Annotated in this window: 63 protein-coding genes, 1 pseudogene and 1 other annotated feature (1 of these 65 running past the window's edge); of the genes and pseudogenes, 54 read left to right on the top strand and 10 right to left on the bottom strand. The window is 40.0% G+C overall.

The window, feature by feature from the left end:
• Positions 1-374, top strand: the 3' portion of a protein-coding gene (locus tag FC30_RS05495) for a response regulator transcription factor (RefSeq protein ID WP_004048888.1). The gene continues 313 nt to the left of window position 1, outside the view; the window shows 374 of its 687 coding nt (coding positions 314-687); its start codon lies off the left edge, out of view; the stop codon is at positions 372-374.
• Positions 374-1897, top strand: a complete 1524-nt coding sequence (locus tag FC30_RS05490; protein ID WP_033193006.1) for a HAMP domain-containing sensor histidine kinase — start codon at positions 374-376, stop codon at positions 1895-1897. The genes FC30_RS05495 and FC30_RS05490 overlap by 1 nt, the downstream gene beginning before the upstream one ends.
• 37 nt (positions 1898-1934) lie before the next feature.
• Here FC30_RS05490 and yidC read toward each other — a convergent pair whose 3' ends face one another.
• From yidC to FC30_RS05475, 3 genes are all read right to left on the bottom strand, one after another.
• Positions 1935-2846 carry a membrane protein insertase YidC gene (gene yidC / locus FC30_RS05485; protein WP_010688803.1) on the bottom strand — a complete coding sequence of 304 codons (912 nt, stop codon included), beginning with the start codon at positions 2844-2846 and terminating at the stop codon, positions 1935-1937.
• A gap of 96 nt (positions 2847-2942) precedes the next feature.
• Complete coding sequence (locus FC30_RS05480) at positions 2943-3218, bottom strand: acylphosphatase (protein WP_010688804.1); 276 nt, start codon at positions 3216-3218, stop codon at positions 2943-2945.
• Positions 3219-3814: 596 nt separating this feature from the next.
• The gene (locus FC30_RS05475) at positions 3815-4150 is read right to left on the bottom strand and encodes a hypothetical protein (RefSeq protein ID WP_010688805.1); all 336 of its coding nucleotides are present in this window, start codon (positions 4148-4150) and stop codon (positions 3815-3817) included.
• A 629-nt stretch (positions 4151-4779) separates the two neighbouring features.
• On the opposite strand from FC30_RS05475, the gene FC30_RS05470 reads away from it, so the two are divergent.
• The 26 genes and pseudogenes from FC30_RS05470 to FC30_RS05350 all read left to right on the top strand — a co-directional run bounded on the left by FC30_RS05470 (position 4780) and on the right by FC30_RS05350 (position 24618).
• On the top strand, positions 4780-5940 hold the full coding sequence (locus FC30_RS05470; RefSeq protein WP_010688806.1) for a hydroxymethylglutaryl-CoA synthase: 1161 nt from the start codon (positions 4780-4782) through the stop codon (positions 5938-5940).
• A gap of 60 nt (positions 5941-6000) precedes the next feature.
• A complete protein-coding gene (locus FC30_RS05465; protein WP_010688807.1) occupies positions 6001-6720 on the top strand; it encodes a hypothetical protein in 720 nt (239 codons plus the stop codon).
• 80 nt (positions 6721-6800) lie between these two features.
• Positions 6801-7673, top strand: coding sequence for a hypothetical protein (locus FC30_RS05460; RefSeq protein ID WP_010688808.1), 873 nt, complete (start codon positions 6801-6803; stop codon positions 7671-7673).
• A gap of 10 nt (positions 7674-7683) precedes the next feature.
• Positions 7684-8685: a hypothetical protein gene (locus FC30_RS05455; RefSeq protein ID WP_010688809.1), complete on the top strand. Its 1002-nt coding sequence runs from the start codon at positions 7684-7686 to the stop codon at positions 8683-8685.
• Positions 8686-8695: 10 nt separating this feature from the next.
• On the top strand, positions 8696-9157 hold the full coding sequence (locus FC30_RS05450) for a hypothetical protein (protein ID WP_010688810.1): 462 nt from the start codon (positions 8696-8698) through the stop codon (positions 9155-9157).
• A 209-nt stretch (positions 9158-9366) separates the two neighbouring features.
• On the top strand, positions 9367-11196 hold the full coding sequence (lepA, locus tag FC30_RS05445; RefSeq protein WP_010688811.1) for a translation elongation factor 4: 1830 nt from the start codon (positions 9367-9369) through the stop codon (positions 11194-11196).
• A gap of 88 nt (positions 11197-11284) precedes the next feature.
• Positions 11285-11824: a DUF924 family protein gene (locus FC30_RS05440; protein WP_010688812.1), complete on the top strand. Its 540-nt coding sequence runs from the start codon at positions 11285-11287 to the stop codon at positions 11822-11824.
• A gap of 309 nt (positions 11825-12133) precedes the next feature.
• Positions 12134-13102 (top strand): ADP-ribosylglycohydrolase family protein, encoded by a 969-nt coding sequence (locus FC30_RS05435; RefSeq protein WP_010688813.1) that lies wholly within the window; start codon positions 12134-12136, stop codon positions 13100-13102.
• Positions 13103-13183: 81 nt separating this feature from the next.
• Positions 13184-14119, top strand: a complete 936-nt coding sequence (locus tag FC30_RS05430) for a DMT family transporter (RefSeq protein WP_010688814.1) — start codon at positions 13184-13186, stop codon at positions 14117-14119.
• Between the two features lie 136 nt (positions 14120-14255).
• Complete coding sequence (locus FC30_RS05425; RefSeq protein ID WP_010688815.1) at positions 14256-14849, top strand: hypothetical protein; 594 nt, start codon at positions 14256-14258, stop codon at positions 14847-14849.
• Positions 14850-14903: 54 nt separating this feature from the next.
• Positions 14904-15577: pseudogene (locus FC30_RS05420) on the top strand (DNA alkylation repair protein).
• A gap of 69 nt (positions 15578-15646) precedes the next feature.
• Positions 15647-15784, top strand: a sequence feature (ribosomal protein L20 leader region).
• A gap of 45 nt (positions 15785-15829) precedes the next feature.
• The gene (gene infC, locus FC30_RS05415) at positions 15830-16330 is read left to right on the top strand and encodes a translation initiation factor IF-3 (protein ID WP_004047271.1); all 501 of its coding nucleotides are present in this window, start codon (positions 15830-15832) and stop codon (positions 16328-16330) included.
• A gap of 32 nt (positions 16331-16362) precedes the next feature.
• On the top strand, positions 16363-16563 hold the full coding sequence (gene rpmI, locus FC30_RS05410; RefSeq protein ID WP_004047272.1) for a 50S ribosomal protein L35: 201 nt from the start codon (positions 16363-16365) through the stop codon (positions 16561-16563).
• Between the two features lie 146 nt (positions 16564-16709).
• The gene (gene rplT / locus FC30_RS05405; protein ID WP_004047273.1) at positions 16710-17069 is read left to right on the top strand and encodes a 50S ribosomal protein L20; all 360 of its coding nucleotides are present in this window, start codon (positions 16710-16712) and stop codon (positions 17067-17069) included.
• A gap of 139 nt (positions 17070-17208) precedes the next feature.
• Positions 17209-17742: a YqeG family HAD IIIA-type phosphatase gene (locus FC30_RS05400; protein WP_010688818.1), complete on the top strand. Its 534-nt coding sequence runs from the start codon at positions 17209-17211 to the stop codon at positions 17740-17742.
• Positions 17735-18850: a ribosome biogenesis GTPase YqeH gene (gene yqeH / locus FC30_RS05395; protein ID WP_010688819.1), complete on the top strand. Its 1116-nt coding sequence runs from the start codon at positions 17735-17737 to the stop codon at positions 18848-18850. The genes FC30_RS05400 and yqeH overlap by 8 nt, the downstream gene beginning before the upstream one ends.
• Positions 18851-18865: 15 nt before the next feature.
• Entirely contained in the window at positions 18866-19177 is a 312-nt protein-coding gene (gene yhbY / locus FC30_RS05390) for a ribosome assembly RNA-binding protein YhbY (RefSeq protein ID WP_010688820.1), read from the top strand.
• Between the two features lie 14 nt (positions 19178-19191).
• Positions 19192-19833 (top strand): nicotinate-nucleotide adenylyltransferase, encoded by a 642-nt coding sequence (locus tag FC30_RS05385; protein ID WP_010688821.1) that lies wholly within the window; start codon positions 19192-19194, stop codon positions 19831-19833.
• Positions 19817-20413, top strand: a complete 597-nt coding sequence (gene yqeK, locus FC30_RS05380) for a bis(5'-nucleosyl)-tetraphosphatase (symmetrical) YqeK (RefSeq protein ID WP_010688822.1) — start codon at positions 19817-19819, stop codon at positions 20411-20413. The genes FC30_RS05385 and yqeK overlap by 17 nt, the downstream gene beginning before the upstream one ends.
• Before the next feature lie 18 nt (positions 20414-20431).
• Positions 20432-20788, top strand: a complete 357-nt coding sequence (gene rsfS, locus FC30_RS05375; RefSeq protein WP_004047293.1) for a ribosome silencing factor — start codon at positions 20432-20434, stop codon at positions 20786-20788.
• Between the two features lies 1 nt (position 20789).
• A complete protein-coding gene (locus FC30_RS05370; protein ID WP_010688823.1) occupies positions 20790-21524 on the top strand; it encodes a class I SAM-dependent DNA methyltransferase in 735 nt (244 codons plus the stop codon).
• A 15-nt stretch (positions 21525-21539) separates the two neighbouring features.
• Positions 21540-22685 (top strand): nucleotidyltransferase, encoded by a 1146-nt coding sequence (locus FC30_RS05365; RefSeq protein WP_010688824.1) that lies wholly within the window; start codon positions 21540-21542, stop codon positions 22683-22685.
• A gap of 79 nt (positions 22686-22764) precedes the next feature.
• Entirely contained in the window at positions 22765-23313 is a 549-nt protein-coding gene (locus FC30_RS05360; protein ID WP_010688825.1) for a YceD family protein, read from the top strand.
• Between the two features lie 74 nt (positions 23314-23387).
• The gene (rpmF, locus tag FC30_RS09335; protein ID WP_004047302.1) at positions 23388-23564 is read left to right on the top strand and encodes a 50S ribosomal protein L32; all 177 of its coding nucleotides are present in this window, start codon (positions 23388-23390) and stop codon (positions 23562-23564) included.
• A gap of 160 nt (positions 23565-23724) precedes the next feature.
• Positions 23725-24318, top strand: coding sequence for a ribosome biogenesis GTP-binding protein YihA/YsxC (gene yihA / locus FC30_RS05355; protein ID WP_010688826.1), 594 nt, complete (start codon positions 23725-23727; stop codon positions 24316-24318).
• Positions 24319-24618 (top strand): nucleoside triphosphate pyrophosphohydrolase family protein, encoded by a 300-nt coding sequence (locus FC30_RS05350; RefSeq protein ID WP_010688827.1) that lies wholly within the window; start codon positions 24319-24321, stop codon positions 24616-24618.
• A 50-nt stretch (positions 24619-24668) separates the two neighbouring features.
• On the opposite strand, the gene FC30_RS09600 is transcribed toward FC30_RS05350, so the two are convergent.
• Entirely contained in the window at positions 24669-24806 is a 138-nt protein-coding gene (locus tag FC30_RS09600; protein ID WP_004047308.1) for an SPJ_0845 family protein, read from the bottom strand.
• A gap of 220 nt (positions 24807-25026) precedes the next feature.
• Between FC30_RS09600 and FC30_RS05345 the strand changes: the two genes are divergently transcribed.
• From FC30_RS05345 to FC30_RS05325, 5 genes are all read left to right on the top strand, one after another.
• On the top strand, positions 25027-26496 hold the full coding sequence (locus FC30_RS05345) for an ABC transporter substrate-binding protein/permease (RefSeq protein ID WP_010688828.1): 1470 nt from the start codon (positions 25027-25029) through the stop codon (positions 26494-26496).
• A 1-nt stretch (position 26497) separates the two neighbouring features.
• Entirely contained in the window at positions 26498-27223 is a 726-nt protein-coding gene (locus FC30_RS05340) for an amino acid ABC transporter ATP-binding protein (protein WP_010688831.1), read from the top strand.
• 115 nt (positions 27224-27338) lie between these two features.
• Positions 27339-29111, top strand: coding sequence for an excinuclease ABC subunit UvrC (gene uvrC, locus FC30_RS05335; RefSeq protein ID WP_056938489.1), 1773 nt, complete (start codon positions 27339-27341; stop codon positions 29109-29111).
• Positions 29112-29272: 161 nt separating this feature from the next.
• Positions 29273-30583: a GTPase ObgE gene (gene obgE / locus FC30_RS05330; protein ID WP_010688832.1), complete on the top strand. Its 1311-nt coding sequence runs from the start codon at positions 29273-29275 to the stop codon at positions 30581-30583.
• A 22-nt stretch (positions 30584-30605) separates the two neighbouring features.
• Positions 30606-32495 carry an acyltransferase family protein gene (locus tag FC30_RS05325; RefSeq protein ID WP_010688834.1) on the top strand — a complete coding sequence of 630 codons (1890 nt, stop codon included), beginning with the start codon at positions 30606-30608 and terminating at the stop codon, positions 32493-32495.
• A gap of 34 nt (positions 32496-32529) precedes the next feature.
• On the opposite strand, the gene FC30_RS05320 is transcribed toward FC30_RS05325, so the two are convergent.
• A complete protein-coding gene (locus tag FC30_RS05320) occupies positions 32530-32814 on the bottom strand; it encodes a hypothetical protein (protein ID WP_235804178.1) in 285 nt (94 codons plus the stop codon).
• Between the two features lie 178 nt (positions 32815-32992).
• Here FC30_RS05320 and rnz point away from each other — a divergent pair, with 178 nt between their 5' ends.
• The 11 genes from rnz to dltD all read left to right on the top strand — a co-directional run bounded on the left by rnz (position 32993) and on the right by dltD (position 43385).
• Positions 32993-33943: a ribonuclease Z gene (gene rnz, locus FC30_RS05315; protein WP_010688837.1), complete on the top strand. Its 951-nt coding sequence runs from the start codon at positions 32993-32995 to the stop codon at positions 33941-33943.
• Positions 33943-34752 carry an SDR family NAD(P)-dependent oxidoreductase gene (locus FC30_RS05310; protein WP_010688839.1) on the top strand — a complete coding sequence of 270 codons (810 nt, stop codon included), beginning with the start codon at positions 33943-33945 and terminating at the stop codon, positions 34750-34752. Before rnz ends, FC30_RS05310 begins: the two co-directional genes overlap by 1 nt.
• Before the next feature lie 19 nt (positions 34753-34771).
• Complete coding sequence (locus tag FC30_RS05305; protein ID WP_010688841.1) at positions 34772-35086, top strand: LapA family protein; 315 nt, start codon at positions 34772-34774, stop codon at positions 35084-35086.
• Between the two features lie 21 nt (positions 35087-35107).
• Positions 35108-37414, top strand: a complete 2307-nt coding sequence (gene recJ / locus FC30_RS05300; RefSeq protein WP_010688842.1) for a single-stranded-DNA-specific exonuclease RecJ — start codon at positions 35108-35110, stop codon at positions 37412-37414.
• Positions 37415-37437: 23 nt separating this feature from the next.
• The gene (locus FC30_RS05295; protein WP_029507309.1) at positions 37438-37956 is read left to right on the top strand and encodes an adenine phosphoribosyltransferase; all 519 of its coding nucleotides are present in this window, start codon (positions 37438-37440) and stop codon (positions 37954-37956) included.
• 158 nt (positions 37957-38114) lie between these two features.
• Positions 38115-38783, top strand: coding sequence for a potassium channel family protein (locus tag FC30_RS05290; RefSeq protein WP_004047340.1), 669 nt, complete (start codon positions 38115-38117; stop codon positions 38781-38783).
• 188 nt (positions 38784-38971) lie between these two features.
• Positions 38972-39121, top strand: coding sequence for a teichoic acid D-Ala incorporation-associated protein DltX (locus FC30_RS05285; RefSeq protein WP_004047341.1), 150 nt, complete (start codon positions 38972-38974; stop codon positions 39119-39121).
• An 11-nt stretch (positions 39122-39132) separates the two neighbouring features.
• Entirely contained in the window at positions 39133-40665 is a 1533-nt protein-coding gene (dltA, locus tag FC30_RS05280) for a D-alanine--poly(phosphoribitol) ligase subunit DltA (protein WP_010688846.1), read from the top strand.
• A complete protein-coding gene (gene dltB / locus FC30_RS05275; RefSeq protein ID WP_010688847.1) occupies positions 40665-41861 on the top strand; it encodes a D-alanyl-lipoteichoic acid biosynthesis protein DltB in 1197 nt (398 codons plus the stop codon). Before dltA ends, dltB begins: the two co-directional genes overlap by 1 nt.
• Positions 41862-41883: 22 nt before the next feature.
• Positions 41884-42114 (top strand): D-alanine--poly(phosphoribitol) ligase subunit DltC, encoded by a 231-nt coding sequence (gene dltC / locus FC30_RS05270; protein ID WP_004047344.1) that lies wholly within the window; start codon positions 41884-41886, stop codon positions 42112-42114.
• Positions 42114-43385, top strand: coding sequence for a D-alanyl-lipoteichoic acid biosynthesis protein DltD (gene dltD, locus FC30_RS05265; protein WP_010688849.1), 1272 nt, complete (start codon positions 42114-42116; stop codon positions 43383-43385). The genes dltC and dltD overlap by 1 nt, the downstream gene beginning before the upstream one ends.
• A gap of 49 nt (positions 43386-43434) precedes the next feature.
• On the opposite strand, the gene FC30_RS05260 is transcribed toward dltD, so the two are convergent.
• Entirely contained in the window at positions 43435-46062 is a 2628-nt protein-coding gene (locus FC30_RS05260; RefSeq protein ID WP_010688850.1) for a YfhO family protein, read from the bottom strand.
• A 225-nt stretch (positions 46063-46287) separates the two neighbouring features.
• Here FC30_RS05260 and FC30_RS05255 point away from each other — a divergent pair, with 225 nt between their 5' ends.
• The 6 genes from FC30_RS05255 (at position 46288) to FC30_RS05230 (ending at position 51181) form a co-directional block, all read left to right on the top strand.
• Positions 46288-48351: a peptidoglycan D,D-transpeptidase FtsI family protein gene (locus FC30_RS05255; protein WP_010688851.1), complete on the top strand. Its 2064-nt coding sequence runs from the start codon at positions 46288-46290 to the stop codon at positions 48349-48351.
• 185 nt (positions 48352-48536) lie between these two features.
• Positions 48537-48686 carry a 50S ribosomal protein L33 gene (gene rpmG / locus FC30_RS05250; RefSeq protein WP_004047352.1) on the top strand — a complete coding sequence of 50 codons (150 nt, stop codon included), beginning with the start codon at positions 48537-48539 and terminating at the stop codon, positions 48684-48686.
• Between the two features lie 121 nt (positions 48687-48807).
• On the top strand, positions 48808-49482 hold the full coding sequence (locus tag FC30_RS05245) for a rhomboid family intramembrane serine protease (protein WP_010688853.1): 675 nt from the start codon (positions 48808-48810) through the stop codon (positions 49480-49482).
• A gap of 19 nt (positions 49483-49501) precedes the next feature.
• Positions 49502-49717, top strand: a complete 216-nt coding sequence (locus FC30_RS05240) for a YqgQ family protein (protein WP_004047356.1) — start codon at positions 49502-49504, stop codon at positions 49715-49717.
• A gap of 20 nt (positions 49718-49737) precedes the next feature.
• Positions 49738-50697, top strand: a complete 960-nt coding sequence (locus FC30_RS05235; protein ID WP_010688854.1) for an ROK family glucokinase — start codon at positions 49738-49740, stop codon at positions 50695-50697.
• Between the two features lie 64 nt (positions 50698-50761).
• Positions 50762-51181 carry a rhodanese-like domain-containing protein gene (locus FC30_RS05230; protein WP_010688855.1) on the top strand — a complete coding sequence of 140 codons (420 nt, stop codon included), beginning with the start codon at positions 50762-50764 and terminating at the stop codon, positions 51179-51181.
• A gap of 149 nt (positions 51182-51330) precedes the next feature.
• On the opposite strand, the gene FC30_RS05225 is transcribed toward FC30_RS05230, so the two are convergent.
• The 3 genes from FC30_RS05225 to FC30_RS09330 form a co-directional block, all read right to left on the bottom strand.
• The gene (locus FC30_RS05225; protein ID WP_010688856.1) at positions 51331-52137 is read right to left on the bottom strand and encodes an SPFH domain-containing protein; all 807 of its coding nucleotides are present in this window, start codon (positions 52135-52137) and stop codon (positions 51331-51333) included.
• A 6-nt stretch (positions 52138-52143) separates the two neighbouring features.
• Positions 52144-52500 (bottom strand): Arc family DNA-binding protein, encoded by a 357-nt coding sequence (locus tag FC30_RS05220; protein ID WP_010688857.1) that lies wholly within the window; start codon positions 52498-52500, stop codon positions 52144-52146.
• A gap of 113 nt (positions 52501-52613) precedes the next feature.
• On the bottom strand, positions 52614-52790 hold the full coding sequence (locus FC30_RS09330; RefSeq protein WP_004047366.1) for a DUF3042 family protein: 177 nt from the start codon (positions 52788-52790) through the stop codon (positions 52614-52616).
• A gap of 138 nt (positions 52791-52928) precedes the next feature.
• Here FC30_RS09330 and miaA point away from each other — a divergent pair, with 138 nt between their 5' ends.
• The 4 genes from miaA (at position 52929) to glnA (ending at position 57033) form a co-directional block, all read left to right on the top strand.
• Positions 52929-53855 (top strand): tRNA (adenosine(37)-N6)-dimethylallyltransferase MiaA, encoded by a 927-nt coding sequence (gene miaA / locus FC30_RS05215; RefSeq protein WP_010688860.1) that lies wholly within the window; start codon positions 52929-52931, stop codon positions 53853-53855.
• A 13-nt stretch (positions 53856-53868) separates the two neighbouring features.
• The gene (locus FC30_RS05210) at positions 53869-55137 is read left to right on the top strand and encodes a methionine gamma-lyase family protein (RefSeq protein WP_010688861.1); all 1269 of its coding nucleotides are present in this window, start codon (positions 53869-53871) and stop codon (positions 55135-55137) included.
• Between the two features lie 142 nt (positions 55138-55279).
• Complete coding sequence (locus FC30_RS05205; RefSeq protein ID WP_010688862.1) at positions 55280-55666, top strand: MerR family transcriptional regulator; 387 nt, start codon at positions 55280-55282, stop codon at positions 55664-55666.
• Positions 55667-55689: 23 nt separating this feature from the next.
• Positions 55690-57033, top strand: coding sequence for a type I glutamate--ammonia ligase (glnA, locus tag FC30_RS05200; RefSeq protein WP_010688865.1), 1344 nt, complete (start codon positions 55690-55692; stop codon positions 57031-57033).
• A gap of 50 nt (positions 57034-57083) precedes the next feature.
• On the opposite strand, the gene FC30_RS05195 is transcribed toward glnA, so the two are convergent.
• Positions 57084-57479, bottom strand: coding sequence for a hypothetical protein (locus FC30_RS05195; RefSeq protein WP_010688867.1), 396 nt, complete (start codon positions 57477-57479; stop codon positions 57084-57086).
• Between the last annotated feature and the right edge of the window lie 192 nt (positions 57480-57671).

Below are 57671 nucleotides of genomic sequence, written 5' to 3'. Positions count from 1 at the left end.
TCGAAGAGTTATTAGCTCGCTTGCGTGCCGTATTGCGTCGCGTTGATCTTGAAAGTGAATATAATTCATCTAAGCAAACAACAGTAAGCTATCGTGACCTTGTGATCGAAAAAGAAAATCGTGTTGTCCGTCGTGGTGATGAGATCATTGAATTGACAAAACGTGAATATGAATTATTGTTGACATTGATGGAAAATGTCAATGTAGTTTTGGCCCGTGATGTATTATTAAAAGAAGTTTGGGGTTACGAATCACAGATCGAAACTAATGTCGTGGATGTTTATATTCGCTACTTACGTAATAAGATCGATCGTCCAGGTGAGGATAGTTATATCCAAACTGTACGTGGAACCGGCTATGTAATGCGTTCCTAATGTGTATTCGAAAGGCTATTTTGCATAAAAAGCAGCTAAAAGATAGTCATGCAAAATCATTCTTCTCACTTAAGCTAAAATGGTCGGTTGGCACTGGGATCGGAGTTTTGCTGATTTTTGCTGTTTTTTCAGTCCTACTTTTTCAAAGTTTTTCGAGCCTATTACTAAATCAAGAAAAACAATATGCGCAGGAAGCGTTAGATACAGCCGTTGAAAGTTTAGCGACCAATACTAAAGAATTGACGCAAGATCGGGTTGAACATTCATTGAGTTTGCGGGTGCATAATGAACGGAATATAAAAGAACTACAGACACTTTATTCAAGTTCATTTTACACCTCACTAACACGGGAAAATATCAGTATCAGTGTCTACAACCTTTCAAACGAAATGGTTTTTGCTTCACGCGATGTGCCGGTAAAGTTTGATCAGGCTGAATTGACTGAGGAAAGTAAGATCGAACATACATCTGCGTATAATGTTTTGGTTTTAGGGAAAAAAGTTTTTTCTGAGAAAGATAAGCATTTGATCGGATATGTTCAAGTTACCAATGATCTGGTCAATTACGATCAGACTAGACGTAAATTGATCTTGATCTTTTTAGTATTCTCTTTGATCGCTGCGATCGGGATCGCTTTACTTAGTTATGGCTTATCGTCTTGGCTATTAGGACCGATTGATCTGATAAATGACACGATCGGCAAGATAAATGGTGATGATGAAAGTGATGCTTTAGCTAATTTACGTGTGCCTGAATTCAAGCATGAAGATGAATTGGCTGAACTAGGACGTTTATTTAACAAGATGCTCGATCGGATGCAACGATATATCGAACAGCAACAGCAATTCGTGGAAGATGTTTCACATGAACTTCGGACACCAGTTGCGATCATTCAAGGGCATCTCTCGCTTTTGAAACGTTGGGGCAAAGATGACCCAGCAGTCTTGGATGAGTCGATCGAGGCTTCCTTACAAGAGATCGCTCGAATGAAGAGTTTAGTTCAAGAAATGTTAGATCTTTCTCGAGCTGAACAAGTTGAGATTCAATTTGGCAAAGAGATCACTGATGCTAAGGAAGTCGGCTTACAGGTGTTCAATAACTTTCAGATGATCCATCCAGACTTTACCTTTGTGTTAGATGATGATCTTAAAGATATCACTAATGTTCAGATCTATCGGAATCACTTAGAACAGGTATTGATTATTTTAATGGATAATGCGGTCAAGTATTCACGTGAACGCAAAGAGGTCCATATGACGTTATCTAAAAACATCAATGATATTGATATCGTGATCCAAGATTTTGGTGAAGGGATCTCGCAAGAAAACATCGACCGGATCTTTGACCGTTTCTATCGTGTTGATAAAGCACGAAGCCGCGATAAGGGCGGTAATGGTCTAGGGCTTTCGATCGCTCGACGTTTGATCGAGGGCTATCACGGTAAACTAGTCGTTGAAAGTGCTGTGGGACAGGGTTCAGTCTTTCGTGTTTCCCTGCCTTTAGCCAAAAATAAAGATAAATAAAAAATAGGTTTTTCCTGCTTTGGAAAAACCTATTTTTTTATTTATGACGATTTTGTTTACCAGCGTTACGCTTCTTTTTAGAAGTAACTGAAGTAGTTGAAGGCTCAACTGTAGTTTCTTTAGCTTCAGTAACTACTTTCTTAGGCTGCTTAACTGGATTTTTCTTTAGATCTGCCAAGACTTCTTTTCTAATGCGAGGACGCATATAGTTGATGATCAAGGTTTGGATACATGCAAAGATCCCGCCAACAAAGAAGTAAAGCCCCAAACCAGCAGGGGAGATGTAAGTCATGAAAGTGATCATCAATGGACTAATGATCATCATTTGCCACATCTGAGCTCGTTGTGCTTCTGGTACACCTAAAGTTGACAACCATCCTTGAAGTGCATAAACGACAAAGGAAAGAGCAACTAAGGTAAAACTCCGCTGCCCGAGGTTGATCCCATAGAAGTAGGATTGCGATAGTTCAGGTGAATATTGGATCGCAGCATAAAGTGCAGCAAAGATCGGCATTTGGATCAAAAGTGGTAAACAGCCGATCCCACCAGTCATTGAAATATTATTATCGCGGTAAAGCTGCATCATTTCTTGGTTGATCGCCATTCTTTCCGCATCGCTAGTAGCTTCTTTTTGCCGTTTGGTGATATCTTCCATCAATGGCTTGATGTGAGCGATCTTTTCTTGTTGGATCGTAGCATTTTTGGATTGCTTGATCATGATCGGCATCAAAACTAAGCGGACGATGAAAGTGATCACGATGATCGCCCAGCCTAAACTATTACCTAAGATCTGTGACAGCCAAACTAAAATATGTTGAGTTGGCACTGCCAAGTTGTCATAGACAAAACCATAAGGCTTACCTGAGGCAGTGTGTTGGACACACCCGCTCAGAAAGAACATTGCTGAAGCCATGATCGCAGTAATAGCTAATAATTTTTTATTTTTCATAGGTCAATTCCTTTCACTTATGAATAAAGGTATCGTTATTAACTATACTGGAAAAAAAGTGATATTTCAATGTATAATCCATAAGAACCGTTGTAATTACATATATGCTACGCTAAAACGTGTATAGCTATTTTCCGGGATCGATTTGAGAACGACCCGATCAACCCGTCCTGCTGGGGTAGGTGAAGCTTTGACGCCTTCGATAAAGGCAGAGAGCTTTTCAGGATCACCTTGTGCTTCAATATAAACAGAGCCATCATTTTTATTTAAAACTTTACCGGTGACTCCGATCTGATCAGCTAGGATCTTAGTCATATAACGAAAGCCAACTCCTTGAACGATACCATATACTTCTAAACTGATTGCTGCCATTTATCCCATTCCTTTCGTAAGATATTTCTAGCTATATTATACTACAGGAGAGAAATTTGCTAAAAAATAATAATTGTCCTAGGGCTATTTTTAAAATTCTAGGGTCTCTAATTTCAGTAAAAAAGAGTTCGAATCATCTACAGGCGCCAAGGGGCTTTTTGATCATACTGTTTAGCTATATTATAATGCTAATGAGTACTTTAACAATTATTTAGTCATGTAGCATCCCAGTGACTGATTGTGCTGTGATGTTTTTTTATGTAGGAGCTAATCTATTTAGTTATCACAATAAAAAAGAGACGTCCCAGTGTATCTCTGGTTCATCCCTATTGGTGTTATTGCTGTAATTCTTTTTCACGATCTGCCAAGTAGTTTCTTAGATTCTGCGCTATCGTCAAGTATTACCATTTCCTTGATAAACTTGTGGGAGTAGGAACGGTAGCTATATACTTTGTTTTTTGTCCCACTTATCTTGGGCTCTTACTTGTCTTGTTTTCTATATCATAACGACTTAGCAGGGCTGTTGTTATTGTTACTGTCACGCTAAAAATTTGTAATGATAACTTGGCTAGTTTCGGAATGTCTTGGTTTGTTATTTACTCATACACACCCCACCAGCCAGTAACTGGTGGATCGCAAACGACCATTTCTTCTTTAATTCTTTTTCTCAAATGTTCTTTATCTTCTTCGGTAGCTTTATCGAACACTAACTCTTCTATATCGTTAAAGTAGACACTGCCTTCCATATCCACACGTCCATCTTTATCTCGTCTCAATGTATGAGTTTGTTCAATTTTACTATCAAATTTCATGAACTCGTATCTATCATCTGAATTCATATGTGTTATGGAAACATCATTAAGCAGCCACTCATAAGTTCTAGGGTTTATTTTGTATTTATACTCTATATACTTTAATTTTATGGGATCCATTCAATTTTCCCCCGATTCATCATATTAACTTCGACTGATATGTGATCCTTTCTGATTCCATCATACCCAGCTAATATCCCAATTATATCATGGTGAAGATCTGATCTAAAAGTATCCTTTAAATTCAAGTATTCTGCTAATTACGCTTTTTTCTATAAAGAGTAACTTAGTATCTTTTTATGACCCTAATTCAAGAAGTTCACTATCTTTTTTGCTAACATTTTCCCGGTAATAAGGTATTCATTCCCACATTTTCTAACATTTCGCCAATAGGGTAGCTTCCTGAGATAGTTAGGCTACTTTCAGGCGTGATCATCTGATAGATTGCTGATCAGTTGTAAATGGACTTAAAAACGTGTAACCTATGTAAATGAAAAAGGACTAGGAAAGTTAATTTCGTTGAATACTAATTACGATCGTCAAAATTGTGGTTAGTCTTTTTGTGTATCCGGCTTTGAAGCCATACAAAATAAGATAGCTCTAAAACTAAAACGTACGCTATCATCAAATCAATGGAGCATTTTCCGATATCAAGATCATTATCAAGGGATTATAAGGAAATTTGCTAAAAAATAAGAACTTCGCTAAACTTATAGAGTGAACAATCAGCAGTGAGAGGTGCGATGAAAATGAAAATTGGGATCGATAAGATCGGCTTTTTTACGTCACATTTATATGTAGATATGGCTAAACTAGCTCAAGCACGAAATGAGGATCCAAATAAATATTTGATCGGGATCGGCCAGACTAAAATGGCGGTCATCCCACCGACACAAGATGCAGTGACCTTGGCAGCTAATGCCGCGACTAAGATCTTGACGGTAGAAGATAAAGAAGCGATCGATCTAGTGATAGTTGCTACGGAATCAGGGGTAGATAACTCCAAATCAGCTGCAGCTTACGTTAGTGAATTGTTGGGTCTATCTCATGAGATCAGAACGATCGAGTTGAAACAAGCTTGTTATGCAGCAACGGCTGGCTTACAGTTAGCTAAGGGGCATATTGCTTTAGCTCCAGATAAAAAAGCTCTAGTGATCGGAAGTGATATTGCCCGCTATGGCTTGAAAACACCAGGTGAACCGACACAAGGTGGGGGCGCAGTGGCAATGTTAGTCTCTAAAGATCCTAAGCTTGTTGCCTTAGAGACTGAAAGCGCATATTATGCTAAAGATATTATGGATTTTTGGCGTCCGCTTTCTCAAACCGAGGCTAAAGTTGATGGCAAGTATTCAGCTAATATTTATCTAGAATTTTTTGAGAAAGTCTATCAAGACTATCTAGCAAAGACAGGGCTCAAGTTAACTGATTTTTCAGCGCTATTGTTCCATTTACCATACACAAAACAGGGGTTAAAGGGTCTACGTAAGGCCTTAGAAGGTGTCGATCCGACGATAGCTAGTCATTATTACAATGAATTTGAAGCAAGTCGCAAGTATAATATGGCAACTGGTAATCTATACACTGGTTCGTTATATTTGAGTTTGTTATCTCTTTTAGAAAACACGGATACACTAAAAGCTGGAGATCGGTTAGGTTTGTTTAGCTATGGTTCTGGAGCCCAGGGTGAGTTTTTCTCAGGACGCTTACAACCTAATTATAAAGAAGCCCTCACTTATCAAACTTCTGAAATGTTAGAGATGCGGACAGAAGTTAGTGTTGCTGAATATGAACAGCTCTTTTCTGCAATCTTAAAGGATGATCATGATCGAAAACTTGATGTTTCAAAAGATCCTGCCCAATTTGTATTAGCTGGGGTCAAAGATTTTAAACGACAATATTTGAAAAAATAAATTATAATGACCACCTTTTGCGTATCTATAAAGTATAGATAGTGAAAGGTGGTTATTTATATGAAGTTTGAAAATAGTGAAGAGATCGTTTTAGCCAAGTCAGCCCAAGTAGTGATCGACCGTTATTTGGAGCTCAGTATGAATGTGATCGCAGAATTTATTGCTAATTGTGATCAGATGTCATTTTTACAATGTAAGAAATTATTGAGTGCTAAATATCGCAATCGTTCGCAAAATACGTCAAATGAATTTTTTGAGTGTACGCTAGAGGCTACTTTTATTTTACTTGAAGAGATCTTTTTGAAAAATCAGCCTTTTTTTCCTGAACTTTTTATGGGGATCTGTAGTGGTAAAATGAAATTTTTGCTTGTTCAAGGGGTGATCGTAAGTCAAAAGATCGATCCTGAGCAACGATTTATTGTTTATCTACGCAAAGGGCGTTACTTTATTTACTTTATCGAACAAACTCCACCAGATAAAGCTAATTTAGCTAGATTAGATCTCTTTTTTGGCGGAAATAAGTTATTGAAATTGAGTAATGGTCAGCGTTTCAATTATTTTAGACAGCTCAGTAAAAAACAACATCGTTATTACAAACGATATAAGGATCCGATTCGGGCCTATCATGAGCAGATCTGCCAGCAGATCATGGCTTTACATCCACAAAAATTAGCTGTTACAGCCAATGATAAAATAACAGGTGCTTATTTAGAGGAACAATTGCTGTTAAGGAAGAGGTTAAATGAGATAATGAAGCAAGAACTCAGCCTTGATAATTGATAATTTTAAGTTTTTTTGTAACAATAGAGCTATGAACATCTTGCTCTCAACTGGGCAATTACGAAATAGAGGAGATACTTATGGCTAACCCAAATCAACTTAGTTTATCAGATCATAAACAAGCAACTAAAAGCTTGGCTAAGGTACTTTTAGATAAAGTGGCCTACCTAGAATCTTTTGAAAAAGCTGTTCAAAACCAAGATGATCGCTTGGTATACCAGCTGATCAATGGTAAACGTTATGCAACTGAGATCTTAAAACAAGATGGGGCTGAAGTTGATGATACCCATGAACATCTTGTACGTGATAGTTACGCTAAGATAAGTGATTATTTGAGTAAGAACTTGATCGATTATTTATGTGAGATGTACCCATTTTTCTATTTTGAAGAAACTGCGATCGGGCAGTATCAATTTTTCTTTGGAAATTGGTGGGGAAGACGACTATTTGGGACGTTAGATGTCTTAAACGTCAAATTCAATTTTGATGAAACTGAATATCAAAAATTAGCACGTGCTTTTGCTTTGGAAAGTGAAAATAAACGTTTGAATAGCGACCAGATCGCGCTCTTATCGCAACAATCAGACGAGTTACAAGAATTGATCGATGGTCAAAATGAGCGTGATCAACGTAAGGATGAACTTCGCCAAGAGATCAAACGAACTTCACAAGAAAAGGTGATGCCTTGGGAAACTTCAAAACTCAAGGAATCTAAGCAAAAATTGATCGATGAATTATCCTATCTATCTGAACTGGATGAAAAAGCGGGGAATGCTTACCGTCAGATCCGTGAAAATGAGGAAAAGGTCTTAGCACTTTCAAAGGAAGATACTTTGATGGGTTATGAGAAACAAAGTATCGTAGCTAAATTTGGTAGCTTTGAAAACTTTGAAGCGCATAATGACGCATTATACCGCAACTATATTGCAGATCTGATCGCTAAGCAAAAGTAGGTGAACAAAAATGACGAAAGAATATGAAAAACCAACGGAAACATTTCAACCAACTAGGGAGAATAATGCTGAAGAAACCAGTGCATATGCGGGTTCTTTGAGTACAACAGGGCGGTTGATGTCATATAACGATCAATTAAAAGAAAGCCTTAAGCGTGGGATCCACTTTACTGAAGTTTTAGATGAGTTGATCAATACTGATGACAAGAACGTTTTGCTAGAATCAGTCATGACTTTGACTGATTATCGCTTGGATACGGCATATTTGATCTTCCCGCAGCAATACAGTCGGGCTAACTATTACTTGATCTTTTTGAATCGTTTATTGCAACTTCATCAAAACGAGCAAGTTATTTTGCAATCCAGTGATCATCAAAATGAGCTTTATCATGAATTTCCAGGAATAAATATGGAAGGCTACTTTACTTTCAAGATCGATGAGAATATGCGTGAAGGCGCATATTACGTCGATAAAAGTACCGGTGCGCGTTTGTTTTACATCAACTTTAAGCGCCAGTTGATCCGTTTCAATAGTCAAGCTTTAACTGATTTATTAGTTGTTGATTATAGTGAAAAATTTGATTATAAGACCGTAAAACGTTTTGAAGAGTATTTAGTTGCAATCGGCAAGTATTTTAAAGAAGATTACGGTTTTGATGTTGATTTTAATCTACTTGATGCTTCTAATAATGCAAGTTATCAGATCTCTTCAGCTGATGAGCCACGTGAGGCATTAGATAAACTTTTCATCATCAGTGCAGATGCAGGTTACATGTTAGTAGCTGGTGAAAGTGGTCGTGCCGTCTTGCAGTTGAAGAATAAGGTAGTTGTTTCTATTTTGAGGCAAGCAGAACATGACGATCTAAACAATGCAAGTTGGGTCATTAAGGTCCATGATGAAGATCATAAAGTAGCTTGGTTCGATATTTTATATCAGTATGAGTTTATCAAGGATTGGTATTTAGATAATTTGACGAGCTTAGCTATCAAATCAGATGAGAGATTTTTTTAAGGACTAACGCATGGATATTACAAAATTAGCTAAAATTCAAAGACAGATCGAGACAAAGAATACTTTTCAAAATTTGACTAGTGAAAAAGATGAACTCGTTTACAGTGAGCTAAGTATAGCAGTGGCCGAACTGTTTAATAAGGTAGGCCAAGCAGATGAAACGACTTGCTTAAAAGCATATTGTAAAGCATTAGCTGCATTTTTAGGTGTTGCTAATACAAAAAAATGGGTCTATCTATTATTACTAACTCTAGAACAAGAAGAAAAGTTAGCTTCTAAATGGCGGTCGCGTTCTGTTGCAACGGTATATCTTACTTTGCAACAGCAGATCCTAAAAGCTCATTTAGAACGTCGAAATGAGTATTTAGTACGGGCCTGGAATATTTTTATCAAGTTTGGTTTAACAGATTTAAAGTATTCACCTGAAATGATCGAAAACTGTTTTGCGGATCTATATATGAGAAAAAGTTAGATGATTTAATTTGACTAAATTAAATCGAATTTGAGTATGGGATAAGGCAAAAAACCACCACGAATAACTAGAGTGTAGCTAAAACTATACTCTAGTTATTTTTTGGCAAAATTGACGCTGACCTGTAAAACAGGCTATAATTGATAGTTAGAGAGTATTGAATTGGGTGAAGGATCTTGCCTTCCCCACTAGAAAGTAGGAAGAGCGAAATGGATTTTGAAAAAATGTCGGAGCGCCAAAAGCATATTCGGAATTTTTCGATCGTTGCTCATATTGACCATGGGAAATCGACCTTAGCTGATCGCATTTTGGAATTGACTGATACGGTCTCAAAACGTGAAATGCAAGATCAGTTGCTCGATTCGATGGATCTGGAGCGCGAACGTGGGATCACGATCAAATTAAATGCGGTAGAACTTCATTACCATGCAAAAGATGGAGAAACTTATATTTTCCACTTGATCGATACACCTGGGCACGTGGACTTTTCATATGAAGTTTCACGTTCATTGGCAGCTTGTGAAGGTGCTGTTTTAGTGGTCGATGCAGCGCAAGGGATCGAAGCCCAAACTTTGGCAAATGTTTATTTAGCATTAGATGATGATCTTGAGATCGTACCAGTGATCAATAAGATCGATCTACCTTCAGCTGAACCAGAGCGTGTGCGCCAAGAGATCGAAGATGTGATCGGTTTAGATGCGTCTGAAGCGGTCTTGGCTTCAGCTAAAAACGGGATCGGGATCGAAGAAATGCTAGAAGAGATCGTTCAAAAAGTTCCAGCGCCAAGTGGAGATCTAAAAGCACCATTAAAAGCGCTGATCTTTGATTCGGTCTATGATGATTACCGCGGCGTTGTGTTGAGCTTGCGGGTCTTTGATGGAACTGTCAAGCCTGGTGATAAGGTCCGCTTGATGAATAGTGGTGCGGAATATGAAGTTATTGAAGTCGGGGTCAACTCGCCTAAGCCGATCAAGCGCGATTTCTTGATGGCTGGGGATGTAGGTTATTTGACTGCAAGTATCAAGGATATTCAAGATACACGTGTTGGTGATACTTTAACGCATGCTGATGATCCAACTGAAAAACCATTAGCGGGTTATCGTGAAATGAGCCCGATGGTGTATTCGGGGCTTTATCCGACCGATAATGCTAAATATAACGATCTGCGTGAAGCACTAGAAAAATTAAAGTTAAACGATGCAGCGCTAGAATTTGAACCTGAGACCTCACAAGCTTTAGGCTTTGGATTTAGATGTGGTTTCTTAGGGTTATTGCACATGGATGTTATCCAAGAACGTTTGGAACGTGAATTTGGAATGGACTTGATCACTACAGCGCCATCTGTAACGTATGATGTTGAGTTGACAGATGGCTCACATGTGAGTGTGTCTAATCCGTCTGAAATGCCAGATGTTCCAACGATCAAACAGATCAATGAACCTTATGTTAAAGCTGAGATCATGGTCCCAAGTGATTATGTTGGCGCAGTGATGGAATTATGCCAAGCTAAGCGTGGGAACTTTGTCACGATGGATTACCTTGATGATTATCGGGTCAATATCATCTACGAAATGCCGTTATCAGAGATCATCTTTGATTTCTTTGATAAATTAAAATCTAGTACTCGTGGTTATGCTTCGCTCGACTATGAACTCGATGGGACCCGTCCAAGTGATCTAGTCAAGATCGATATCTTGTTGAACGGCGATAAAGTCGATGCGTTGAGTTTTATCGCTCACCGGCAATTTGCTCAACAGCGGGCTCGGGTCATTACAGATAAGCTAAAGACGATCATCCCACGTCAAAACTTTGAAATTCCGATCCAAGCAGCGATCGGAGCTAAGATCATTGCGCGGACTAATATCAAGGCTTATCGTAAAGACGTAACGGCGCGGATCCATACGGGTGACCCTGACCGGCGTGCAAAATTATTGGATAAGCAAAAACGTGGTAAGAAACGGATGAAAGCTGTTGGACGTGTAGTTGTTCCACAAGATGCGTTTATGGCTGTCTTAAAAACTGACGAAGAGATCAAATAGTTTAATTATCTCCCCAAAGCATATAACTTTGGGGAGATTTTTTTGTTTGATACAATGGAGAAAAATTAGTGATCATTGGAGGTAAGAAATGGAAGCTGAGAAAGTATTAGATTTTTGGTTTGAGGAATTGACTCCAAAACAGTGGTTCACTAAAGATCTAGTATTGGACAAGCAGATCGCAGAACGGTTTGGTGAACTACATAGGCAAGCTACGCAAGCAGAATTACAAGCATGGCGGAAGAGTGCTACAGGAAGTTTAGCCGAGATCATCATTTTAGATCAATTTTCGCGTAATATTTACCGTGATAGTCCACGTGCGTTTGCTTATGATGGGATGGCGCTCGTGTTAGCCCAAGAGGCGATCGCAAAGGGATTTAATACTGAGTTAGAGTTGGACAGGCGAGCATTTATGTATATGCCGTTTATGCATTCAGAATCACTAACAATCCATCAAGCAGCACTACGTTATTTTGCGACCCCTGGATTAGAGAAGAATCTTGAATTTGAAAAAAGGCATCTAGCGATCTTAGAGCGATTCAAGCGTTATCCGCATCGAAATGCGATCTTAGGAAGGGAGTCAACGGCTGAAGGGTTAGCTTTTCTCAAGGAACCAAATTCATCATTTTAGAAGAAAACTATGAGTTTCTAAGGGCTCATAGTTTTTTGTGTATCTTTTTTGGATAAAGGCTACTTATATGACAGAGATGTTTTTATTACTTAAATTAAAAAGTGGATTGAAAATAATTAGAAAAGATGCTAGTATTCATCTTGTATCTTAGTCATTTAGATTTTTATTTATGTAAGGGCTTTATAGGTCGAAGTTGAGCAGGCTGCGACTGACTATACCAGATATTTAGCAGATAGAGAACATGACGCAACTGTTGAATATAAACGACAGATCGATCGCAGACATGATCAATGAAAGGTAGGAACAGAAATGGTGGATAAAATTGCAGGTTGTTTATTTGGCGGTGCTTTAGGTGACGCACTGGGGTATCCGATCGAGTTTGATAAGGTCGATCAAATCGATCCTAAACATGATTTTACTAAGATCTCTGGACCACTATTGATCTCAGATGATACACAGATGACGCTTTTTACGGCTAATGCATTATTGTTAAACGGTGATCTAGCTGATAATACTTGGGCTTGTTACCAAGATTGGTTGGAGACTCAATTTAAACACGATCAAACTGAATTGAGCCATCGTCCAATCTCGTGGCTGATGGAATATCCCGAAATGTATGCTAGCCGTGAACCAGGAAGAACATGTTTATCGGCTTTGATGCGTGGTATTCCAGGAACTTTAAATGAACCGATAAATCAGAGTAAGGGGTGTGGTGCAGTGATGCGGGTCGCTCCACTGACTTTTGCTAGCAGAAATGAAGATATTTATTTACTGGCAGCTAGAAATTCGGCCTTAACTCATGGTCATCCAATGAGTATTTTAGCTTTGGCTGCATTAGTTGGGATCTTAAAACATATACTTGCAGGGCAAGATATTGCAAAGAGCATTACTTTAATGAGACAAGAGCTAAAGTCTAGCTTCAACTACAACGAACTTGTAGCATTTGATGAGTTGATACAAGAGGCTGTCTGGTTGAGTACAAGTGCTGAGGATGATCTACAAGCGATCAGTCAACTCGGTGAAGGTTGGATCGCAGAAGAGACGCTGGCTATTGCGATATATTGTGCTCTAAAGTATCAAGATGATCTTACTAAAGCCTTGCAAGTAGCTGTTATTCATGACGGTGATTCTGATTCGACTGGTGCAGTAACAGGGCAAATTTTAGGTGCAAAATTAGGGTTTGAAAAACTCCCTCAAGATCAGATCGCACGCTTAGATGCTTTACGTCCATTGACAAAAATGGTAAAGCAGATGACAGATGATACACATACAAAATGATCTTCTTTGTAACTTTTTCTAACATGATATATTGTCAAATTAGTTCTTTCCGAATATAATAAGATATTTGGAGGGAATAAAATGAAAGCAACGTCTAATAACGTTATGAAAGGGATCTTTTGGTCAGCTGTTGCTTCGGCTGTTTGGGGGATCTCTGGTACAACGGTTCAATTTATTTCACAAAATCAAAACCTCCCAGCTGATTGGTATCTATCGATCAGAACTATGGGTGCAGGCGTGATTTTGTTGATCATTAGTTTATTTATGTATGGTAAGAAGACCTTTGGTGTCTTTTCATCATGGAGAACATTTGGATATTTATTAGCTTATGCAATTTTTGGTTTGATGGCTAACCTGTTGACCTTTTATATTTCGATTCAAAAAGGTAACGCTTCAGCAACTACGATCTTGCAATATCTAAGCCCATTGTTCATTGTTTTAGGTGGGATCTTTATCAAAAAGCAACGCCCATTATCGACTGATATGATTGCCTTTGTTGTTGCCCTAGTTGGGGTCATTTTAGCAATTACAAAAGGTGATTTCACGCAAATGTCGATCCCGATGGATTCATTACTTTGGGGGATCGGTTCTGGTATTACGGCTGCATTTTATGTTGTTTTACCAAAGCCGATCGCAAAAGACCATCCACCGATCGTGATCTTAGGTTGGGGGACATTTATCGCAGGGGTATTGTTTAACGCATATCGTCCTGTGTGGGTCGATCCGCCAGTAATCACAGGTGGGTTAGTTCTTTCGATCTCAACGGTCATCTTGTTGGGAACAATCATCCCATTTGGTTTATTGCTATACAGCTCACGTTTTGCGCCATCCGATGTTATTAGTATCATGGATGCCTTACAACCAGCTACGACAGCGGTCTTGAGTGTGATCTTCTTAGGTCTTGGTATGAATTGGATCGAAGTAGTCGGAATCGTATTGGTTATCGTAGCGATCTATATTTTACAGCGTGGCCGCAAGAATATGGAACAAGTCGGTTACCGCGAAGAAGATTTTTAAATATGATTTTATGACTGATCATGACAAGGTGTTATGGTCAGTTTTTTTATGGAAATGGAATTATGGAATTGTTAGAATGAAGCTAAGGTGGAGAGAGACGTATAATCTTGTAACGTTGTGATAAGGAGATGCTTTTATGACGCATCAGTTGCCTGATACTCTAATTTATGCAGAACATGAATATAGATTGGTTAGTATTTTGGATGAGAAGAATTTTTTTGATGTAGCTTCTTTGGGGATAACGATCAATGGATGTAGTACTGCGAATTATTCTGGGAGATTAGCCAGATTTGCGGTTGTAGATGATGAATTATTACTTAAAGATCTTGCAATAAGAACTAGTCAGTCTTTACCGATAAATAATGTCTTACCACGTAAAATAACTATAAAAGAACAGGTTGCTAACTTTGGCGATTATTATAGTGAATTTGGCAGTATCTTTTTGGGAGGAGACAATTACTATTTAGACTTAAATATACCAGTTGAATATACGGGCAAGTTATTAATTGCTGATGATTTCATTAAAGAATATCGTGTTAATGGTATTTTCGATTCACCATTAGAGTTTAGAAAAAATCTCCTATTAATTGTTGAAGAAGGACTTGTTTTTGATGTGATTGATGTTTCTAATATAATAGAAAAGGAGCGTAAACGTAGGATCATAACAGAAACAGAGATGAAGAACTTTTCTAATAACTCAGATGTTTTTAAGCTATTTATCAAGGAATAGTGACCTAGGTACTTGATGAAATCGTGAAATGATCGGAAGTGACGAAAAGATTAGATGGAAACAAGAGATGATTTATTTACTTTGATAGATACGCTGAGCCTAGAAGGTGATGTTGAGCAAGCTAAAGGTATGTCAGCGTATATGCGTGATCAATTTGAATTTTTAGGTAAAAAACACCTAAGCGCCGGCAGCTTTGCCGTGAAGCTTTTAAAAATGCCAGAAAAACAGCTAAGATAGATTGGGAGTTTGTTGAGCTGTGTTGGCAAAAGCCTCAAAGAGAATATCAATATATCGCTTGTGATTATTTAGTGAAAATGAAGAAGTTTACGACCTTAGCAGATCTACCTAAATTGAAAAAATTGGTCATAACTAAATCGTGGTGGGAAACTGTTGATACTTTAGTCAAAGTATTCACGGACTTGTATTTGCGCTATCCAAGTGAAATGACGCCGATAATGCTTACTTGGAGTGAAGATAGTAATTTGTGGGTCAAAAGGGTCGCGCTCGAATTTCAATTGCTATTAAAAAAGCAAACTGATACAGAACTCTTAGCTAAGATCATTATAAATAATCTTGGTAGTGATGAATTTTTTATCAATAAAGCGATCGGGTGGGCCTTGCGTGACTATTCAAAGACAGATCCTAAGTGGGTGGCTGGATTTATTGCAACATACCGCAATGAATTGCCTGCTCTTAGTATTCGTGAGGGCAGTAAATATCTTACGTAAGCTAAAGATCAACTTTTTTGAAAAAATTAGTTGTTTCGAGCTGAAAGTTATGTTATTCTATAACAGTTGAGAAAAAAGCAGAGGCTCCCGCTTCTCGCCTAGGGGACAAACAGTCCCGGGGCAGAATTATGAAATGTAATTCCGATAAAAACGGATCTGTGCGGGTGTCTTGTAAATTTTACGAGATACCCGCATTTTTTCTGCATTTTCTCTGAATTTTTTTGGAGGTGAAACGCCATAGCAGTTGATAAGATGGTAAACGAAGGCATTCGCGCACGTGAGTTACGCTTGATTGCTGATGATGGTTCCCAGTTGGGGGTCAAATCTAAGCAAGAAGCTTTGAAGTTGGCAGAGCAAGCTAACTTAGACCTTGTTTTGGTAGCACCTAAAGCAAAACCACCTGTTGCCAAGATCATGGATTATGGGAAGTATCGTTTTGAGTTGCAGAAGAAACAGCGTGAAGCTCGTAAAAAGCAAAAAGTGATCAACGTTAAAGAAGTTCGTTTAAGCCCAACGATCGATACTAACGATTTTAATACTAAAGTTAAGAATGCACGTAAATTCTTGACAAAAGGTGATAAAGTTAAGGTATCTATTCGCTTTAAGGGTCGTGCGATCACACATAAAGAGATCGGACGCGAAGTTCTTGATAGATTTGCTGCGGAAACAGATGATGTTGCAACAGTCGAATCTAAAGCAAAAATGGATGGACGCAGCATGTTCTTAATGCTTGCGCCTAAAGCCGAAAAATAGGCTGATAGTTTATTTAGGAGGAGTACAGTATTATGCCAAAACAAAAAACACACCGCGCATCAGCAAAACGCTTTAAGCGTACAGGAAATGGTGGTTTGAAGCGTGCTCACGCTTTCACATCTCACCGTTTCCACGGCAAGACAAAGAAACAACGCCGTCAATTGCGTAAGCCAGCAATGGTATCTGCTTCAGATATGAAGCGTATCAAGCAAATGCTTTCTCAAATGAAATAATTATTGAGATTCTATTACTCGGTTGCAATGTAAGATTGCATCATTATTGTGCTTTGCAGAAGCGATTGTTGGATCGTTTTTTCAGTGCACAGATCAGTTTTGTGAGTCCCGCATAACGTCGGGCTAAGTTTAAGGAGGAATTAACCATGCCACGTGTTAAAGGTGGAACAGTTACGCGTCAACGCCGTAAAAAAATGATCAAATTAGCTAAAGGATACCGCGGTTCAAAGCATATCCAATTTAAAGTAGCTAAGCAACAAGTTATGAAGTCTTACCAATACGCATTCCGCGATCGTCGTAAGACAAAATCAAACTTCCGTAAATTATGGATTGCTCGTATCAACGCAGCAGCTCGTATGAACGATATCAGCTACAGCAAGTTGATGCACGGTTTGAAATTAGCTAACATTGATGTTAACCGTAAAATGTTAGCTGATCTTGCAATCAGCGATGCAGCTGCTTTCACAGCGCTTGTTGATGAAGCTAAGAAAGCTTTGGCAAAATAATTTGTCACTCATTTAGTTAAAAGGCTGAGACTACTGTTGTCTCGGCTTTTTTCTTTAGCTGTCACATTAAAATTTTGCTAAAAGTAGTTTTGCTAGCATATAATAGTAGTTAGAGACTATATTTTGAAGGAGATATACTTTGCTCAATAAATTTGAACCAACATGGATGGTCGAGTCGATTTATGATCTTTCACCGACTGAGTTAAGAGAAAAAGGGATCAAAGTTGTTTTGACTGACCTTGATAACACTTTGATCGCTTGGGATAATCCCGATGGCACGCCTCAATTGCATGCGTGGTTACACAAGATGGAAGATGCTAAGATCCCGGTGGTCGTAGTGTCAAATAACAAGCATAAGCGGATCGAATATGCTTTAGCGGCCTTGGAACTACCTTTTGTTTCGCGGGCTTTGAAGCCACTTACCCGTGGGATCCAAATTGCTTTGAAGCGCTATGGCTTAAAGAAAAATGAGGTCGTTTTAGTTGGTGATCAATTAATGACTGATGTAATGGCTGCAAATAATGCTGGGATCCGTAGTATTTTGGTCAAGCCACTAGTGGATTCCGATGCGTGGAATACTAAGATCAATCGTTTCTTTGAAAAGATCGTTAAAAAACGTTTGATCAAAAAAGATAGATTGAGTACAAAATGGGGGCATACACTAGATGACTGAAAATGAAGAATTATACTGTATCGGTTGTGGGGCTAAGATCCAATCTGAAGATAAAGCCGAACCCGGTTATACCCCACAAGCAGCGATCCAAAAGGGCTTAGAAAATAGCGAGCTTTATTGTCAACGCTGTTTTAGATTACGCCACTACAATGAGGTAGCTGACGTTTCCTTAACTGATGATGACTTTTTGCGTCTGCTAAATCAGATCGGTCAAACTGATGCTTTGATCGTCAATGTCGTTGATATCTTTGATTTTAACGGTTCACTCATTCCAGGATTACACCGTTTTGTAGGGGATAACCCTGTTTTATTAGTCGGTAACAAGGAAGATCTTTTACCACATTCACTGAAGCGTTCTAAGATCAAAGATTGGATGCGTCAAGAGGCCAACAAACAGGGGCTTCGTCCAGTCGATGTCGCTTTGACTAGCGCAAAACGTGGTAAAGACCTCGAAGATCTGTTAGAATTGATCGACAAATATCGTGAAGGTCGCGATGTATATGTTGTTGGTGTTACTAACGTAGGTAAATCAACTCTGATCAATCGGATCATCAACCAAACGACAGGGGTCAAAGACTTGATCACGACTTCCCGTTTCCCAGGAACCACGCTTGATCGGATCGAGATCCCATTTGGTGATGGTCATTTCTTGATCGATACACCAGGGATCATCCATAAGCATCAAATGGCGCATTATCTATCACCTAAGGCTTTGCGTTTAGCTGCGCCACAAAAAGAGATCAAGCCGAAAGTTTACCAATTAAATGAAGGGCAGACACTTTTCTTTGGCGCCTTAGCTCGTTTTGACTATATCTCTGGGGGAAAGCAAGGTGTGATCGTTTATACTGACAACAACTTAATGATCCATCGGACTAAGACCGAAAAAGCGACCGAGTTTTATGCTAAACATGCAGGTACGTTATTGACTCCACCGACAGCTGAAGAAATGAAAGATTTTCCTAAGCTAGTACGTTTTGAATTCAAGACGACCGAAAAAAGTGATCTTGTTTTCGCAGGTTTAGGTTGGGTCACAGTTAAAGCCAATAGCGTTGTTGCAGGCTGGGCTCCAGAAGGCGTAGCCGTTATTTTAAGAAGAGCGATGGTTTAAGAGAGGAATTAGAATATGAAACTTAAGGGTAAACAAAAACGCTATTTACGTGCTCAAGCACACGGAATGCGTCCGTTATTTCAAGTGGGTAAGGAAGGTTTGAGTGCAAACTGGCTCGCTCAGATCGAAGATGCTATTGAAAAACGTGAATTATTTAAGGTAAATATCTTACAAAATGCATTGGTCGAAGATGAAGAAGTGATCGCGTTTATCGAAGACAATACTGATATCCAAGTCGTGCAAAAGATCGGTCATGTTTTAGTATTGTTCAAACAAGCAAATAAACGCGATAATCGTTCATATTCACTTGAAGTTACTAAACTCTAAGAGGTGTAGGTAAGATGCTAAAGACCGAAACGACGGTGGCTTCTAAAGTCCAAGTTCAACCATTAAAAGCTGATAGCCGTGAACGGATCGGGATCATGGGGGGGACTTTTAATCCACCACATTTAGGACATTTGATCATAGCTAAGCAGGTGCAAGAGCAACTTGATCTAGATAAAGTATTATTTATGCCAGATAATTTGCCCCCACACATCGACCAAAAAGCTGCGATCGCTGCCAAATATCGCTTGCACATGGTCGAAATGAGTATTACTTCTGAGCCTAAATTTCAACTCGAAGATATTGAGATCAGACGTGGTGGGGTCAGCTACACCTATGACACGGTCCAAGAGCTCAAGCAGCTATATCCCGATGCTGACCTCTACTTTATCATCGGGGGAGATATGGTCGAGTATTTGCCTAAATGGTACAAGGTCGATGAATTGGTCAAAATGATCCAATTTGTCAGTGTAGAGCGCAAGGGTTATGCGAAAAAAAGTGACTACCCTTTGATCTGGGTGGATGTTCCACGGATAGATATCAGTTCGTCGATGATCCGGGAAAGATTACAACAAGGGCGCTCGATCAAGTACTTGGTAACAAGTGAAGTGGAAAATTATATCAGACAAGAAGGTCTTTATCATGACACAAACAGTTGAATATCAAAAACATTATTACGCTGGTTCACGTGAAGAGCTGATCGCTAAAGTTAAAGAACAGGTCAGTGAAAAGCGGTTTAAACACATTTTAGGGGTCGAACAAGCTGCGTTAGAATTAGCCCGAGCTAACGATTATGAGCTTGAAAAAGCTAGTGTGGCAGCTTTAGTCCATGATTATGCTAAAGAACGTAGCGAAGCAGAGTTTAAAGCGATGATCGCTCAAGCTGGACTAGAGAAAGACTTATTGAATTGGAACAATTTTATCTGGCATGGAGTCGTTGGGGCTGAGATCATCAAAAAAGAATTACAGATCACCGATGAAGAGATCTTAAATGCGATCCGGCGCCATACAGTTGGGGCCAAAGAAATGACAACGCTAGATCAGATCGTGTATGTCGCTGATTATATCGAACCAGGTCGTGATTTTCCTGGGGTCGACCAGGCACGTCAGATCGCTGCTAAAAGTTTACGGGCAGCAGTTGAGTTTGAAACTAAGCATACACTGCTCTATTTGATGAATAATAACAAAACAATTTATCCCGCTGCGATCTTGACATATAATGCATATGTCGCATCGTAGCCTATTTAGGAGGACTATATGAACAGTCAAGAATTATTAGAATTAGTTGTTCGCGCTGCAGATAGCAAGCGTGCGGAAGATATCGTTGCTTTAGATGTCCAAAATATCAGTTTATTGGCTGATTACTTTGTGATCATGCAAGCAGGTTCTGAAAGACAAGTTAAAGCTGTAACTGAAGCGATCGTTGAAAAAGTTCATGAAGCAAATGAAGATATCAAGAGTGTTGAAGGTAAAGATGGTGCCAACTGGATCTTACTTGATCTAGGGGATGTGATCGTACATGTCTTCAAAGAAGAAACACGTCAATTTTATAACTTAGAAAAATTATGGTCTGATGCACCATTAGTTGATATCGAAGAATGGGTCAAAGACTAAGATGATCTACTCGAGTTTTGCAAAGCTCTATGATGAGCTGATGGAACCAACGATGTATGATCAATGGTTAGATTTTGTTGAGCAAGAGCTCCCCAAAACTACGGGACAGATACTGGATCTAGCCTGTGGTGCCGGCCGTTTAGCGGTCATGTTAGCTCAAAATGGTTATCAAGTTTCAGGAGTTGATCTATCAGAAGAAATGCTCGCTTTAGCTGAAATGCATGCTAGAGAAGCCAAGTTAGCGATCCCATTTATGCAGGGAAATATGCTCGACTTGAGTGAACTGGGACAGTATAGTGCGGTAACTTGTTTTGCGGACTCATTTTGCTACTTACAAGATGAAGTTCAAGTACTTCAGGCTTTTAAAGAAGTCTATCAACATCTAGAAGATGATGGAAAATTTATTTTTGATGTGATCACACCTTATCAAACTGATGAGGTCTACCCCGGCTATATGTATAATTATACCGCTGAAGATCAAGCCTTTATCTGGAGTAGTTTTGCTGACGAATTTGAACATAGCGCGGTCCACGAATTGACCTTTTTTGTTTGGAATGAAGCGCTGGAGAGTTATGAAAGAATAAGTGAGATCCATCATGAACGGACTTATGAATTAGAGGTCTACCAGCGTTTGTTGACTCAAGCAGGATTTAAGGATATCACAGTAAGTGCTGATTTTGGTAAGGGCGACCTCACTTCGGAAACGACGCGGTGGTTTTTTAGTTGCCATAAGTAAATAGGGAGGTAAAAAATGCCAGTTGCGGGAATTATTGCTGAATATAATCCATTTCATAATGGACATCTTTACCAGATACAAGCGGTCAAAAAAAAGTTCCCTGATGCACCATTAGTAGTAGCGATGAGTGGAAATTTTTTGCAACGGGGCGAACCAGCTAGCTTTGACAAGTGGACGCGTGCTGAACAAGCTTTAGCTAATGGAGCCGATCTTGTGGTCGAGATGCCTGTCTTGGCCTGTGTTCAACCAGCTGATCGTTTTGCTTTTAATGGCGTCTCGATCCTAGCCTCGTTAGGCGTGACGGATCTATTTTTTGGTGCCGAGCATGCGGAGTATGATTTTGCTGACTATGCGCGCTTAGTTCAAAGTGCACACGGTGATTTTAAAACGTATAGTGAATCTTATGCAGCAACATTTCAAAAAGCAGTTGCCGCTAAGATCGGTCATAATGTCGATCAGCCCAATGATCTTTTAGGGCTAGCGTATGCTAAAGCAAATTTAAAGTTGGGTGAGCCCTTGCGCTTGAATCCGATCCAGCGCAAAAATGCAAATTATCATGAAGTAGAATTAAAAGCGGGGACGATCGCCAGTGCAACTGCGATCAGGCAGCACTACTTAGCTGGAAATTTAGCGAAACTGAGTGCTTATGTCCCTGAAGCTACGTTAGCGACACTAAAAACACAAAGATTACTGACATGGGATGATTTTTTCCCATATTTAAAGTATAAATTGCTGTCAACTACACCCGCACGCTTAGGTGAGATCTATGGAATGGCTGAGGGGATCGAATATCGCTTAAAAGAGCAGATGGAACGATTACCAAGCACAGCTGATTTTGATCAGTGGTTAAAAGCAGTCAAGACCAAGCGTTTTACCTATACGCGTTTGTCGCGCTTGGCTTGTACCTTATTGTTAGAACTGACCCCCGCTGAGGTCAAAGAGTACAATAAAGTCCCATATATGCGCCTGTTAGGCTTTAATGCCAAGGGCCAACAGGTACTAAGTCAAGCTAAAAAGACAAGTACGCATCAGATAATTGCTAAAGTTTCTAAAGATGATAAAAATGCAGCTTATCGGGTCGATTATCGCGCCGGAAAAATTTACCAGCTACAAAATCAGCTGGAACAGGATCTAAAAAGAGCGCCAATACGCATTTTTTAAATAGGTGTCAAGGAAAAAGCATTGACAAAGCTTTTTAAAGCAAGTATAATCAATTTTGTTGCATTAGGAGGAATATAGCATGAAATGGTCATTAAATGAATTGCGCCAAACTGCTGATGAGCCGTTGATGTTTGAAGAGACTTTAGAACTTAAAGTTTCCTTGCAAAAACGGCGTCCAGAAATTCTGGATGTTTCCCCGGTTTTGGTCAAGGGTGTCTTTTCAGTTGATGAATTAGGCGTCTTAGGCTATGCCAAAGTTAAAACGACAGTCACTTTACCTTCAACGCGTTCACTTGAACCAGCTGAAGTCGACTTAGAGTTTGAATTTACGGAACATTATGTCAGTCACCATGAGCGTGATCTTTCACGGTTTGAGGATACAGATGTTGTGATCGTTTTAGAAAATGACATCTTAGATCTCAACAGTGTGATCGAAGACAATATTTTGTTACAAATTCCGATGCAGGTTTTAACGAAAGCCGAACAACAAGATGATGCGACAATGCCTAATGGTGGCGATTGGAACGTTGTCAGTGAAGGTGAGTTAAAGAAAATGCAAAAAGATGAAGATGGTGTTGATCCGCGATTGGCTAAACTCAAGGATTTTTTCGAAAATTCTAAAGATTAGTTGCAAAAGTGGTGAATAACAAGTAAAATTCTTTTTGTTGGATATTTTTAAAATTTTGAAGGAGGTGTTTCTCGATGGCTGTACCAGCACGTAAAACATCTAAAACACGTAAGAGATTACGTCGTACACACTACAAATTGTCAGTACCTGGCATGAGCGCTTGCCCTAACTGTGGTGAATTGAGAAAGTCACACCACGTTTGCCCAGCTTGCGGTTTCTACGGTGACAAAGAAGTTGTAAAAACAAAATAATTTTGTTAAATGATGATATGGGACCATGGCCCTGTCATTTTTTCTCAAAGTTCACGCCCCAGATCTGCGGATCATGGGGCGTTTCTTTTTAAGTACACGTAGTTGTAGATTTTGTGATAGAATTAGACATAAATGAATTTAACGGAGGTAGCAGATTTATATGGACGTACATAATGTTGAGCTAACGATCAGTGCAGTCCGCCCAGAACAGTATCCAGCAGAAGGGTATCCTGAGATCGCCTTATCAGGGCGTTCCAATGTGGGAAAATCGTCACTGATCAACACCTTGATCAATCGTAAAAATTACGCCCGGACATCCAGTCAACCAGGTAAGACACAGACTTTGAACTTTTATAATATTGAAGATGAGCTATATTTTGTCGATGTGCCAGGTTATGGTTATGCAAAAGTTTCAAAAAAAGATCGTGAAAAATGGGGGAAAATGATCGAGACATATTTTGAAACACGGCAAGAATTGCGGGGAGTTATCTCATTAGTCGATGCTCGTCACGAACCGACCGAGCTTGATTGTCAGATGATCGAATTTTTACATTACTACAACTTGCCGATCTTAGTCGTTGGAACTAAGATCGATAAAATCGCTCGTGGTAAGTGGAATAAGAGTGAAAGCATCATTCGCAAAAAGTTGCGCTTACGTAAAGAAGATAAAGTCATTTTATTTTCAGCAGTTACTAAAACAGGTAAAGAACAGATCTGGGAATGGATCGATGCACATACAATGGGGGCTGAATAGATGGAATTTAATGAATACCAAGTAGCAGCAAATCGTACTTTATATGGAAATGAACAGGTTTTGACCAATTGTGCCTTGGGCTTAGCTGGTGAGAGTGGACAGTTGATCGATCTTGTGAAAGATTATACATTTAAGGGTAAAGATCTTGACCGTGAAAAATTAGTGGCTGAGATGGGAGATGTTTTGTGGTATCTATCTCAGATCGCACAATGGGCAGATATTCCTTTTGATGAGGTCGCACAAAAGAACATCGATACGTTGAATCGCCGTTATCCAAATGGATTCACTCCGAATGCATAATGATACAAATAATGAGAATGCCAGTGAAGTTTTCGTTCCTGGCATTCTCATTATTTTTTCTTATCCTTATCTTCTTTTTTAGGATCGGTACTTTCTTTTTCTTCGCGCTTAGCCTTTTTTTCCGGCTCGATCGCAAATTTACTGAAGAGATCTTCGAGTTTATTGGTTTGATTGATCTTAAGACCCATGAATATCACCTTGCTTTAACTTGTTTATCCCAAGGATAACAGGTCTTTGCCTAGATTTCAAATTAGATATATTCAATAATTTTTGTATAAAAACAACTTTTTTCGATTATTTATTGCATAAATAATCTTATAGGGGTATAATACCTATAAATTAAAAAATAAGAAGTGGGAGTCAAGCCAAGTGGTGCGACACACAAATTTAAAAAAGGAGCTATTGGAAATGAATAAACTCAAGCAATTTATTTTAATGCTGGTCATGATGTTTGCGGTTTTTTTACCACTTAGTAATTTAACTGTCAAAGCTGACCAAACGGATACTTCTTTGGAAGATATCAAAAAAAGTGGAAAATTGGTAGTCGGTTTAAGCGCCGATTATCCACCATATGAATTTACAGCTAAAGTTGATGGTAAAACAGAGTATGTTGGGATCGATATTGAGATCGCTAAAAAATTGGCAAAAGATCTCGGTGTAAAACTTGAGATCAAAAATATGTCATTTGATTCGCTCTTAGTGGCTTTGGAAACAAATAAGGTCGATGCGATCATCTCGGCAATGAACCCGACGCCTGAAAGAAAAGAAAGTGTTGATTTTTCCGATATCTATTATTCGGGTAAACAATACATGGTCATCAACAAAAAAGATGCTAGCAAATACAAGAGTTTAGCAGATTTTAAGGGACAAACAGTTGGGGCTCAAAATGGATCATTGCAATATAATTTAGTCAAAGATCAGATGCCTGGTACGACTGTCAAAGGACTTTCGAAGTTGAATAACTTAGTCTTAGCGCTACAATCAGGCAAAGTTAGCGGGATCGCCATGGAAGAACCAACAGCTAAAGCATATGTGGCTAACAATAGTCAACTATTAGCCTTTGATCCAGGCTTTTCTGTCAGTTCTGATCAAACCGGTTCAGCGATCGCATTTAGAAAAAATTCGCCTGCTCTAGTTGCTGCAGCAAATAAGACATTGGCTCAGATCAAAAAACAAAATTTACTTGATATAAAGTATGTGCCTGAAGCGGCTAAATACATGGAAACGACTACCAAAAATAATACCATGATGAGCTATTGGACATATTTTGCTAAAGGGATCGAATATACTTTGATCATCACGGTCACAGCGGTCTTCTTTGGTTTTATCTTAGGGACATTGCTCTCCTTGATGCGTCTATCTGAGAACAAGTTGTTGCATAGCATTGCAGTTTGCTATATCGAGTTTATCCGGGGCACACCGTTGATGGTCCAAGTGATGTTTGTCTACTTTGGTGTCGGTGCGGTGATCCAATCCTTACCAGCTTTGGTAGCCGGGATCATTGCGACTGCCTTGAATTCAGCGGCTTACATTGCTGAAGTTATTAGATCGGGGATCGAATCTATTCCAGCCGGTCAAACCGAGGCAGCTCGTTCGTTAGGGATGACACAAAAAGATACGTACCGTTATGTTGTTATTCCACAAGCATTGAAAAATATTTGGCCAGCTTTAGGTAATGAATTTGTGACATTGATCAAGGAAAGTTCGATCGTCTCGATCATCGGTGTCGGCGATCTGATGTATCAAACACAATTAGTACAATCTGCGACATATAAGGGTGTCATGCCACTGTTCATCGCAATGGTGATCTACTTTATCATGACATTTAGTTTGTCGAAATTACTCAACTTGTTTGAAAGGAAGTTAAACCATGGATAAGATGATCGAGATCAAAAACTTGAAGAAAAATTACGGTAAAAATGAAGTTTTAAAAGATATCACCGAGACAGTGAATAAGGGTCAAGTTATTTGTGTGATCGGACCTTCTGGCTCAGGTAAGAGTACATTTTTACGTTGCTTAAATGTTTTAGAAAAACCAACGAGTGGCAAGATCATTTTTGATGGTCAAGATCTAGCGCATATTTCTGAAAAACAACTAAATGTTTTACGTGAAAAGATGGGGATGGTCTTTCAAGGCTTCAATCTTTTCCCTAATATGAGCGTTTTAGAAAATATCAAGTTAGCACCGATGAAGGTCAAAAATGTCGATGAAAAGACCGCCACAGAACGCGGTAAGGAACTACTTGATAAAGTCGGGCTTTTAGATAAAGCCGATCAATTCCCGGATAGTCTATCTGGGGGCCAAAAGCAACGGGTAGCGATCGCCCGTGCTTTAGCGATGGATCCGGAAGTTATTTTATTTGATGAACCAACTAGTGCGTTAGACCCTGAAATGGTCGGCGAAGTTTTGAAAGTTATGCAAGATCTAGCTGATAGTGGGATGACGATGGTCGTGGTCACACATGAAATGGGCTTTGCGCGTGAGGTAGCTGATGAAGTTTGGTTCATGGCAGATGGCTATGTCCAAGAGATCGGTAGTCCAGAAGAGATCTTTGAACATCCAAAATCTGCTCGTGCCAAAGATTTCTTAGCCAAAGTTTTATAAAATAAATGATCAGGGAATACGCTTGTCATTTTGATGGCAAGCGTATTTTTACGTATTGTAAAACTAATTTTTGCTGTATAATTAATATAGAGGAAGTAGCGAAAGGAAAAGTGAGATGGCATCAGAACATATTGAAAACAAATTAAAATTGTTACCTGATCTTCCCGGATGCTATCTGATGAAAGATATCAATAGCAAGATCATCTATGTGGGTAAGGCCAAGAATTTGAAGAACCGGGTCAGGTCTTACTTCAAAAGTAGTCATGAAGGTAAAACGGCTAAGTTGGTCTCTGAGATCTATGATTTTGAAACGATCATCACATCAACAGACAAAGAAGCGTTCTTGCTAGAAATAACGCTGATCCAAAAGTATACACCTCATTACAATATCAAGTTGAAACGGGGGACGGGTTACCCGTATATCAAGATCACTAACGAAAAAGACCCCGTGATAAAGATCGTTAGTCAAGTCAAAAAAGATGGGGGCTATTATTTTGGTCCTTATCCCAATGTTTACGCTGCGCAAGAAACATTACAGTTATTGCAAAAGGTGTATCCTTTAAGGCGTTGCAATGGTTATCAAAAGCGACCTTGCCTGTACTATCATATGGGCCAATGTTTAGGCGCGTGCTTTAAAAAAGTCGATCCAGCTGAGTATGAAAAAAACATCAAAAAGATCAAGTCTTTTTTGAGTGGTAATGTAGGTGGGATCAAGCGCAAATTGACCACAAAAATGCAACAAGCTGCAGAACAACTCGAATATGAGCGTGCCGGTGAGATCAGAGATCAGATCCGTTATGTTGAGATGACAGTCGAACGTCAAAAGATCATTTCTAATGACAATACGCCGCGTGATCTGTTCGGCTTTTATATGGATAAGGGGTGGATCTCTATCCAAGTTTTCTTCATTCGCCAAGCGCGGTTGATGAAACGAGAAAAACGCCTTTTCCCATGTATCGATACCCCTGAGGCTGAATTAGCTTCATTTATTTTACAGTTTTATAACCAAAAAAATCGGATCTTGCCTAAAGAGATCTTGGTTCCTGAAACGATCGATAAGGAGATCTTAGCTGATATTTTACAAACACCAGTTAGGACGCCAAAACGTGGGGCTAAAAGAGAATTGCTTGATCTGGCCAGCCAAAATGCTCAGCTAGTTTTAGAAGAAAAGTTTCGTTTACTAGAATTAGATGATCGTAAAACGACTGGAGCAATGAAAGAGATCACTGATGCCTTAGGTCTACCAGTGGGTCATCGGATCGAAGCCTTTGATCATTCGCATACACAGGGGTCAGACCTTGTTTCCGCGATGGTTTGTTTTGTGGATGGGCAACCAGAGAAAAATGATTATCGTAAATACAAATTGCAAACAGTCGATCATGCGGATGAAGCGGCTAGCACACGTGAAGTCATCTATCGGCGCTATAGTCGGTTATTGAAAGAAAAAAAGCCATTACCTGATTTGATCTTGATGGACGGGGCAGAGATCCAAGTTCAAGCAGCGGTCGATGTCTTGCATAATCAGTTAGGGTTGACGATCCCGGTAGCTGGAATGGTAAAAAATGAGCACCACAAGACGGCCGATCTTTTGCGCCAAGATGGCGAACGGATCGGACTAGATCCTAAGAGCGAGGGCTTTTATCTGTTGCAGAGGATCCAAGATGAAGTTCACCGATTTGCGGTGACGTTTCATCGGCAAGTTAGATCAAAAAATTCGCTTTCATTCAAGCTTGAACGGATCCCGGGTGTGGGACCAAAAACACGGATCAAACTTTTACGTAATTATGGCTCTTTAAAGAAGATCGCGCAAGCTTCATTGGAAGAGCTCCAAGCTTTAGGGATCTCTAAAAAGGTCGCCCAAACTATCAAGCTAAGTTTAGATAATTAAGTGCTATTCTTGGTTGAAGAATGAGGCGTGAAACTGTTATACTTGTGCTTAGTGTTACAATATTTTGAAAATTTTTTAGGTAATATTGAATAATAATTAGAGATTATATAGAAACATCCCGGACAGCAGATGTTGTCGGATTATTTAGAAGGGTGAAATAAATGTTTGTAGATCAAGTTAAAATTCAAGTCAAAGCCGGTAAAGGTGGCGACGGTGCCGTGGCTTTCCGGCGCGAAAAATATGTTCCTAATGGGGGACCGGCTGGAGGAGATGGTGGTAAAGGTGGCAGTGTCATCTTGAAAGTCGATGAAGGTTTACGGACTTTGATGGATTTTCGTTATCACCGTATTTTTAAGGCTAAACCTGGCCAAAATGGAATGATCAAAGGGATGTATGGCCGTGGAGCAAAAGACTTATATATTGCAGTTCCACAAGGTACGACCGTAACGGATGCTGATACGGGTGAGATCTTAGGCGATCTAGTCGAAAACGGAGCCGAGTTAGTCGTAGCCAAAGGTGGTCGCGGTGGCCGTGGCAATATTCATTTTGCTTCAGCTAAGAATCCAGCCCCTGAGATCGCTGAAAATGGTGAACCAGGGATCGAACGGAATTTAAAGCTCGAACTTAAAGTTTTAGCGGATGTCGGTCTAGTCGGGTTCCCATCAGTTGGTAAATCGACCTTACTTTCAGTCGTAACGAGTGCTAAACCTAAGATCGCTGACTATCACTTTACAACACTTGTACCAAACTTAGGGATGGTACGCTTGGATGATGGTCAAGATTTCGTCATGGCTGACTTGCCAGGGTTGATCGAAGGGGCTTCCCAAGGTGTTGGTTTAGGGATCCAATTTTTACGTCACGTTGAGCGGACAAGAGTGATCTTGCATTTGGTCGATATGTCTGGCACTGAAGGTCGTGATCCTTTTGAAGATTATCAAAAGATCAACGCTGAATTAAAGAAATATGATCCAGCTTTGTTAGAACGACCACAGATCGTAGTTGCATCTAAGATGGATATGCCAGATTCCGCTGAAAATTTGGCTAAATTTAAAGAACAACTTGCTAAAGATGATACTTTAGCGACTAAACCAGAAGTGTTAGCCATCTCTTCTTTGACACACCAAGGTTTAGATGAATTATTACACAAGACTGCTAAATTATTGGCTGAAACGCCAGCCTTTGAGACTAAAGCTGAAAAACTTCAAGGTGAACAGGCTAAAGTCTATGAGTTCGAGGAACAAGCAGCAGAAGCACCATTTACACTTACACGTGATGCAGATGCAACTTGGGTCCTTGGTGGTGCTAAGTTAGAAAAACTCTTCAAGATGACGAACCTAGATCACGAAGAAAGCATGATGCGTTTTGCTCGTCAATTGCGTGGAATGGGCGTTGATGATGCCTTGCGTGAGCGTGGAGCTAAGAACGGTGATCTTGTAAGAATTGGCAACTTTACATTTGAATTTGTTGAATAAGATTTAAAGGAAATATTTACAAATGGGAAAAAGGTTAAAGAAGAGTAGATATATTACAGGTTTTGATGGTATCAGAACGATCGCAGTCATCGGTGTTATCTTGTATCACTTAGCACCGTATCAATTTCAAGGTGGTTTCCTAGGTGTTCCGATCTTTTTTGTGGTTTCAGGCTATTTGATCACAGATCTATTGCTTCAAGAATGGCAACAAAATAAACGGATCGATATCAAGGGTTTTTATATTAGACGAATGAAGCGCCTATACCCAGCTTTAGTTACACTGGTATTAGTAACGACCGCCTACATTACTTTGTTTGCCCGTGATCTACTGACAAATATTCGGGCAATAATCGTGACCAATTTTTTATATGTTTATAATTGGTTTCAAGTGGCGCATCATGAATCTTATTTTGATAAGTTTGGGACCCAGTCACCGTTTACCCACTTATGGTCATTATCGATCGAAGGACAATTTTATCTTTTTTGGCCAATAATTATTTTATTACTGCTGAAATTTGTCAAGAAGAAGCAACCGATCTTTGATACGATGATCATTTTAGCGTTTATCTCAGCTTTGTTGATGGCGATCATGTATCGAAGTGGGCAAGATCCTTCCCGGGTTTATTACGGTACGGATACACGGATGTTTTCGATCTTATTAGGAACATCGTTAGCAGTTGTTTGGCCAAGTACAGCACTTAAAAAGAAATTGCAACCAAATTTTAGGTTAGCGCTAGATGTGATCGGTGGGGTCACAATGTTGCTGTTACTTTGGATGTTTATGCGCATGACAGGTGAAAGTACCTTGGTTTACCGAGGCGGAATGTTTTTCTTCTCCGTTTTATCGATGATCTTAGTCGCAGTTGTGGCTCATCCGGGGGCTGACATCAACCGGTTATTGACAAATCCATTATTTACTTGGATCGGAAAGCGTAGTTACGGGATCTACTTATATCAATATCCGGTCTTAGTCTTTTTTGAAGATAAAGTCAATGTCGCTGATCACCCATTCTTGTATGGTGTGATCGAAGTAGCTTTGATCTTAGTGATCAGTGATCTTTCTTACCGTTATCTTGAATTGCCATTGCAACATTTTGACTATTCTAAGACATGGGCAACGATCAAGGAAGTTTTTGCACCAGAATCACGTTACGGCAAAAAACGCTGGTATCTAGCTGTGCCAAGTGTGATCATTTTGTTAGCTTTGACGGGTGCGATCATTTCACCGGCCCATGGTTCTGAAAGTAAGCAAAATTCAGCACTAGAAAAGGCGATCGAATCAAATAACAAAAAAGTGGCAACACAAAATAAGGAGATCCAAGCTGGTAAAAGCAGTCAAGCTTCAAGTGCTCAAACAGCAAGTTCAAGTTCTGAGCAAGCTGCAAGTAGTTCTGAGTCTAGTTCAAGTGATTCATTGACCCAAGCTGAGCTTACGCGAGCGCAAACTTTACCGATCACAGCGGTAGGGGATTCGGTCCTGGCTGATGCTTCAGCTACACTACAAGGGATCTTTCCTAATATGTATGTCGATGCTAAAGTCGGACGTCAGGTCAGAGAAGCAGTTCCGGTCTTGCAATCGTTAGCTCAAATGGGTAAACTATCTGACACAGTTTTGATCAGTGAAGGTACTAATGGTCCATTTACGGCAGATGAGATGCAACAGATCATGACGATCTTGGGTGATAAACGTAAAGTATATTGGATCAATGTTCACGTTCCGACACGGCGTTGGCAAGATCAAGTCAATGCTGATCTAAAGGAAGCAGCTAAGAAATATCACAATCTAAAGATAATTGATTGGTATGCTTACAGTAAAGATCATGCCGATTGGTTCTATAGTGATAATGTCCATCCAAATCCAGAAGGACTCAAATACTATGGACCTTTTGTGGCAAAACAGATACTAAAATAAATAAAAGATGCTTTCAGTTTTGAAGGCATCTTTTTTATTTAAGTAATAATTTTGCGGGGCTGATCTTAAGGCCAAAAAGTGGTCGGGGTGTCTCATTAGACATTAGACTCAGTGTTGTAGTTGGCGCTACGGTTGCTAACTTTAAATGAAGTTCTTTTAGTGTCAGCGGTTTTTTAGTTGGCAATAAAATAACTTCGGTCGGCAAAAAGCGCACTATCCCCACTGGCAAAGTTTGCGTGGGCGTTGTGAAATAAACTTTTAAAGTTGGATCGAGTTCTGTGGTCAAATGTAAAAAATCACTGATACGCAATGGACTCACCTCGATCATATTATAAAACATTTGTTCGATAAAAACAAAATTTTTATTCTAGCGATCATGCTCCTCTGAGGTTTTATATCAGGGCACTTTGTCTACTTGGGGAAATGATGATAGAATATAAAAGGAATAATATGCAAAACTACTTCGGCTTTGCCGATTAGAATAGGAATATCAATTGATGGAATTAGAATTTTTAGGTACAGGTGCGGGCTCACCTGCGAAATTTCGCAATGTATCATCGGTCGCCCTAAAACTGTTAGATGAGGAAAATGCGGTATGGTTATTTGATGTTGGTGAAGGCACGCAACATCAGATCTTACGCACGACGATCAGACCACGTAAGGTCGATAAGATCTTTATAACGCATTTGCATGGAGATCATATCTTTGGCCTACCTGGTTTTTTGAGCAGTCGTTCATTTCAAGGGGGCGAAGAATTAAGGCCACTGACGATCTATGGACCTAAAGGGATCGCTGATTTTGTGAGGATAAGTTTGAAAGTTTCGCAAACACATCTTTCATACCCACTGCGTTTTGTAGAGTTAGCAGACGAAGGTGTGATTTTTGAGAATGATAAGTTCAAAGTTTCATTTTGTCGGCTAGATCATCGGATCGAATGTGTGGGTTACCGGATCGAAGAAAAAGACCATCCTGGTGAACTGTTGATCGATAAATTACGGGCTGAACATGTTCCTTCTGGCCCGATCTATGGTCGGATCAAAGCCGGTGAAGTTGTGACTTTACCCGATGGACGTACGCTTGATGGTAAGGATTATATCGGCGAACCTCAAAAGGGCCGGATCATTACGATCTTAGGTGATACTAGACAAACCCCAGGGATCTTAGAATTAGCTCAAGGTGCAGATGTGTTGGTACACGAGAGTACATTTGGCAAAGGTGAAGCCAAACTAGCACGTAACTATTATCATTCGACGTGTATCCAAGCCGCTAAGATCGCAAATAAAGCTGGTGTCAAGCAATTACTATTGAATCACATTTCGGCACGTTATGTCGGACCTTTAGCAGCGCAACTCCAAAAAGATGCTGCAAGTATCTTTAGCAATGTCAAGGTGGTCAAGGATTTCGATGTGATCGATGTTCCATTCAAAAAGAAAGGTGAGAAAAGCTAATGACAGGATATAAGCAATTAAAAGACCTAACGAATCGAGTTGTTTTGATCACAGGAGCTTCTTCTGGTTTAGGCGAACAGGTCGCTTACCAAGTGGCTAAGCAAGGAGCGATCGTAGTTGGGTGTGCGCGACGCAAGGATAAGCTTGAAAAGGTGATGGCTGTCTGTCGGGCGATCTCGGGGAGATTAGCCTATGCTTACCAATTAGATGTCTCTCATCCACATCAGATCGAAAAAGTGATCGATGAAGTAGAGGCAAATGTCGGTCCGATCGATGTTTTGATCAATGATGCAGGATTTGGCTTCATGCGTCAAGCTTTGGACTTTAGAATGGATATCGCCGAAAGAATGTTTCGGGTCAATGTCTTAGGCTTGATGTATGTAACTAAATATACAGCTTTAAATATGGCTAAACGTAAACGAGGCATGATCATCAATGTGGCCTCGATCGGTGGAAAGATCGCAACTCCGAAATCATCGATCTATTCAGCTACAAAAGCAGCAGTGATCGCGTATTCCAATGCACTGCGTTTAGAATTGAAGCCTTTAGGGATCGCAGTCTTGACGGTCAATCCAGGTCCGATCAGAACAGCTTTCTTTGAGATCGCCGATGAAACAGGCGAGTATATCGATCGGGTCAAGAAAATGTCATTGAATCCTGAGATCGTTGCTGAAAAGATCGTTAAAGCGATAGGGACGCGTAAACGTGAGCTCAATTTGCCATATTATATGGAATTAGCGCATCATGGATATCAAATTTTTCCTTGGCTAGGTGATCATCTGGCCGGTGGGATCTTTAATAAAAAATAATAAAGGATAGGTAAGATCTATGAAAAAACAATGGAGTTTGATCGGAATTTTAGTTTTAGTCTTAGTGATCGTGATCTTTTCATGGTTAAATGTGCAACCTGTGACCGTTAATTTCGGCTTTTCTCAAGTTACGATGCCGTTAGTGGTGATCTTAGTGATCTCGTTACTTTTGGGGGTCATTTTAGCAGTTCTTTTCTCGATGACGACGATCTTGCAACAAAAACAGGAATTAAAACAGGTCAAGAGTAAATTAGAATCTAACCAAGCAATGCGCCGTGCAGATAAAAACATTAAACAAGAGATAAAGCAAGATACAAAAACAGAAGAAAAATAGTTAGATGTAGGGGGAAAAATATTGGTTTCAGCAAAATATCAATGGCAAGAAGAAAACCTGGCCCCAACTCCAGCTAGCCAAGCGATCGCAGAAGAATTTGGCTTGGCTACGATAGCGGCTGAGCTGTTAGTGAAGAAGGGATATACGACGATCGAGGAAGTTCGTACATTCCTTGAGCCATCAAGTACGAGTTTTCACGATCCATATTTATTATATGATATGCAAAAAACAGTTGATCGGATCCAAGAAGCGATCGTTTCGGGTGAGCATATCACGATTTATGGGGACTATGATGCCGACGGGCTGACTAGTACTGCGATCATGTATGAAACTTTGACACAACTAGGTGCCGATGTTGATTACTATATCCCTGATCGGTTCAAAGATGGCTATGGACCTAATAAAGCTGCCTATGAGCGGTTGATCGCTGATGGAACTGAATTGATCGTGACCGTTGATAACGGTGTCTCAGGGCATGAAGCGATAACTTTAGCAAATGAAAAAGGGGTTGATGTGATCGTCACTGACCACCACGAATTACCACAAACGCTACCACATGCTTATGCGGTGATCCATCCCCGTCATCCTAAGGGAAAATATCCATTTGGCGATCTTTCAGGAGCAGGAGTAGCTTTCAAAGTAGCGACCGCACTCTTAGATGAGATCCCCCAAGATCTTTTAGATCTAGCAACGATCGGAACAGTGGCCGATCTCGTTTCACTGACGGGAGAGAATCGTGCTTTGGTCAAATTTGGTTTGACAGCTTTGGAAAATACCTTGCGTCCTGGCTTGTTGGCCTTATATGAAGTTGCAGGTGTTGACCAACAAACGATCACGTCGGAAACGATCGGCTTTTTGTTAGGACCACGCTTAAATGCGATCGGACGAATGCAGCATGCACAAAGCGGTGTTGAATTGCTGACAACATTAGATGATGAGTTAGCAACAGACCTAGCTAAAGAAGCTCAGAGCTTGAACATTCAAAGACAAAACATCGTTGAAGAGATCACGCAACAAGCATTGGACAAGCTTGAACAAGAACCAAAGCATTTAGTCAATGTTGTTGCCGGTCCTGATTGGCATGAAGGTGTCTTAGGGATCGTAGCGAGTCGGTTGGTCGAAAAAACAGGTCGACCAACTTTGGTGCTCAATATTTCAGATGAAGGCATTGCTAAGGGCTCGGGACGTTCGATCGAAGCCTTTCACCTGTTCAATGCTTTGGATGGCCATCGGGAACTGATGACAAGTTTTGGGGGCCATCACATGGCGTGTGGGTTATCACTTGAAGCTAGCAATTTGTCTCAACTTCAAACGATCTTAGATGAAGAGGCAAAAGCTCAAGACCTTGATCCAACGAAAAAACCTGTTTTGCAGGTGACTGCTAAGCTTAAGGCCAGTGAAGTTACACTGGACCTGATCGCTTCGTTAGATAAACTAGCGCCTTTTGGAACGGATAATGAAGTCCCAGTGTTTGAGATCACGGACTACCAAGTTGTACAAGCTAAGGCTCTAGGCAAGACAAATGATCATTTGCGTTTGGATCTAAATACGGGTATGACTCAATTGGCAGCCTTGGCTTTTGGAGTCGGTGATGAATTACCGGAATTATTAGCTCAGCCTAAGTCATTAAAATTTGTCGCCGCGGTCGATAAAAATGAATGGCGGGGTAACATTAGTCCACAATTACTGATCAAAGACTTAGACCAAGTGGCTAAGAAAAAGCCACAAGTTATCATTGAACGCAGCGAACGATTACAAAAAGAGCAGTTTTTGAGTCCAGCTGTTTATGGCTTTTTCAATGCGAACCTGGCTAAACGCTTTGCTGCTCATCTGCCCGCTGGTTCAAAATGTGTCGTTTTTGATCAAAATCTACCACAGTTGACCGTAGATGAAGTAGTTTTGGTCGATCTCCCCCAAAATCTTGCGCAATTGGAATTTGTTTTAGGTAAACTTGATTGTGCCAAAGTCCGGGCTATTTTGTACACCAAGGCTAAAAGTGCATCGTTGCCCGAGCGAACAGATTTTACCAAGGTGTATAAATATGTTTTCCAAGTAGGACATCTGAATTTAAAAACAGACCTTGATCAAGCTGCAACTCAAGTGGGACTAGAAAAATCTCAACTAGTTTTAGTCTTAAAGGTGTTTTTTGAGGCGGGATTTGTTACAATAAAGAATGGAATTTTAGTCGGTGTAAAAAATGCACGTCCACATCGATTAGAAGATACAAATAGTTATCGCACACATGGCCAGCAAATACAAGTCGAAGAGCTAGTTTTGACTAGTTCAGATGAAGCATTGACTGACTGGCTATTACAACGTTTAGGTTAGTGGCGAGAGAAGGAGTTAAGAAAATGGCTTTGGATTTAAATAATTATGTTGAAAGTATCCCTGACTATCCTGAAAAAGGGATCATCTTTCGCGATATTACGCCCTTAATGGCTGATGGTGAAGCCTATCGTCAAGCAACGGATCGGATCGTTCAATTTGCCAAAGATAAGGGTGTTGAAATGGTAGCTTGCCCTGAAGCACGTGGCTTTATCGTAGGGTGCCCAGTGGCTTATGAGTTAGGTGTTGGCTTTGCTCCCGCACGTAAGGCAGGCAAGTTACCACGAGAAACGGTCGAAGCAAAATACGATCTAGAATATGGTACTTCTGCACTTTATATGCACAAAGATGCGATCAAACCGGGACAAAAAGTGTTGATCGTTGACGATCTATTGGCAACTGGCGGAACGATCGGCGCTACGATCGACCTAGTTGAACAACTCGGTGGTGAAGTAGTTGGCTGTGCCTTTATCATCGAATTAAAGGATCTAAATGGACGCGAACGTATCAAAGATTATGATACACTTTGTTTAATGGAATACTAAAAAGCAAGCCTAGTCAGCTAAAAGTTGACTGGGCTTTTTAAATATAGTAATTGCTTAAGCTATCAGAGTTAGTTTAGATAGAATATGGAATTACTATGTTGACGGTAGTAAATAAAATCAAGAAAGGAAAAGCTATATTTTATATAGCAGAAAAACGCATGGAAAAACAAACATTTGCCGTGATCGGGCTCGGGCGTTTTGGCGGTAGTGTCTGTCAAACACTAGCTGATGCTGGACAAGAAGTTTTAGCGATCGACCATGATGAGGCTAGAGTCAATGACTATAAAGATATTGCGACCCAAGCAGTTGTGGCTGATGCCCAAGACGAAGATGTTTTACGTTCGTTGGGGATCAGAAACTTTGACCATGTCATCATTGCGATCGGTGAAGATATTCAAGCAAGTATTTTGGTAACTTTAATGGTCAAAGAACAAGGCGTCAAATATGTAACGGCTAAAGCTCAAAATGAAAATCACGCTAAAGTGTTAGAAAAATTAGGTGTTGATCGGGTCGTCCACCCCGAACGCGACATGGGAGTCCGGATCGGGCGGAGTTTGACCTCTAAAAATATGATCGATTACTTGGATCTGGATTCAAACTTTAAGATGGCTGAGATCTTGATCACTAATCCGCGCTTCTTTGGACGGTCATTAGCTGAATTGAATTTTCGCGATAAGTACAAGCTAAATGTGATCGCGATCGCTCATAGTAAGAGTGAGATGAATCTGCCAGCAGCAGATGACGTTTTGGGCTTACACGACAGTATCTTGGTGGCTGGGCCGAAAGATGCGATCGATCAATTTGAAGAATTGATGAATTCTAAGTAAACTTAAAATATTCTTAATTATTGGCCCTTGCTTTTTGGGGGGCATTGGTCTTTAATTACTTTAGGGCAAGTGCTTGACTGATCAAGCCTTGTGCGATTAGTCTTGTAATCTAATATAAGAGTATTGTAATATAAATTAGTTGAGGTAGATTTTACCTACGTATCAATATATAGATTAGGAGAAAAATATTGAAAGAAAAGTGGACAAAGTTTTTTAAAAATGAGTATGTCACATTTGCTTTAAAAACAGTTTTTTATTTTGCTGTTTTATTTGCACTGGTCTATCTCTATAGTTACAGTGGTGTAAATCAACCACACTTTATCTACAACGAATTTTAGGAGTGATTTGTTTGGCAGAAAATTTAATCAAAGCGATCGATCGCTGGGGGATCGAAACGCCAACTAAAATTGCCTATGATTATTTAGGTAAGACCAATACGTATGCTGAGCTCAAGGCATATTCTGATGCTTTAGCTAGTTATTTGGTCGAATTAAACTTACCTAAAGGTGCACCTGTGATCGTTTTTGGTGGGCAGACATTTGAAATGATCGCTGCTTTTTTAGGTGCAGTCAAAGCAGGACATGCTTATATCCCTGTTGATGCTCATTCACCACTGGAACGGATCGAAGTTATAAATGAGATCGCCCGTCCAGCTGCTTGTATCGCAGTCGAAGAGTTGCCTTTAGAATTAGGGACATTACCCGTCGTTACACCAGCTAAGTTGGCAGAAATTTTTGCGACAAAGGCTACATATGAAGCCTCTGAAAACTATGTTGCTGGAGATGATAACTTCTATATCATCTTCACTTCTGGGACTACAGGGGTACCAAAGGGTGTTCAGATCAGCCACGATAATTTAGTCAGTTTCAACAATTGGATGCAAACGGATTTTGGTTTGGCTAAAGATGGCATCTGTTTATCACAACCACCATATTCCTTTGACCTCTCAGTGATGGATCTCTATCCAACTTTGACAGCAGGCCGGCAACTGACAGTCTTGCCTAAGGAAACAACGGATAACTTCAAGGAGTTATTTGCAGTTTTACCTAAATTGCATGTGAGTGAATGGGTCTCAACACCATCATTTATGGATATTTGCTTACTACAACCAACTTTTGATGCAAAAAATCTTCCTGAATTGACGCATTTCTTCTTCTGCGGGGAAGAATTAACGCACAAGACAGCTGCGACTTTAAAACAACGCTTTCCTGAAGCTAAGATCTATAATACTTATGGCCCAACTGAGGCGACTGTGGCTGTCAGTGCAGTTGAGATCACAGCTGAGATCTTGGAAAAATATCCACGGTTACCGATCGGCCAAGCTAAGGCAGATACCACTATCGTATTGATCGATGAAGAGGGCAAACCAGTTGAACAAGGGCAAAGTGGTGAGATCTTGATCGCAGGCCCAAGTGTTTCAAAGGGATATTTGAATAATCCAGAAAAAACGGCGCATGCGTTTGTTGAGTTTGACGGACGTCCTGCGTATAAAACCGGTGATCTGGGACAATATGATGAAGCCGGACAGTTGTTGTATAAGGGACGGATCGATTTTCAGATCAAGTTACACGGATTTAGGATCGAACTAGAAGATGTTGATCATCATTTAGATAAAGTGAGCTATGTTGCTCAAGCTACGACAGTCCCACGGTATGGTAAAGATCATAAAGTCAGTCAATTGATCGCTTATGTGGTCAAAGATGAGACTAAGGCAGCAGATTTTGAGAGTGACTTCAAGCTGACCCAAGCGATCAAACAAGAACTCTTAGAAACGATGATGTCATATATGATGCCTCAAAAATTTATTTACGTCGATTCATTGCCGTTGACAGCTAACGGTAAGATCGATCGCAAATCTTTGATGAAAGAGGTTAATGACTAATGCTTAATATGCAACCGTACCAAGATCCGACCTATTTTGTATTACTGGCGATCGGTCTCTTGCCGATCATGGTAGGACTTTTATACGGTCGACGCTTTAGAGTTTATGAAACGATCATCTCGTTTCTATTTTTATTGCTGACCTTTGGGGGCGTAAAATGGGAACAAGGGGTCGCCTTGATCGGATATATTATTTTTGAACTTTTGCTGATCTATGGTTACCTTGCTTATCGTAAACGTAAAAATGCTTCTTGGATCTTCAATTTGACTGTTATTTTGTCGATCCTACCGCTAGTGATCGTTAAGCTAGCACCAGTCATGAATAATGGTCGTGAATCGATCATTGGCTTTTTAGGGATCAGTTATTTGACCTTTAAAGCTGTGGGGATGATCATGGAGATCAGAGATGGGATCATCAAAGAAGTTGGACTAAGTGAAGTTGTCCACTTCTTGCTCTTTTTCCCAACGATCTCATCTGGACCGATCGACCGCTACCGCAGATTTTTAGGTGATTATAAAAAGGTACCCGCACGTGATAAGTATTTAGCTTTATTAGATAAAGCCATGTGGTATATCTTTTTAGGCTTTGTCTATAAGTTTTTACTGGCATATCTATTTGGGGTCGTAATGTTACCTAAGATCTCAGCTTTGGCTTTAGCTCATGGTGGCTGGTCATGGTGGGTGATCGCGTATATGTATACTTACTCGATGGATCTGTTCTTTGACTTTGCAGGTTATAGTTTATTTGCGGTCGGGATCAGTTATATCATGGGGATCCAAACGCCGATGAACTTTAACAAACCATTTATTGCCAAGAATATCAAAGATTTCTGGAACAGATGGCATATGACTTTGTCGTTTTGGTTTAGAGATTACATCTACATGCGGTTAGTCTTCTTTATGATGAAGAAGAAATTGCTCAAGAGTCGTATTGCGATCGCCAATGTGGGTTATTTGACGCTCTTTTTGATCATGGGCTTTTGGCATGGAGTAACTTGGTATTACATCGTCTATGGTTTGTATCATGCAGTGGCGATCAATTTGTGTGATATGTGGTTACGCTTTAAAAAGCGCCACAAAGAGAAGATACCGCACAACAAATTTACGGAAGCTCTAGCTATCTTTATCACATTCAATGTAGTTTGCTTTAGCTTCTTGATTTTCTCAGGTTTTTTGAATACACTATTTTTTGCATAGATAATTTTTGGAGGTTTTAAACATGAAAGATACAGTATTGGACATTTTAGAAGATTTAACAGGTAGCGATGAAGTAAGAAACGATCTTGACATCGATATCTTTGAAACTGGTCTTTTAGACTCAATGGGAACAGTGCAAATGTTATTGGAATTACAAGCTCAATGTGGCGTTGACGTGCCAGTTTCTGAGTTTGAAAGAACTGAATGGAACACACCTAACAAAATTATCGCGAAAGTAGAAAGTATGCAGTAATGGACGTAAAAAAGAAGCTCTTTAAGATCTTCGGTCCGATCATTTTGGCGGCTGTCCTATTGACGCTTTTGTTGATCTCACCCTTTAATTTTCGTAAGATCAATGATAAGACAGTTGAGGTAGCTGCCTTGTCCCAGTCAAAGAATATTTTTAAAGGGACAGTGGTGAAGCAAAAAGCTCTGGAAGAAAATTATGTTCCATTTTTTGGTTCTTCGGAATTATCGCGAATGGACGCCTTTCATCCAGCTACCTTAGCTAGTCACTATGATCGCAGTTATCGCCCATTTTTACTTGGGGGACCAGGATCGACCTCGCTTTCTCAATTTTTTGGGATGCAAGGGATCAATCAACAGTTGAAAAATAAAAAAGCTGTGATGATCATCTCACCACAGTGGTTTGTGCCTAAGGGAACCGATCCCGGGGCCTTTGGTCTATATTATTCCAATCTTGAAGCTGTTACGTGGTTGCGTCAGGCACAAGACGATAAGATGGACCGTTTTGCGGCTAAGCGTCTATTGCAGATGCCATCAGTCCAAAATGATACGATCTTAAAACAAGCGATCCAAAAAGTTGCAGCTGGTCAAGAATTGTCTAGCTCGATGAAGACATATCTTGATTTGAAATACAACCAATTGCAACACGAAGATGAATTGTTTTCGACACTGGCTTTAAAGGATAATACGCAAAGGATCACTAGAGTTGCGAAAGTCTTACCCGATAAGTATGATTTTGAACAACTTGATGCGATCGCTTATAAACTAGGCCAAGAAAACACAACGAATAATCCGTTTGAGATCAGTAATAAGTTTTTTGATAAGAATTTGCGCAAAAAATACAAGAAGTTAAAGGGAAAGCAAAGCAAGTACAGCTATGTAAGATCGCCTGAGTTTGCTGATTTCCAATTAGTCTTGAATCAATTTGCCAAAAATAATACTGATGTGATCTTTGTGATCCCACCAGTAAACAAACATTGGTCAGATTATACTGGCTTATCACAAGAAATGTTGCAAGATTTTAACCAAAAGATCACTTATCAGTTGCGACAACAAGGTTTCAACAATATCGTTGACCTTTCTAAGGATGATGGTGAGCGCTATTTCATGCAAGATACGATCCACTTAGGTTGGCGTGGTTGGTTGAAGATGGATCAAGCAGTAGCTCCATTTTTAACTAAAGATCAACCAAAACCAAAATATCAGATCGATAATTACTTCTACAGTAAGTCTTGGCAACAGCTCGATGGTAAAGATCTAGATCAAGTAACAAGATAAAATAAAACGCATCTAATACGGCAACTTTTGCTGTATTAGATGCGTTTTTTTAAGCTTTATTTTCCCTTAGTATTATTATGAAAACTAGCACTAGTGAAACTAAAGTCAATATTATTCCTAAATATAAGCCGGGTGGAGTAAAGGTCAAAGTCACTTGATGTTTACCTTGGCCGATATCAAAACCAACGAAGGTATCTTGGATCTTGTAGGTCTTGACTGCTTTACCATCGACCTTTGCCTGCCAGCCCTTGCTATAAGGGATCGTTGTCGCAAAGAGTTGGTTTGACTTAGTGATATCGATCGTGCCCGTTAATCTGTGAGCAGTAGCTTTTGTAAGCTGCCACGAACTCTTTTGGAGCTGGTTTAGTTTTTGTTCGACCAAGGATCTATCCATGCGGTAGAGGACGAAATTCTCCAACCAAAGACTGTTTTTCTTGAATTTAGCGGTAATAACGACTTCATCATCACTCCCAGATACAGTCGGATTTAAAACGATTGTATGTCTGAAGGTCTTATAGTAAGGATACTCTTTACTCCCTAAATACCAAGTAGCAGAATCGCCATCGAGACTAGCACCGAGTGTCAGGTAGTAAGGGTCATCAGTCTTAGGTGTGAATTTAAAGATGATCTGCGCGGGTTTAGCCAGATCGGTCTTTTTGAAAAAGGCACCCGTAAGGTTGATCTGCTTTTTAGTATTTTGAAAGACGACTTCATTAAAATTAGCAGCATAAAAATACTTAGTCGTATTAGCTGAGCCAGTCGCTGCATTTAGCCAATTCGTCTGATAGGTCAGTGGCTGATTATAGAGAACTTTGAGTTGCTTTAATTTTTTATCAGCACTATAACCAAGTCCGATCGCATAAGGATTTTGATAGATCCTAGTTTGATCAGTCTGGGCGCGTAGGGAATAAAGCTTGGTATCGGGACGATAACTGGTAACATTAAGGTCGACTTTATCTGAAGCTCTTAGATCAAGTTCGGCCTTATCTTTAGCTTGAAGGAGGTATTTCATATCGAGCAACGAATCGCTGATCAAAGTTCCATTATAGTAGCCCACATAGTTATCGCCATCGGGTTGACCTAATTGACCATAGAAATCAGGGATACTTTTTTCAAGGGCAGAACTAAAGTAAGAACCTGTTTTTAGATCATGAGCCAAGCCATCGTCTTTAGTCCGACCATAAAGCTGAGCCGTTCGATAAAAGCCAGTATCTAATTGGGCCAATTTCTTTTGATCTTGGGCGATGACTTTAGTTGGCCCAGCAAACTCAGCTTGAGTCAAATAGCTGATGTTATTGAGCGAATAAGCCGTATTAACTAACATTTCAAAGCATACCAAGAAAAAGATGACTAGCGGTGTTAGTCGTTGGTTGAGCGGTGTCTTTTTGACCGTCAAGACGAGTAAGAGCAAAACATTGAAGAGAGCTGTGAATAATAAAACTTGTTCTGATACGTAGTCAAAACTCTTGGAATTAAAATAAACATAGCTCAAGCCAGCTGTAAAGATCCCCAAGCAGATCAAATATTGGTGATTTTTAAGGCAAAATTGATTTTCTTTGAGAGCCAAGGCAGCCAAGAAGATCATCCAAAAACTAACGACAAAGGAAAAGCGGTAGGGATACCATACGGGAAATTGCATCCCGTGCCACAATAGGTCGAGTGGTTCAAAGCATAAAGAAAGCCAAAGAAAGGTGCTCACTAAAAAGGCAGCTAGCTTTGAACGCCAGTCGGTCTTTAAGCTGATAAAATATAGCAGTGCGCCGATCAAAGCGAGACTACCGACAAAAAGGTTCGGGAATCCTTCGGGCATTTGTTCAAAATTAAATGCGCCGATCACAAATTTTGAAAGCATCTTGAGGGGAGCATATTCAAAGTGTAATTGGAAATTTTTTTCGGTGTATTGTCCTTTACTAGCGACCAACGAATAATAAGTTGGAACAAGGACAAGGGCCGAGACGCCAACAGCTAAAAGGGAACGACTTATAAAAAGGTAAAGCTGTGACCAAAACTTTTTGAGACCCGCAAAGTATGCTGTTTGATACCAAGCAAAAAATAAAACTAAAAATAGACAGATCATGTAAGCCATATAATAGTTGATGATCATCATTGCAGCTAGCCATAAGACGTAGGCGAGACTGCGCTTTTTTTGTAAGAGACGATATAAAGCTGAGATGATCAACGGTAAAAAGATCGGTGCATCTAGCCAAAGCATATTCAGTTGGTTAGCGATCATCCAGCCCATCAAAGCATAGCTGGTAGCAAGTGCTGGGATCATCCACCCATTCAATTTGAGTTCGTTTTTGAGTAAACGCCCAAAGGTATAGCCAGCACATCCGTATTTTAGTAGTAAGATGAGTAGACATCCAGCTGTCAGATATTTGCCAGGAAAAAAGACAAATAAGAGATTAAATGGACTCAATAGGTAATAGGCAGCTTCACCTATCATCGGGCCCCCTAAGGCTTTTGAAAATGAGTAGAGTAGTTCACTCGGGGAATGCAGCAAGGTATGGCGAAAATAAGCAAAAAAGTCGACATATTGCTGCCCCAGGTCGACTGTCAACACACTGGAGCTACCAAAGGGATAAAAGCCACGGTAGATAAAATACCCAAGCATGAGCAATACTGGAGTCCAAAAGCTCAAAACAAGGGGATAATGTTTTTTGAGATATTCTTTCATATCTAGCGTGATCCTTTCAAATTTTTGAATATTATCAGCTTATAGGATACCACAACGAGAAAAGGATTTCGAATAGTGCTTGTTTTAACTGGTCTTTTAAAAAATTTAGTATTTAAACGTCTGTATATCGTATATAATATAAAGGTAGTATCTGAGGTACCGATTTTAGTTAATTTGTGCTAGGATAATTCGTAGTGTTAATAATATTAGTAGAGGAGAATTGTGGTGAGATTCTTAAGAAAAGCGAATGCGCAAAATAAGCAAAAGCGTTCGCAAATACCATTCAGATTAAATTTTCTCTTTTTGATCGTCTTTTTACTTTTTGCAGCCTTGATCGGACAATTAGCTTATCTGCAGATCATTCATGGTCCTAAGTTCGAGTCGGAAGCAACTAGTAGTGACAATCAAACTGAGACCAGAAATGTGCAACGGGGTACGATCTACGATTCAACGGGAAAATTATTAGTCGCCAATAATACTTCACGTGCGATCACGTATACTAAACCGCTGAGCGTGACTTCAAGTCAAATGTATAAAGTCGCTAATAATTTAGTTAATTATGTCAGTGTTGAAACTGATACTTTGACCGAGCGTAATAAGGTCGATTATTATTTAGCTGATCCTAAACACACTGAAGCGGTCAATAAGCATATTCCCAATGCCGATACGATGCAAGATAATGAAAAATTGACTAAGTTGCAGACCGATTACGTTAAAAAGCACAACTTAGTCAAAAAGATGTCAGAGAAACAAGAACAAGCAGCTGTGTTATATGCCAAGATGGTAGGTGCTTATGCTTTATCGACCATCTATCTTAAGACAAGTGATGTCAGTGATACCGAGATGGCTGAAGTCGGCGAGCACTTGTCCTTATTACCAGGTGTCAAGATCGGCACTAGTTGGGCACGCTCTTATCCTAATGGTGAATCAGTTAAGAGTGTCATTGGGACTGTGACGTCAGAAAAGCAGGGACTTCCTAGCGATCAGATCAATAAATTACTGGCTGAGGGTTATTCGCGTAATGATAGTGTGGGTTCAAGTTATATCGAATCTCAATACGAAAATGCGCTCAAGGGAACAAAAGAGGTCATTAATGTTCAAACGCAAAATAATGAGATCATCAAAGAAGTCAAACAATATGGCGGTAGTCCCGGGGATAATCTGCAATTGACGATCAATGCGGATTTTCAAAATCAAGTCCAAAAGATCGTTGAGGATAATGTGAAAAATGCCGCTGGTAGCAATCCGTATATTCCAGGAGGCTATGCCGTTGTAATGAATCCTAAGACTGGTGGGATCTATGCTTTAGCTGGGGTCAGTCGTGACCTTTCCACGGGTGAAGTGAAAGAAAATGCACTGGGAACGATCAATCAGACTTTTGTAATGGGGTCTGTTGTCAAAGGGGCGATGGTCATGGGAGCTTTGAACGATGGTGTTATCACCCCGACCAACAATACTTTACTCGAAGAACCGATCAAGTTAGCTGGTACTGCGGCTAAGACATCTTGGTTCAACAAGACAGGGGCAGCTAACATGAGTCTTACCGCGGCCGATGCCTTACAGGTCTCATCTAACACGTACATGATGAAATTGGCAATGTTAGAAGGGGGCTTTAAATATACTTCGGGTGCAGCGCTCAATTTACCGACCTCGATCTTTGATAAATTGCGTCAAAACTTTAAACAATACGGTCTAGGTGTCAAAACTGGGATCGATATTCCAGGCGAAGCTAGTGGGTTTGAAGGGGCTGCCGATCAGTCACATATCGGTAATGCGTTAGACTTATCGTTTGGTAACTATGATGCGTATACTCCGATCCAATTAGCGCAATATGCTTCAACGATCGCTAATGGGGGCTATCGTTTGCAGCCACACATCCTAAAGTCGATCCGCAAGACGAATAGGGATGGTTCGTTAGGTCCTGTAAAATACGAAATGCAACCAAATGTTTTGAATGTCGTTGATGGTACAAAAGATCAATGGGATGTTGTTAAAACAGGTCTTTGGCGCGTGGTCCATGGTTCTAATACTTATCGGACTGGGGGCTCTATGGCTTCGGTAAAACCTGAGATCGCAGCTAAGACAGGGACAGCGCAAACATTTTATAACAATACCGAGACTGAGACTTTAAGTGCGATCAGTTATGCACCAGCTAACGATCCCCAAGTTGTAGTTGTAGTTGCTTTCCCTAATATTACCGACTCCAACAGTAAGATCAATACTGAGACTGTCAAACAGATCTATGAAGCTTACTGGAAAACAGTTCAATCCAGTGATGGTTTTAAATAAATGATTTTTGATCGACTTTAAACAGGTAACAGGCGTGTTTAAAGTCGATTTTTTTGCTGTCAAGGAATTTTCCTTAACAAATAGCTAAAAAATACTGGTAATCGACGGCAAAAGATGATATGATATTAAACGTTGAAGATGCCAAGTGCATTTTTAGGAACTGATATGTATGGGAGGTTTAGAACATGCGTGTAAATATTACATTAGAATGTACAGAATGTCATGAACAAACATATTTGACAAACAAAAACAAGCGTAATAACCCAGATCGTCTTGAACTTAAGAAGTACTGCCCACGCGATCACAAGGTTACTTTACATCGTGAAACAAAATAACAACAGGTTTAAAACCCTGTTGTTTTTTTTGAAAGTTTGATGAACCGGTTGCATAAAGGCAAGACCTCAGCTGTGGTTTGTGCTAAAATAGGATAAACCAGACCAAATTGGGGGACCAGTTATGAACAGCTTTCACAAAAAGCCGATCGTTACTTACGGACTGATTGCTGTCAATCTTTTAGTTTTTATTGGAATGACTCTAAGTGGCGGGACTCAAAATGCAGTCAACTTGATCGCATGGGGGGCTAAATACAACCCTTTGATCATTCAAGGTGAGCTTTGGCGCTTGTTCACGCCGATGTTTATTCATATCGGATTAGAGCATTTAGCCTTAAATCTATTGACATTGTATTTTCTGGGAGTACAGCTGGAACAGCTATTCGGCAAGTGGCGTTTTTTAGCCTTATATTTAATAAGTGGCGTGGGAGGCAACATCTTGAGTTTTGCACTCTCAAACAACATTTCAGCGGGGGCAAGTACTTCGCTGTTTGGGCTTTTTGGCGCCTATTTGATGCTAGGAGAATCATTTAGACAGAACCAGTATATCAGAATGATCTCACGGCAATTTTTAGTTTTGATCGTACTTAACCTTGGATTTGATCTCTTTGCAGGAGGTATCGATATTTGGGGGCACTTAGGTGGACTCTTGGCCGGCTTTTTGGCTTCTTATGCAGTCGGTGTGCCTAATGTAGGAGCTATTCCAAGGATGAAACGGATTGTTAGTGTTGTTGCTCTAGTAGTTGTATATGGATTATTGTTGCAGACCGGTTTCAATCACTGGCAATATCCAGTATAATTTTGAGGGAGAGGTTTTCATGAAGACGTTATATGATGTTCAACAGCTTTTGAAGCATTTTGGGATCTTTGTTTATGTCGGCAAAAGGCTTTGGGATATCGAATTGATGGCGATCGAGCTGGACAATTTATATAAAGCTGATGCGATCGATAAACAAGTCTTTTTGAGTGCCAAATTAGTCTTGACGCGGGAACACCGCATTGAGGAGCAATACGAAGCAGCTAAGGATATTTAGATTTGAGGAGACATATTAGTATGGACAAGAAACTTATCGGCGTTGACCTTGGTGGGACAACGATCAAATTTGCAATTTTAACAGCAGATGGTGAGATCCAACAAAAATGGAGTATTGAAACTAACATTTTGGATGAAGGTTCACATATCGTACCTGATATCATTGGATCGATCAACCATCACTTGAATTTATATGAAATGATACCAGACCAATTTATCGGTATTGGGATGGGGACACCAGGGACCGTTGATCGGGCTGCTGGCACGGTCGTAGGTGCTTACAACTTGAACTGGAAGACAGTTCAAAATGTTAAAGCTGAGATCGAAAAAGGCACAGGGATCAAGTTTGCGCTTGACAACGATGCTAACGTTGCTGCTTTAGGTGAACGTTGGAAAGGTGCGGGTGAAAATGCTGCTAACGTTGCATTTATCACTTTAGGTACCGGTGTTGGTGGCGGTTTGATCGCTGATGGCAACTTATTGCATGGTTTAGGTGCAGCGGGTGAAGTTGGTCATATCAACGTTCAACCTGATGGCTACCTTTGCACATGTGGTAACAAAGGTTGTTTAGAAACATATGCTTCAGCTACTGGTGTTGTACGCGTAGCACGTGATATGGCTGAAGAATTTGCTGGCGATTCTGAATTGAAGCGTGCTTTAGATAACGGTGAAGAGATCAGCTCCAAGATGGTCTTTGATCTAGCTAAACAAGATGATATCTTGGCTAAACGTGTTGTTGATCGTGTTTGTTATTACTTAGGGTTAGCAAGTGCTAATATCAGTAGCATTTTGCATCCAGAATATGTTGTTATCGGTGGCGGTGTTTCTGCTGCAGGGGACTTCTTATTGGATCAAGTTGAAGCTTACTTCAAGCAATTTGCATTCCCAACGATCCGCAATACGACAAAACTAAAATTAGCACAATTGGGTAACTCTGCTGGGGTTATCGGGGCTGCTTCTTTAGCTTTGGAATTTAAATAAACGTATTGATCAATTAAACAGTCTCGCTTTTGGGTGAGACTGTTTTAGTCTAGGAGGTTTTTTTATGAATTTTGTATTGGGTGAAATTTCAGCATGGCTTTGGATCGACCTTGTTTTGGTCATTATCTTATTATGGATGCTTGGGACACAACTATATTGGTGGTACCGGGGCAAGAAAGTTGCTCATATCGTTGAAAGCGATGAGTTCAAACAAGGCCTACGTAAAGGACAAGTGATCGATCTACGCGATAGTGCAGAGTTTGGACGCTCACATATTTTAGGGGCAAGAAATATGCCATTTGCACAATTCAAACTCTATGAAAATGCCTTGCGCAAAGATGCGCCAGTTTATCTTTATGATACGACTAAAGCGATGCCGATCCGGATCGCAGCTCGTTTGAAAAAAGAAGGCTTTAACGACATCTACATTTTAAAGGGTGGTTACTCTAAATGGGATGGCAAAAAGAAAACTAAAAAAATCTAGTAGGTATGGGTGATGGCGATAAGGTTATCACCCATATTTTTGTAAAAAAGCTGTGAGGTAGGATCTATTAGGCTTTAAAATATCAAAAACAGCTATGATGCGTAATTTTGCATCATAGCTGTTTGTCGTGCTGCCCGACATTGAGGGCATTATTGATCTAACATTTTTTTGATAACAGGTACTTGTCCTAGTTCGGTAATATCTTCTTTGGAAAGTACGACTAGATTAGTATCTGATTTGGCAAGGTTGGTAAAAGCCGTGATACTTTGATCTTTGAAGTAATTATCATCAACGTTTTTTAAAGCTTCTTGGATCTTGGTGATCCGGTAACTTTCAGCGTCAGCCCGTGTTTTAGTCGCTTGGGCTTGGGCTTGTGCAGTTTCGACTAAGGCTTTATTTTTAGCGTCGGTCGTTAATTTGATGTTGCGTGCTTCCCCTTCGGCTCGAGCGATCGCAGCTACCCGTTCACGGTCGGCGGTCAACTGTTTGTCCATGGCTTTTTGGATCTCTTTAGAAGGGGTCAATTCATCGATATTGACCCGATCGACATTGATCCCATAGATATTTGTCAAATCTCCGATCGCATGTGCAAGTTCAGCATTGATTTTAGAGGTCGAACCTAACGCAGCGTTTAGATCCATCCGTCCGATGATATCACGTAGATGCCCCCGAACTAGTTGAGCCATGGATTCTACAGAGTCAGAGTTCTCATAAGTGTATTTTTTAGCATCAGTAACGTGATAGTTCAAAGTGACGCTTGCCTCGATCTCAGCATTATCTTGCGTGATGACAGAATATTTTTGTAAACGCAGTGGATGCATAGCTAATTCGACTGTCCGGATCTTTTGAAAGATAGGGACGTAGAATTGTAAGCCAGCATCGACTGAACGTGAATATTTACCTAAGGTCTCAACGAGTCCCTTACAGTTTTGTCGAACGATCTTGATCCCAAACATAATAGTTCACTCCTCTTTATTATTAAGTGGTCGTAAAGTCAAGATATTCCCCACTGCTTCGATGATGATATAATCGTGACCGAGTTTTAAGGGTTGGTTACTTTCGATCAAGTAGCGATAATAGATACCATCGACTTTAACTAGACCATCGAGTTCATCAAATTGCCTAGCCGAAACGCGTTTGCCTAAAAACATTCGTTTCTCTAAGGGCTCAGAACTAGTGGGCTTGGTTAAAGATTCATCAACGATCGATTGCAATGTTGCATTGACACTTTTATTTTCTTCTTTAGCCTTCTTACTTAGTTTTTCTTTTAATGAAGCTGGCAACCGAAATAAGAAGGTCGTCATTTCATCTTTGTCCATAAGCATCCTCACTTAAAAATATTTTAGCATTACGATATCATTATGATATCACTAGGGGACGATAAAGTAAATAAAAATACCCACTCCAGAAAATGGAGTGGGTAGCTTATCTATTATCCTTGATGGGAAGAACGGCGCTTGCGCAATGCACGACGACGATGTTGATCCAACACAGCTTCGCGTTCTTCAATCGGTTCAACTACAGTCTTCTTGAATGCGTAAACACAACCTGCAACTGCACTAAAAGCAGTTAACGTGCCAACTAAGAAGCCTTTACCAAATGTCTTCATAGGGGAATTCCTCCTTTTTGAATTACTACTCCTATTATGAATGATTAGCCAAAAAATATCCAGTATTTAACTCTTTTGGCTAAAAAATATGATAGTATTAATCATGTGAATAAATTAGTCTTGTAGAAAGGAAAGATAATGGCACAAAAGCTACTATTGATCGTGGGACCAACTGCAGTGGGGAAAACGGTATTAGCTGTTGAATTAGCCCAAAAATTCAATGGTGAGGTCATCTCAGGAGATTCGATGCAGATCTACCGTGGACTGGATATTGGGACGGCTAAGGTGACTCCCGCCGAAATGCAGGGCATCAAGCATTATATGCTTGATATAAATGAGATCGATCAGCGCTTTTCTGTAGCGGATTTTATTGCGCATTGTAAACAAGATGCCCAAATGATCGCTAAGGAAGATAAACTGCCGATCTTAGCTGGGGGAACTGGTTTTTATCTTCATGCGTTATTAAATGATTTTAAGCTGGGGCAAGATAGTTATGATCAAGCTGAGACTAAACGCAACAAATGGCATGCTTTTGCAGCTGAACATGGGCAAAAAAAATTATGGGAAAAATTAGCTCAGATCGACCCTAAGGCAGCTGCAAAGATCCCATTTCAAAATGAACAACGGGTCGTGCGGGCTTTAGAGGTCTATGAAAAAACTGGGAATTTATTTTCTAGTCAGGCTGATCAAGAAAGTTCAGCTTACGATGCCTTGATCATCGGTTTGACGACGGAGCGGGCTTTATTGTACGAACGGATCAATCAACGGGTCAATCTGATGTTAGAACAGGGCTTGTTGGAAGAAGCTCGTTTTCTCTATGAGCAAGGTGGGGCTGAATTGCCTCCAGGAAAAGGGATCGGATATAAGGAATTTTATCCATATTTTGAGGATAAGAGCACGCTTGAAGAGGCTGTTTTGGCAGTCAAACAAAATTCACGACGCTATGCCAAACGTCAATTGACATGGTTTCGCAATAAAATGGATGTTAATTGGTTTGATATCGTACAACATCCAGCACAAAAAGAAAAAATTATTGAGTTAGTTACGGACTGGCTCGCAAAATAATGGAGGATTTTCAATGTTAAATTCATGGAAACAAAACTTACCAGAGGATCTGATCGCAAAGGTGGCGAAAGTTGATGAAAAGATCAGCGGTCACTTACAAAAGATCGACGAACAAGTGCTCTACAATCAACAACGCTTGTTAAGTTTATTTAGAAAATACCGGGTCGCTGAAGAAGATCTAGTTGGTTCAACAGGGTATGGCTTTGATGATATGGGACGTGAAAAACTTGAAGCGATCTTTGCTGACTACTTTAAAGTCGATGACGCTTTAGTTCGTCCGCAACTTATCTCAGGAACACATGCGATCGCAACTGCTTTTTACGGTGTTTTACGTCCTAAAGATACGCTTTATTATATGACAGGGATGCCATATGATACGATCCAACAAGTTATCGGTGTTGTGGGCGATAATCCAAAAACGCTCAAAGAATATGATATCAATTTTGACTACACTCCATTAAATGAACAAGGCAAAGCCGACTATGATGCAGTCAAAGAAAAATTACAAAATGATAAGTCGATCAAGATGGTCGCGATCCAACGTTCACGTGGTTATGCGACCCGCGATAGTTTCGTTGTTGATGAAGTTAAAGAAATGATCGAATTTGTAAAACAATATGCCCCCAATGCGGTGATCTTCATCGATAATTGTTACGGTGAATTTTCCGAAACAACAGAACCATCATTTTATGGAGCAGATCTGATGGCGGGTTCATTATTCAAAAATGCTGGTGCGGGGATCGCTAAAGGCGGTGCCTTTATCGTTGGGCGTAAAGATTTAGTGGCTCAAGCAGCGGCGCAACTTTATGCTCCTGGTTTAGGTAAGGCTGAAGGTCCAACTTGGGGCTATCTACGTGATTTCTATCAAGGTGTCTTTATGGCACCACATACAACAGGTGAAGCGATCAAGGGTGCGATCTATACGGCTGCTTTGTTAGAAGAACTTGGAATGGAAGTTTCGCCTAAATGGGATGCACCGCGAACAGATCTCGTTCAAACGGTCACATTTGGTAAGCCAGAACCAATGATCAAGTTCTGTGCTGCGATCCAGCATAATTCACCGATGAATGCTTTTGTTGATCCAGTGCCAAGTTATATGGATGGCTATGAAGATCAAGTTATTATGGCTTCCGGGAGCTTCACAGAAGGTTCAACGATCGAACTTTCCTCTGACGGTCCTTTGCGTGAGCCATACTGTCTCTATATTCAAGGTGGTCTATCTTATGCGCATGTTAAATTAGCCGTCACGGCAGCTGCCAAAGAAGCATTTTATAAGGATTAGTCAGTCAAAAGTCGGGTCTATACTCGGCTTTTTTTACTAAAAAAATAAATATTTATTATTCTATGTTATAAAATGTAACATAAGCGGTTGACAATGCAATTTAGAGTTGCTATGATAATGGAGTGATCTAAAGGAGGATGTTATGAAGGAAAAAGAGTTACGCCGCTCATTGGCTGTTTTGCCGATCGGGACGGTCATGAAACTTACCGATCTAACTGCACGACAGATCCGCTATTATGAGGAACAGGGATTGGTCATACCTGAACGAAATGAAGGCAATCGTCGGATGTATTCGTTGAATAATATTGATAAATTATTAGAAGTCAAAGATTATTTAGCTGAGGGTATCAATATGGCAGGGATTAAGCAGATCTATGCTGAACGCGCCCAAGAAGAGGCAAAACGCCAAGCTAAACGTGAAAAATCGTTGACGGATGCTGATGTTAGACGGATCTTACATGATGAATTCGTGACTGTCAGCGGTTTGAGTAAACAAAATCAATTTTCTTTCCGAAATAACGGTCTCTAATCAAATTACAAGGAGCAATCAGTATGGCAAAACCTAACTACACCAAAGATGAAATTCGTAAAATGGCAAAAGATGAGCATGTGCAATTTTTGCGCTTAATGTTCACTGATCTCTACGGTACGATCAAAAACGTAGAAGTTCCGATCAGTCAACTTGATAAAGTGTTAGATAATAAGATGATGTTTGATGGTTCTTCGATCGATGGCTTTGTGCGGATCGAAGAAAGCGATATGTGGCTTTACCCAGATCTCTCGACATGGTTGATCTTTCCGTGGGGAAGTGAACACGGAAAAGTTGCGCGTTTGATCTGTGAAGTTTACAATGCTGATCGGACACCATTCTATGGAGATCCAAGAAATAATTTGATCCGTATTTTGGATGAAATGAAAGAATTAGGTTTTACTGACTTCAACATTGGACCTGAACCAGAATTTTTCTTATTCAAACTAGATCCTGAAACAGGTAAGCCAACCACACATTTAAATGACAAGGGAAGTTATTTTGACCTTGCCCCTGTCGACTTGGGTGAAAATTGTCGACGTGATATCGTGTTGGAATTAGAAAAGATGGGCTTTGATGTTGAAGCTTCACACCACGAAGTTGCTCCTGGTCAACATGAAGTTGATTTTAAATACGCAGATGCACTACATGCCTGTGATAATATCCAAACATTCAAACTGGTTGTTAAAACTGTAGCTAGAAAATATGGACTACATGCAACATTTATGCCAAAACCACTTGATCGGATCAATGGGTCAGGGATGCACTTGAATATGTCACTTTTCAATGAAAAGGGTAATGTTTTCTTTGATGAAAATGCTGAAGAACAACTTTCACAAGAAGCTCGTTACTTCTTAGGGGGCTTGATCAAACATGCGCGTAACTATACAGCGGTCATGAATCCAACGGTCAACTCTTATAAGCGTTTAGTTCCAGGTTACGAAGCTCCAGTTTACGTAGCTTGGTCTGGCCATAACCGTTCACCATTGATCCGTGTACCGATCGCTCGTGGTTTGTCCACACGGGTCGAATTGCGTAGTGTTGATCCATCCGCTAATCCATATCTTGCGGTAGCTGCTGTCTTAGCCGCTGGGTTAGATGGTTTGAAAAATAAGATCGAACCACCAAAACCAGTTGACCGCAATATCTATGTTATGGGTGAAGAAGAGCGCAAAGCTAATGGGATCGAGGATCTACCATCGACCTTGCATAATGCGCTAAAAGCTTTGCGGACTGATGAAGTGATCATCAATGCGATGGGCCCTCATCTATACAACAACTTTGTTGAAGCTAAACGTTTAGAGTGGGAAGCATATCGCCAAGAAGTATCCCAATGGGAACGCGATCAATACTTAGAACTCTATTAATTATGAAACATTAGTTAAAAAACCTGTCATTTTTACGACAGGTTTTTTTGCTATTTACTGATAAGAACTGGGTGGTGAAGGGTGATATCTTTAACAGAAAAACGTTCTAAACCGAGATGAACGATATCTTTGGTAAAGACGACACGGGTCTGCTTATCTGATATCTTAAGTGTCACAGCGTCGAAACGATTTTTGATCGAATCAAGTTTGCCACTGAGTGTTTCAGTCGAGCCATCTTTTAGGGCTAAAGTGAGGGTAGCTGTTTTTTGAGAGCGGATCGCTTGTTGTAAGAAAAGGGCAAGTTGTTTTGGTGGGATACTTGCAAAATCTGTTGTACGTGGAGTGGGCGTTGTTTGTTCGAGTTCGAAGAATAATTGTGCTTTAGTATGGAGATTTTTAGTCAATTTGCTCAAATTTTCAGGGCTGAAGAATTTTTTAAGTGTCATGGTAAATACCCTCCTAGAACATTTGTTTGATATTTATATTATATGAACATCCGTTCGATAAATCAAGAGAAAGTTTGGATAAAAATATATTGATGTAAATCAGAGGAGTGGTTAACTGTTACCAAAAACATAGAATAATGTGTTATAACAAACCATGGAAAGAAGTAAAAATGTGGGTGGTTATTATGACAA

The organism is Ligilactobacillus animalis KCTC 3501 = DSM 20602 (assembly GCF_001434535.1).
GTDB lineage: Bacteria > Bacillota > Bacilli > Lactobacillales > Lactobacillaceae > Ligilactobacillus > Ligilactobacillus animalis.
The sequence above is the reverse complement of the archived record's forward strand: the minus strand, read 5'-3'. Positions and strand labels throughout refer to the sequence as shown.

Coding starts and splice junctions, on each gene's coding strand:
- FC30_RS05490 (WP_033193006.1), top strand. CDS start 374: ATGTGTATTCGAAAGGCTATTTTGCATAAAAAGCAGCTAAAAGATAGT.
- yidC (WP_010688803.1), bottom strand. CDS start 2,846: ATGAAAAATAAAAAATTATTAGCTATTACTGCGATCATGGCTTCAGCA.
- FC30_RS05480 (WP_010688804.1), bottom strand. CDS start 3,218: ATGGCAGCAATCAGTTTAGAAGTATATGGTATCGTTCAAGGAGTTGGC.
- FC30_RS05475 (WP_010688805.1), bottom strand. CDS start 4,150: ATGGATCCCATAAAATTAAAGTATATAGAGTATAAATACAAAATAAAC.
- FC30_RS05470 (WP_010688806.1), top strand. CDS start 4,780: ATGAAAATTGGGATCGATAAGATCGGCTTTTTTACGTCACATTTATAT.
- FC30_RS05465 (WP_010688807.1), top strand. CDS start 6,001: ATGAAGTTTGAAAATAGTGAAGAGATCGTTTTAGCCAAGTCAGCCCAA.
- FC30_RS05460 (WP_010688808.1), top strand. CDS start 6,801: ATGGCTAACCCAAATCAACTTAGTTTATCAGATCATAAACAAGCAACT.
- FC30_RS05455 (WP_010688809.1), top strand. CDS start 7,684: ATGACGAAAGAATATGAAAAACCAACGGAAACATTTCAACCAACTAGG.
- FC30_RS05450 (WP_010688810.1), top strand. CDS start 8,696: ATGGATATTACAAAATTAGCTAAAATTCAAAGACAGATCGAGACAAAG.
- lepA (WP_010688811.1), top strand. CDS start 9,367: ATGGATTTTGAAAAAATGTCGGAGCGCCAAAAGCATATTCGGAATTTT.
- FC30_RS05440 (WP_010688812.1), top strand. CDS start 11,285: ATGGAAGCTGAGAAAGTATTAGATTTTTGGTTTGAGGAATTGACTCCA.
- FC30_RS05435 (WP_010688813.1), top strand. CDS start 12,134: ATGGTGGATAAAATTGCAGGTTGTTTATTTGGCGGTGCTTTAGGTGAC.
- FC30_RS05430 (WP_010688814.1), top strand. CDS start 13,184: ATGAAAGCAACGTCTAATAACGTTATGAAAGGGATCTTTTGGTCAGCT.
- FC30_RS05425 (WP_010688815.1), top strand. CDS start 14,256: ATGACGCATCAGTTGCCTGATACTCTAATTTATGCAGAACATGAATAT.
- infC (WP_004047271.1), top strand. CDS start 15,830: ATGGTAAACGAAGGCATTCGCGCACGTGAGTTACGCTTGATTGCTGAT.
- rpmI (WP_004047272.1), top strand. CDS start 16,363: ATGCCAAAACAAAAAACACACCGCGCATCAGCAAAACGCTTTAAGCGT.
- rplT (WP_004047273.1), top strand. CDS start 16,710: ATGCCACGTGTTAAAGGTGGAACAGTTACGCGTCAACGCCGTAAAAAA.
- yqeH (WP_010688819.1), top strand. CDS start 17,735: ATGACTGAAAATGAAGAATTATACTGTATCGGTTGTGGGGCTAAGATC.
- yhbY (WP_010688820.1), top strand. CDS start 18,866: ATGAAACTTAAGGGTAAACAAAAACGCTATTTACGTGCTCAAGCACAC.
- FC30_RS05385 (WP_010688821.1), top strand. CDS start 19,192: ATGCTAAAGACCGAAACGACGGTGGCTTCTAAAGTCCAAGTTCAACCA.
- yqeK (WP_010688822.1), top strand. CDS start 19,817: ATGACACAAACAGTTGAATATCAAAAACATTATTACGCTGGTTCACGT.
- rsfS (WP_004047293.1), top strand. CDS start 20,432: ATGAACAGTCAAGAATTATTAGAATTAGTTGTTCGCGCTGCAGATAGC.
- FC30_RS05370 (WP_010688823.1), top strand. CDS start 20,790: ATGATCTACTCGAGTTTTGCAAAGCTCTATGATGAGCTGATGGAACCA.
- FC30_RS05365 (WP_010688824.1), top strand. CDS start 21,540: ATGCCAGTTGCGGGAATTATTGCTGAATATAATCCATTTCATAATGGA.
- FC30_RS05360 (WP_010688825.1), top strand. CDS start 22,765: ATGAAATGGTCATTAAATGAATTGCGCCAAACTGCTGATGAGCCGTTG.
- rpmF (WP_004047302.1), top strand. CDS start 23,388: ATGGCTGTACCAGCACGTAAAACATCTAAAACACGTAAGAGATTACGT.
- yihA (WP_010688826.1), top strand. CDS start 23,725: ATGGACGTACATAATGTTGAGCTAACGATCAGTGCAGTCCGCCCAGAA.
- FC30_RS05350 (WP_010688827.1), top strand. CDS start 24,319: ATGGAATTTAATGAATACCAAGTAGCAGCAAATCGTACTTTATATGGA.
- FC30_RS09600 (WP_004047308.1), bottom strand. CDS start 24,806: ATGGGTCTTAAGATCAATCAAACCAATAAACTCGAAGATCTCTTCAGT.
- FC30_RS05345 (WP_010688828.1), top strand. CDS start 25,027: ATGAATAAACTCAAGCAATTTATTTTAATGCTGGTCATGATGTTTGCG.
- FC30_RS05340 (WP_010688831.1), top strand. CDS start 26,498: ATGATCGAGATCAAAAACTTGAAGAAAAATTACGGTAAAAATGAAGTT.
- uvrC (WP_056938489.1), top strand. CDS start 27,339: ATGGCATCAGAACATATTGAAAACAAATTAAAATTGTTACCTGATCTT.
- obgE (WP_010688832.1), top strand. CDS start 29,273: ATGTTTGTAGATCAAGTTAAAATTCAAGTCAAAGCCGGTAAAGGTGGC.
- FC30_RS05325 (WP_010688834.1), top strand. CDS start 30,606: ATGGGAAAAAGGTTAAAGAAGAGTAGATATATTACAGGTTTTGATGGT.
- rnz (WP_010688837.1), top strand. CDS start 32,993: ATGGAATTAGAATTTTTAGGTACAGGTGCGGGCTCACCTGCGAAATTT.
- FC30_RS05310 (WP_010688839.1), top strand. CDS start 33,943: ATGACAGGATATAAGCAATTAAAAGACCTAACGAATCGAGTTGTTTTG.
- FC30_RS05305 (WP_010688841.1), top strand. CDS start 34,772: ATGAAAAAACAATGGAGTTTGATCGGAATTTTAGTTTTAGTCTTAGTG.
- FC30_RS05295 (WP_029507309.1), top strand. CDS start 37,438: ATGGCTTTGGATTTAAATAATTATGTTGAAAGTATCCCTGACTATCCT.
- FC30_RS05290 (WP_004047340.1), top strand. CDS start 38,115: ATGGAAAAACAAACATTTGCCGTGATCGGGCTCGGGCGTTTTGGCGGT.
- dltB (WP_010688847.1), top strand. CDS start 40,665: ATGCTTAATATGCAACCGTACCAAGATCCGACCTATTTTGTATTACTG.
- dltC (WP_004047344.1), top strand. CDS start 41,884: ATGAAAGATACAGTATTGGACATTTTAGAAGATTTAACAGGTAGCGAT.
- dltD (WP_010688849.1), top strand. CDS start 42,114: ATGGACGTAAAAAAGAAGCTCTTTAAGATCTTCGGTCCGATCATTTTG.
- FC30_RS05260 (WP_010688850.1), bottom strand. CDS start 46,062: ATGAAAGAATATCTCAAAAAACATTATCCCCTTGTTTTGAGCTTTTGG.
- rpmG (WP_004047352.1), top strand. CDS start 48,537: ATGCGTGTAAATATTACATTAGAATGTACAGAATGTCATGAACAAACA.
- FC30_RS05245 (WP_010688853.1), top strand. CDS start 48,808: ATGAACAGCTTTCACAAAAAGCCGATCGTTACTTACGGACTGATTGCT.
- FC30_RS05240 (WP_004047356.1), top strand. CDS start 49,502: ATGAAGACGTTATATGATGTTCAACAGCTTTTGAAGCATTTTGGGATC.
- FC30_RS05235 (WP_010688854.1), top strand. CDS start 49,738: ATGGACAAGAAACTTATCGGCGTTGACCTTGGTGGGACAACGATCAAA.
- FC30_RS05230 (WP_010688855.1), top strand. CDS start 50,762: ATGAATTTTGTATTGGGTGAAATTTCAGCATGGCTTTGGATCGACCTT.
- FC30_RS05225 (WP_010688856.1), bottom strand. CDS start 52,137: ATGTTTGGGATCAAGATCGTTCGACAAAACTGTAAGGGACTCGTTGAG.
- FC30_RS05220 (WP_010688857.1), bottom strand. CDS start 52,500: ATGGACAAAGATGAAATGACGACCTTCTTATTTCGGTTGCCAGCTTCA.
- FC30_RS09330 (WP_004047366.1), bottom strand. CDS start 52,790: ATGAAGACATTTGGTAAAGGCTTCTTAGTTGGCACGTTAACTGCTTTT.
- miaA (WP_010688860.1), top strand. CDS start 52,929: ATGGCACAAAAGCTACTATTGATCGTGGGACCAACTGCAGTGGGGAAA.
- FC30_RS05210 (WP_010688861.1), top strand. CDS start 53,869: ATGTTAAATTCATGGAAACAAAACTTACCAGAGGATCTGATCGCAAAG.
- FC30_RS05205 (WP_010688862.1), top strand. CDS start 55,280: ATGAAGGAAAAAGAGTTACGCCGCTCATTGGCTGTTTTGCCGATCGGG.
- glnA (WP_010688865.1), top strand. CDS start 55,690: ATGGCAAAACCTAACTACACCAAAGATGAAATTCGTAAAATGGCAAAA.
- FC30_RS05195 (WP_010688867.1), bottom strand. CDS start 57,479: ATGACACTTAAAAAATTCTTCAGCCCTGAAAATTTGAGCAAATTGACT.